The 54,975-nt window shown below is 66.5% G+C and carries 61 protein-coding genes (2 of these 61 running past the window's edge); 36 read left to right on the top strand and 25 right to left on the bottom strand.

The genetic code is table 11. From position 1 onward, the window contains the following. The 18 genes from ACFXIV_RS04180 to ACFXIV_RS04265 all read left to right on the top strand — a co-directional run. Nucleotides 1-70 carry the 3' portion of an IPT/TIG domain-containing protein gene (locus ACFXIV_RS04180; protein ID WP_379400279.1) on the top strand. The gene continues 845 nt to the left of window position 1, outside the view, so 70 of the gene's 915 nt are visible here — the last part of the coding sequence; the start codon falls outside the window, past its left edge; its stop codon occupies nucleotides 68-70. Nucleotides 71-168: 98 nt separating this feature from the next. After that, nucleotides 169-345, top strand: a complete 177-nt coding sequence (locus tag ACFXIV_RS04185; RefSeq protein WP_379400278.1) for a hypothetical protein — start codon at nucleotides 169-171, stop codon at nucleotides 343-345. Between the two features lie 24 nt (nucleotides 346-369). Beyond that, complete coding sequence (locus tag ACFXIV_RS04190; protein ID WP_379400277.1) at nucleotides 370-747, top strand: hypothetical protein; 378 nt, start codon at nucleotides 370-372, stop codon at nucleotides 745-747. 131 nt (nucleotides 748-878) lie between these two features. Continuing rightward, entirely contained in the window at nucleotides 879-1,208 is a 330-nt protein-coding gene (locus tag ACFXIV_RS04195) for a hypothetical protein (RefSeq protein WP_379400276.1), read from the top strand. A gap of 17 nt (nucleotides 1,209-1,225) precedes the next feature. Next, nucleotides 1,226-6,406, top strand: a complete 5,181-nt coding sequence (locus ACFXIV_RS04200; RefSeq protein ID WP_379400275.1) for a transglycosylase SLT domain-containing protein — start codon at nucleotides 1,226-1,228, stop codon at nucleotides 6,404-6,406. Between the two features lie 6 nt (nucleotides 6,407-6,412). Further along, complete coding sequence (locus ACFXIV_RS04205; protein WP_379400274.1) at nucleotides 6,413-7,339, top strand: hypothetical protein; 927 nt, start codon at nucleotides 6,413-6,415, stop codon at nucleotides 7,337-7,339. Next, nucleotides 7,340-8,479, top strand: a complete 1,140-nt coding sequence (locus tag ACFXIV_RS04210; RefSeq protein WP_379400273.1) for a hypothetical protein — start codon at nucleotides 7,340-7,342, stop codon at nucleotides 8,477-8,479. A gap of 78 nt (nucleotides 8,480-8,557) precedes the next feature. Further along, complete coding sequence (locus tag ACFXIV_RS04215; protein WP_379400272.1) at nucleotides 8,558-9,094, top strand: hypothetical protein; 537 nt, start codon at nucleotides 8,558-8,560, stop codon at nucleotides 9,092-9,094. Between the two features lie 18 nt (nucleotides 9,095-9,112). Beyond that, entirely contained in the window at nucleotides 9,113-9,784 is a 672-nt protein-coding gene (locus ACFXIV_RS04220) for a DUF2744 domain-containing protein (RefSeq protein WP_379400271.1), read from the top strand. A gap of 5 nt (nucleotides 9,785-9,789) precedes the next feature. Further along, complete coding sequence (locus ACFXIV_RS04225; RefSeq protein ID WP_379400270.1) at nucleotides 9,790-11,082, top strand: peptidoglycan DD-metalloendopeptidase family protein; 1,293 nt, start codon at nucleotides 9,790-9,792, stop codon at nucleotides 11,080-11,082. 32 nt (nucleotides 11,083-11,114) lie between these two features. Beyond that, nucleotides 11,115-11,456: a hypothetical protein gene (locus ACFXIV_RS04230; RefSeq protein WP_379400269.1), complete on the top strand. Its 342-nt coding sequence runs from the start codon at nucleotides 11,115-11,117 to the stop codon at nucleotides 11,454-11,456. Nucleotides 11,457-11,462: 6 nt separating this feature from the next. Continuing rightward, on the top strand, nucleotides 11,463-11,786 hold the full coding sequence (locus ACFXIV_RS04235; RefSeq protein WP_379400268.1) for a YtxH domain-containing protein: 324 nt from the start codon (nucleotides 11,463-11,465) through the stop codon (nucleotides 11,784-11,786). Nucleotides 11,787-11,805: 19 nt separating this feature from the next. After that, entirely contained in the window at nucleotides 11,806-12,465 is a 660-nt protein-coding gene (locus ACFXIV_RS04240) for a hypothetical protein (protein WP_379400267.1), read from the top strand. A 10-nt stretch (nucleotides 12,466-12,475) separates the two neighbouring features. Continuing rightward, nucleotides 12,476-12,781, top strand: coding sequence for a hypothetical protein (locus tag ACFXIV_RS04245; RefSeq protein ID WP_379400266.1), 306 nt, complete (start codon nucleotides 12,476-12,478; stop codon nucleotides 12,779-12,781). Beyond that, nucleotides 12,781-14,025 carry a hypothetical protein gene (locus ACFXIV_RS04250; protein WP_379400265.1) on the top strand — a complete coding sequence of 415 codons (1,245 nt, stop codon included), beginning with the start codon at nucleotides 12,781-12,783 and terminating at the stop codon, nucleotides 14,023-14,025. The genes ACFXIV_RS04245 and ACFXIV_RS04250 overlap by 1 nt, the downstream gene beginning before the upstream one ends. 71 nt (nucleotides 14,026-14,096) lie before the next feature. Continuing rightward, nucleotides 14,097-14,411, top strand: a complete 315-nt coding sequence (locus tag ACFXIV_RS04255) for a hypothetical protein (protein WP_379400264.1) — start codon at nucleotides 14,097-14,099, stop codon at nucleotides 14,409-14,411. Nucleotides 14,412-14,413: 2 nt separating this feature from the next. Further along, entirely contained in the window at nucleotides 14,414-14,767 is a 354-nt protein-coding gene (locus tag ACFXIV_RS04260) for a hypothetical protein (RefSeq protein ID WP_379400263.1), read from the top strand. A 109-nt stretch (nucleotides 14,768-14,876) separates the two neighbouring features. Beyond that, entirely contained in the window at nucleotides 14,877-15,677 is an 801-nt protein-coding gene (locus tag ACFXIV_RS04265) for a hypothetical protein (RefSeq protein ID WP_379400262.1), read from the top strand. Nucleotides 15,678-15,750: 73 nt separating this feature from the next. On the opposite strand, the gene ACFXIV_RS04270 is transcribed toward ACFXIV_RS04265, so the two are convergent. The 4 genes from ACFXIV_RS04270 to ACFXIV_RS04285 form a co-directional block, all read right to left on the bottom strand. Then, nucleotides 15,751-16,446 (bottom strand): DUF4352 domain-containing protein, encoded by a 696-nt coding sequence (locus ACFXIV_RS04270; protein ID WP_379400261.1) that lies wholly within the window; start codon nucleotides 16,444-16,446, stop codon nucleotides 15,751-15,753. A gap of 124 nt (nucleotides 16,447-16,570) precedes the next feature. After that, nucleotides 16,571-16,852, bottom strand: coding sequence for a hypothetical protein (locus ACFXIV_RS04275; protein ID WP_379400260.1), 282 nt, complete (start codon nucleotides 16,850-16,852; stop codon nucleotides 16,571-16,573). Between the two features lie 217 nt (nucleotides 16,853-17,069). Then, nucleotides 17,070-17,459, bottom strand: a complete 390-nt coding sequence (locus tag ACFXIV_RS04280) for a hypothetical protein (RefSeq protein WP_379400259.1) — start codon at nucleotides 17,457-17,459, stop codon at nucleotides 17,070-17,072. Further along, nucleotides 17,456-17,713 (bottom strand): helix-turn-helix domain-containing protein, encoded by a 258-nt coding sequence (locus ACFXIV_RS04285; protein WP_379400258.1) that lies wholly within the window; start codon nucleotides 17,711-17,713, stop codon nucleotides 17,456-17,458. The genes ACFXIV_RS04280 and ACFXIV_RS04285 overlap by 4 nt, the downstream gene beginning before the upstream one ends. Nucleotides 17,714-17,950: 237 nt before the next feature. Here ACFXIV_RS04285 and ACFXIV_RS04290 point away from each other — a divergent pair, with 237 nt between their 5' ends. The 3 genes from ACFXIV_RS04290 to ACFXIV_RS04300 are packed head-to-tail and all read left to right on the top strand — an operon-like array spanning nucleotide 17,951 to nucleotide 19,636. Next, nucleotides 17,951-18,280: a hypothetical protein gene (locus ACFXIV_RS04290; protein WP_379400257.1), complete on the top strand. Its 330-nt coding sequence runs from the start codon at nucleotides 17,951-17,953 to the stop codon at nucleotides 18,278-18,280. Continuing rightward, nucleotides 18,261-18,791, top strand: a complete 531-nt coding sequence (locus ACFXIV_RS04295) for a DUF6879 family protein (RefSeq protein ID WP_379400256.1) — start codon at nucleotides 18,261-18,263, stop codon at nucleotides 18,789-18,791. The genes ACFXIV_RS04290 and ACFXIV_RS04295 overlap by 20 nt, the downstream gene beginning before the upstream one ends. Next, nucleotides 18,791-19,636, top strand: a complete 846-nt coding sequence (locus tag ACFXIV_RS04300; RefSeq protein ID WP_379400255.1) for a helix-turn-helix domain-containing protein — start codon at nucleotides 18,791-18,793, stop codon at nucleotides 19,634-19,636. The genes ACFXIV_RS04295 and ACFXIV_RS04300 overlap by 1 nt, the downstream gene beginning before the upstream one ends. Here ACFXIV_RS04300 and ACFXIV_RS04305 read toward each other — a convergent pair. Together ACFXIV_RS04305 and ACFXIV_RS04310 are read right to left on the bottom strand one after the other, a co-directional pair. Next, nucleotides 19,630-19,956, bottom strand: a complete 327-nt coding sequence (locus ACFXIV_RS04305) for a hypothetical protein (RefSeq protein WP_379400254.1) — start codon at nucleotides 19,954-19,956, stop codon at nucleotides 19,630-19,632. The genes ACFXIV_RS04300 and ACFXIV_RS04305 overlap by 7 nt on opposite strands. Next, entirely contained in the window at nucleotides 19,953-20,285 is a 333-nt protein-coding gene (locus tag ACFXIV_RS04310) for a hypothetical protein (RefSeq protein WP_379400253.1), read from the bottom strand. The genes ACFXIV_RS04305 and ACFXIV_RS04310 overlap by 4 nt, the downstream gene beginning before the upstream one ends. 282 nt (nucleotides 20,286-20,567) lie before the next feature. Between ACFXIV_RS04310 and secG the strand changes: the two genes are divergently transcribed. Next, the gene (gene secG, locus ACFXIV_RS04315) at nucleotides 20,568-20,801 is read left to right on the top strand and encodes a preprotein translocase subunit SecG (protein WP_040858416.1); all 234 of its coding nucleotides are present in this window, start codon (nucleotides 20,568-20,570) and stop codon (nucleotides 20,799-20,801) included. Between the two features lie 84 nt (nucleotides 20,802-20,885). Here the strand turns inward: secG and ACFXIV_RS04320 are convergent, their stop codons facing one another. Both ACFXIV_RS04320 and ACFXIV_RS04325 read right to left on the bottom strand, forming a co-directional pair. After that, nucleotides 20,886-21,227 (bottom strand): hypothetical protein, encoded by a 342-nt coding sequence (locus ACFXIV_RS04320; RefSeq protein WP_354846543.1) that lies wholly within the window; start codon nucleotides 21,225-21,227, stop codon nucleotides 20,886-20,888. Continuing rightward, a complete protein-coding gene (locus tag ACFXIV_RS04325; protein ID WP_354846545.1) occupies nucleotides 21,220-21,507 on the bottom strand; it encodes a hypothetical protein in 288 nt (95 codons plus the stop codon). Before ACFXIV_RS04325 ends, ACFXIV_RS04320 begins: the two co-directional genes overlap by 8 nt. A 147-nt stretch (nucleotides 21,508-21,654) precedes the next feature. Here ACFXIV_RS04325 and ACFXIV_RS04330 point away from each other — a divergent pair, with 147 nt between their 5' ends. Beyond that, nucleotides 21,655-22,320 (top strand): DUF1361 domain-containing protein, encoded by a 666-nt coding sequence (locus tag ACFXIV_RS04330; protein ID WP_379400252.1) that lies wholly within the window; start codon nucleotides 21,655-21,657, stop codon nucleotides 22,318-22,320. 19 nt (nucleotides 22,321-22,339) lie between these two features. Here ACFXIV_RS04330 and fadD8 read toward each other — a convergent pair whose 3' ends face one another. The 3 genes from fadD8 to ACFXIV_RS04345 are packed head-to-tail and all read right to left on the bottom strand — an operon-like array spanning nucleotide 22,340 to nucleotide 26,057. After that, complete coding sequence (gene fadD8 / locus ACFXIV_RS04335; RefSeq protein ID WP_379400250.1) at nucleotides 22,340-23,947, bottom strand: fatty-acid--CoA ligase FadD8; 1,608 nt, start codon at nucleotides 23,945-23,947, stop codon at nucleotides 22,340-22,342. A gap of 24 nt (nucleotides 23,948-23,971) precedes the next feature. Continuing rightward, nucleotides 23,972-25,165: a Nonspecific lipid-transfer protein gene (locus ACFXIV_RS04340; RefSeq protein WP_379400249.1), complete on the bottom strand. Its 1,194-nt coding sequence runs from the start codon at nucleotides 25,163-25,165 to the stop codon at nucleotides 23,972-23,974. A gap of 43 nt (nucleotides 25,166-25,208) precedes the next feature. Then, entirely contained in the window at nucleotides 25,209-26,057 is an 849-nt protein-coding gene (locus ACFXIV_RS04345) for an SDR family NAD(P)-dependent oxidoreductase (protein ID WP_379400248.1), read from the bottom strand. A gap of 53 nt (nucleotides 26,058-26,110) precedes the next feature. On the opposite strand from ACFXIV_RS04345, the gene ACFXIV_RS04350 reads away from it, so the two are divergent. Beyond that, a complete protein-coding gene (locus tag ACFXIV_RS04350) occupies nucleotides 26,111-27,082 on the top strand; it encodes an alpha/beta fold hydrolase (RefSeq protein WP_379400247.1) in 972 nt (323 codons plus the stop codon). Between the two features lie 131 nt (nucleotides 27,083-27,213). Next, nucleotides 27,214-28,611 carry an amidase gene (locus tag ACFXIV_RS04355; protein WP_379400246.1) on the top strand — a complete coding sequence of 466 codons (1,398 nt, stop codon included), beginning with the start codon at nucleotides 27,214-27,216 and terminating at the stop codon, nucleotides 28,609-28,611. Nucleotides 28,612-28,615: 4 nt separating this feature from the next. Here the strand turns inward: ACFXIV_RS04355 and ACFXIV_RS04360 are convergent, their stop codons facing one another. Continuing rightward, nucleotides 28,616-29,779 (bottom strand): lactate 2-monooxygenase, encoded by a 1,164-nt coding sequence (locus ACFXIV_RS04360; RefSeq protein WP_379421210.1) that lies wholly within the window; start codon nucleotides 29,777-29,779, stop codon nucleotides 28,616-28,618. Nucleotides 29,780-29,884: 105 nt separating this feature from the next. Here ACFXIV_RS04360 and ACFXIV_RS04365 point away from each other — a divergent pair, with 105 nt between their 5' ends. Beyond that, on the top strand, nucleotides 29,885-30,934 hold the full coding sequence (locus tag ACFXIV_RS04365) for an Lrp/AsnC family transcriptional regulator (RefSeq protein ID WP_379401857.1): 1,050 nt from the start codon (nucleotides 29,885-29,887) through the stop codon (nucleotides 30,932-30,934). Nucleotides 30,935-30,993: 59 nt separating this feature from the next. On the opposite strand, the gene ACFXIV_RS04370 is transcribed toward ACFXIV_RS04365, so the two are convergent. Then, on the bottom strand, nucleotides 30,994-31,788 hold the full coding sequence (locus ACFXIV_RS04370) for a hypothetical protein (RefSeq protein WP_379401858.1): 795 nt from the start codon (nucleotides 31,786-31,788) through the stop codon (nucleotides 30,994-30,996). A gap of 320 nt (nucleotides 31,789-32,108) precedes the next feature. Here ACFXIV_RS04370 and ACFXIV_RS04375 point away from each other — a divergent pair, with 320 nt between their 5' ends. After that, nucleotides 32,109-33,527 (top strand): wax ester/triacylglycerol synthase domain-containing protein, encoded by a 1,419-nt coding sequence (locus ACFXIV_RS04375; protein ID WP_379401859.1) that lies wholly within the window; start codon nucleotides 32,109-32,111, stop codon nucleotides 33,525-33,527. A gap of 86 nt (nucleotides 33,528-33,613) precedes the next feature. On the opposite strand, the gene pgl is transcribed toward ACFXIV_RS04375, so the two are convergent. From pgl to tkt, 5 genes are read right to left on the bottom strand one after another with little or no spacing between them, the layout of a single operon-like run. Then, complete coding sequence (gene pgl / locus ACFXIV_RS04380; RefSeq protein WP_379401860.1) at nucleotides 33,614-34,348, bottom strand: 6-phosphogluconolactonase; 735 nt, start codon at nucleotides 34,346-34,348, stop codon at nucleotides 33,614-33,616. After that, a complete protein-coding gene (gene opcA, locus ACFXIV_RS04385; protein ID WP_379401861.1) occupies nucleotides 34,341-35,249 on the bottom strand; it encodes a glucose-6-phosphate dehydrogenase assembly protein OpcA in 909 nt (302 codons plus the stop codon). The genes pgl and opcA overlap by 8 nt, the downstream gene beginning before the upstream one ends. Further along, nucleotides 35,246-36,808 carry a glucose-6-phosphate dehydrogenase gene (gene zwf, locus ACFXIV_RS04390; protein ID WP_379401862.1) on the bottom strand — a complete coding sequence of 521 codons (1,563 nt, stop codon included), beginning with the start codon at nucleotides 36,806-36,808 and terminating at the stop codon, nucleotides 35,246-35,248. Before zwf ends, opcA begins: the two co-directional genes overlap by 4 nt. Before the next feature lie 2 nt (nucleotides 36,809-36,810). After that, nucleotides 36,811-37,941, bottom strand: coding sequence for a transaldolase (gene tal / locus ACFXIV_RS04395; protein WP_379401863.1), 1,131 nt, complete (start codon nucleotides 37,939-37,941; stop codon nucleotides 36,811-36,813). A gap of 5 nt (nucleotides 37,942-37,946) precedes the next feature. Next, on the bottom strand, nucleotides 37,947-40,091 hold the full coding sequence (tkt, locus tag ACFXIV_RS04400; protein ID WP_379401864.1) for a transketolase: 2,145 nt from the start codon (nucleotides 40,089-40,091) through the stop codon (nucleotides 37,947-37,949). Between the two features lie 386 nt (nucleotides 40,092-40,477). Between tkt and ACFXIV_RS04405 the strand changes: the two genes are divergently transcribed. Both ACFXIV_RS04405 and ACFXIV_RS04410 read left to right on the top strand, forming a co-directional pair. Next, entirely contained in the window at nucleotides 40,478-41,464 is a 987-nt protein-coding gene (locus ACFXIV_RS04405) for a heme o synthase (protein ID WP_379401865.1), read from the top strand. 88 nt (nucleotides 41,465-41,552) lie between these two features. Continuing rightward, on the top strand, nucleotides 41,553-42,194 hold the full coding sequence (locus tag ACFXIV_RS04410) for a dihydrofolate reductase family protein (protein ID WP_379401866.1): 642 nt from the start codon (nucleotides 41,553-41,555) through the stop codon (nucleotides 42,192-42,194). A 33-nt stretch (nucleotides 42,195-42,227) separates the two neighbouring features. Here the strand turns inward: ACFXIV_RS04410 and ACFXIV_RS04415 are convergent, their stop codons facing one another. Then, nucleotides 42,228-42,824, bottom strand: a complete 597-nt coding sequence (locus tag ACFXIV_RS04415) for a helix-turn-helix domain-containing protein (RefSeq protein ID WP_379401867.1) — start codon at nucleotides 42,822-42,824, stop codon at nucleotides 42,228-42,230. Nucleotides 42,825-42,895: 71 nt separating this feature from the next. On the opposite strand from ACFXIV_RS04415, the gene ACFXIV_RS04420 reads away from it, so the two are divergent. Both ACFXIV_RS04420 and ACFXIV_RS04425 read left to right on the top strand, forming a co-directional pair. Further along, complete coding sequence (locus tag ACFXIV_RS04420; RefSeq protein ID WP_379401868.1) at nucleotides 42,896-43,849, top strand: TauD/TfdA dioxygenase family protein; 954 nt, start codon at nucleotides 42,896-42,898, stop codon at nucleotides 43,847-43,849. Nucleotides 43,850-44,160: 311 nt separating this feature from the next. Beyond that, nucleotides 44,161-45,390 (top strand): FAD-dependent monooxygenase, encoded by a 1,230-nt coding sequence (locus ACFXIV_RS04425; protein WP_379401869.1) that lies wholly within the window; start codon nucleotides 44,161-44,163, stop codon nucleotides 45,388-45,390. A 5-nt stretch (nucleotides 45,391-45,395) separates the two neighbouring features. Here the strand turns inward: ACFXIV_RS04425 and ACFXIV_RS04430 are convergent, their stop codons facing one another. Next, the gene (locus tag ACFXIV_RS04430; protein ID WP_379401870.1) at nucleotides 45,396-46,262 is read right to left on the bottom strand and encodes an alpha/beta fold hydrolase; all 867 of its coding nucleotides are present in this window, start codon (nucleotides 46,260-46,262) and stop codon (nucleotides 45,396-45,398) included. A 123-nt stretch (nucleotides 46,263-46,385) separates the two neighbouring features. On the opposite strand from ACFXIV_RS04430, the gene ACFXIV_RS04435 reads away from it, so the two are divergent. Next, nucleotides 46,386-47,627, top strand: coding sequence for a PQQ-binding-like beta-propeller repeat protein (locus tag ACFXIV_RS04435; protein ID WP_379401871.1), 1,242 nt, complete (start codon nucleotides 46,386-46,388; stop codon nucleotides 47,625-47,627). A gap of 31 nt (nucleotides 47,628-47,658) precedes the next feature. Here the strand turns inward: ACFXIV_RS04435 and ACFXIV_RS04440 are convergent, their stop codons facing one another. Together ACFXIV_RS04440 and tnpB are read right to left on the bottom strand one after the other, a co-directional pair. Continuing rightward, nucleotides 47,659-49,041, bottom strand: coding sequence for a hypothetical protein (locus tag ACFXIV_RS04440; protein WP_379401872.1), 1,383 nt, complete (start codon nucleotides 49,039-49,041; stop codon nucleotides 47,659-47,661). A 215-nt stretch (nucleotides 49,042-49,256) separates the two neighbouring features. Then, nucleotides 49,257-51,059, bottom strand: coding sequence for an IS607 family element RNA-guided endonuclease TnpB (gene tnpB / locus ACFXIV_RS04445; RefSeq protein ID WP_379401873.1), 1,803 nt, complete (start codon nucleotides 51,057-51,059; stop codon nucleotides 49,257-49,259). A 139-nt stretch (nucleotides 51,060-51,198) separates the two neighbouring features. Between tnpB and ACFXIV_RS04450 the strand changes: the two genes are divergently transcribed. Continuing rightward, complete coding sequence (locus ACFXIV_RS04450; protein WP_379401874.1) at nucleotides 51,199-51,399, top strand: hypothetical protein; 201 nt, start codon at nucleotides 51,199-51,201, stop codon at nucleotides 51,397-51,399. An 8-nt stretch (nucleotides 51,400-51,407) separates the two neighbouring features. Here the strand turns inward: ACFXIV_RS04450 and ACFXIV_RS04455 are convergent, their stop codons facing one another. Further along, complete coding sequence (locus ACFXIV_RS04455; RefSeq protein ID WP_379401875.1) at nucleotides 51,408-52,373, bottom strand: quinone oxidoreductase family protein; 966 nt, start codon at nucleotides 52,371-52,373, stop codon at nucleotides 51,408-51,410. A gap of 107 nt (nucleotides 52,374-52,480) precedes the next feature. Here ACFXIV_RS04455 and ACFXIV_RS04460 point away from each other — a divergent pair, with 107 nt between their 5' ends. Both ACFXIV_RS04460 and ACFXIV_RS04465 read left to right on the top strand, forming a co-directional pair. Beyond that, on the top strand, nucleotides 52,481-52,831 hold the full coding sequence (locus ACFXIV_RS04460) for a hypothetical protein (RefSeq protein WP_379387206.1): 351 nt from the start codon (nucleotides 52,481-52,483) through the stop codon (nucleotides 52,829-52,831). Nucleotides 52,832-52,884: 53 nt separating this feature from the next. Next, nucleotides 52,885-53,583, top strand: coding sequence for a GntR family transcriptional regulator (locus ACFXIV_RS04465; protein ID WP_357003337.1), 699 nt, complete (start codon nucleotides 52,885-52,887; stop codon nucleotides 53,581-53,583). A gap of 82 nt (nucleotides 53,584-53,665) precedes the next feature. Here ACFXIV_RS04465 and ACFXIV_RS04470 read toward each other — a convergent pair whose 3' ends face one another. Together ACFXIV_RS04470 and ACFXIV_RS04475 are read right to left on the bottom strand one after the other, a co-directional pair. Beyond that, nucleotides 53,666-54,115: a PTS glucose transporter subunit IIA gene (locus ACFXIV_RS04470; RefSeq protein ID WP_379401877.1), complete on the bottom strand. Its 450-nt coding sequence runs from the start codon at nucleotides 54,113-54,115 to the stop codon at nucleotides 53,666-53,668. A 5-nt stretch (nucleotides 54,116-54,120) separates the two neighbouring features. Then, the gene (locus ACFXIV_RS04475) at nucleotides 54,121-54,351 is read right to left on the bottom strand and encodes a glucose PTS transporter subunit EIIB (protein ID WP_379387209.1); all 231 of its coding nucleotides are present in this window, start codon (nucleotides 54,349-54,351) and stop codon (nucleotides 54,121-54,123) included. A 123-nt stretch (nucleotides 54,352-54,474) separates the two neighbouring features. On the opposite strand from ACFXIV_RS04475, the gene ACFXIV_RS04480 reads away from it, so the two are divergent. After that, on the top strand, nucleotides 54,475-54,975 hold the 5' portion of the coding sequence (locus ACFXIV_RS04480) for a PTS transporter subunit EIIC (protein ID WP_379387210.1). It continues 783 nt past the right edge of the window; only the first 501 of its 1,284 coding nucleotides appear in the window; the start codon lies at nucleotides 54,475-54,477; its stop codon lies off the right edge, out of view.

The raw sequence follows: 54,975 nt of genomic DNA on the forward strand, positions 1-54,975 counted from the left end.
TGGCTCGCAGAACATCGTCGTCACCAACGCGACCGGCGCTTCGGCACCGTTCGCGGTCACCTACGCCTAACCGGCGTTCTTTGACAGCCGCCCCGCGCGTGTTCCTGGCCGCGCGCGGGGCAGGCCCAAACCTCCTCTGCCGCCAGGGATTCAAGCCAGGAGAACCCCATGGCATTCGAACCCGTTCGCATGGTCGCGCCCGATGGCCGCGACTGCCTCGTCGGCTCCGCGACCGAGCGCGAGCAGCTGCTGAACCAGGGCTACCAAATCCCGGAACCCAAGCCGGTGCCCCGCCCGGCCGTTGAGCGTCCCGCTCCGGCCGAGAAGAAGCCCACCGCCAAGTAACCCCTTCCCGCCAGGAGACGAAACATGGCCACCGCCAAGAACACTGCACCGAAGACGGCGAAGAAGTCCCGATTCGCCACCCTCCGCGATCAGGCCCGCGCCAAGCACAAGGCACAGGAACCCTACGAGTTCGATGCCGTTGATCCGCCGATCCTGATCACCGCCCCCGACACCGTCGACCGCGCATTGGCCATCGCGGAAATGATCGACAACAACGGTGCCGCCAACATCTCCGAGCTGCGACCGCTCCTGGCGGCCATCTGCGGTGATGCCTTCGACGCGGTGTGGGCAGAGCTCAAGAACGAGCCGATCGAGCTGCTGTACGACTTCGTCGACGACCTCAACAAGCATTTCGGGTCAGTGCCTGACGAGGACGGTGCCGAGCTGCCGGGGGGAGAGTAGCCCTCGTACTCCTGCTTGAGGAGTACGGGGAGGAAATCGAAGGCGACCTGTGGGAGTACGCGCGCTGGGACCTGCTCGACTTCTTCCGCGGTCGCCATCCCTGGCAACAGCTTTACCGGTTCCTGCGGCAGTTGCCGATCGAGTCCCGCTACCAGTCGGCACTGGCCATGGACGAGCAATTGGCCTGGGAACGCATCCAGGCCGATGACTCGGAACACGCTGAGCAGCGCGAGATTCCGCCGATCTCCCCACGTGGCTACAGCCTCGAAGTGTTGCTCGCGCTCAAGCAAATCGACTTGCTGAAGGAGCTGATGCGGGTTATTCCCGCCAGTTTCAGCGGCAAACTCCCGCCGCCTTTCCCGCCCGAACCGCGCCCGCAAACCGCCTACCAGCGGCTCCGGAATCGCATGGACCAGATCGAGGTCCACAACGCGCTCAGAGAGCTGGGCATCTACGACTAATTACACAGGGGGCCGCCGTGGCCGAATGGGGCAGCTACACCGCCGGCTCGGCGCGGCTCCTTTTGAAACCTCGCTTGCCTGACACCTTCAAAGCGGATGTCAAGAAGCTTCTCGCGCCAATTCAGCAGTCGTTCGATGTCACTGTCCAACCGGCGCTGGCGAAGAGTTTCAAGACCGATCTCAAATCGAAGGTCGATGCCGCCTCAGCTGGGATAAGCGTCTCTATCGAGGCGAAGCCGACCCTCGCGGCCGGCTTCAGGACTGACCTTCGAGACAAGGTCAAGACCGCGGCAGCGGGCGTAAAGATCAGTGTCCCTGTTGATGTGAGGACCACGGGTCTCAAGACGTCGATCGCTGACAAGGTCAAGACTGCCCAGCAGGGCGTGAAGATCGACGTCCCTGTCGACATCAAGACCGCGGGTCTGAAGACCAAGTTGCGGCAAGCCGTGAACACCGCGGCCGCCGGCGTGACGATCAAGGTCCCAGTCGACCCGGACCTCAGGGGCTTCAAAACCGCACTGCGCACCAAGCTCAGTGCGGCCAGCGGTGGCATTGACGTCAAGCTCACCGCCAAGGTCGACGCCGACGTCACACGGGCAACCGCGCAGCTCGACGCGTTCCGCACCGCACAGCACGCTATCCCGCTCACCCTGAACGTCAATGTCGACACCGCCGCGGCGACCGCGCACCTGTTGTCGCTGCGTGCGCTGGCTGGCGCGATCAACAACCAGTTCCGCGACCTAGGCAATGGCACGAGCAGCAGCGCCACCCGCAGGCTGACTGGCAATATCTTCACTCGCCCCTACCAGGCAATACGACTGCAAATCGAGGTCGATCGTTCATCTGTCGCCCGCGCGCAGGCCGAAGTCGCCAGCGTCGCAGCACGGTTGAGCGCAGCACGTCAACGCCAATCCGATGCGCTAGACACAGTCACACTCGCCGAGCAACGCCACCGCGAGGTCATGGCGCGCTCCTCCGCCAGCGAGTCGCAACGGACCTCTGCCACACAACGATTGACACGCGCACGCCGCGAACTCGGCAGCGCTACAGGCGAAGTCCTCGGCCTGATGGGTCGAGAAGCCACAGCCTCCGACAACCTCACCCGCGCCCACGGCAACCAGAACTCGACCACCCGCCTGCTGGGAGCAGGATTCCGCGGGCTGCGGTCGGCTATCGCTGACGGGCTGTCGAACGCACTCGGCCAACTCTTCAGCTTCAGCAACCTCCTAGGTATCGCGAAGGTCGCTTTGATCGGGCTCGCTGCTGTCAGCCTCGTGCCGCTGATCGGTCAGCTCGTGCAGGCCCTCGGCGTGGTCGCGCTGCTACCTGCCGCGATCACTGGCGCTGTCAGTGTCTTCGCGACGCTGAAGGTAGCGCTCGGCGGTGTCAGTGAGGCGTTCGCAGCCGCGAAGAAGGTCTCCGACAATGCCGCCGATGATGCGGAGGCGCGGGCCAAGAAGATCGAGACCGCCCAGAAACAGCAGGCTTCGGCCGCTGACGGTGTCGAGTCTGCCGAGCGCGGGATTGTCTCCGCTGAGCGTTCTGTGCGTGACGCACAAAAGAATTCGCTGCAGGCGCAGAAGGATCTCAACACCGCCCGCAAGACTGCGAAGCGGGACATCGACGACCTCAACCGGGCGTTGGCTCGCACGAAGCTGAACGAAGAGTCCGCGGCCATCAGCGTCGCTGAAGCGTACAAGAACCTCTACGACGTCTTCTCTGACACCAACTCCACCGCCATCGACAAGGCCAAGGCCCAGCTTCAGGTCAAGGAAGCGCTCGCTGACCAGCAGGACGTACTCGAAAAGTCCAAGCGCACAGCAGAAGACGCCGCCGAAGCCAATCAGAAGGGCGTCGAAGGCGCAGACGCTGTCGTATCCGCCAAGGACAAGGTCACCTCAGCTGCTGAGGCTGAAGAGACCGCGCAGCAGAACTTGTCGGACGCCTACAAGACCCTGGCGAAGTCGCAGCAGTCGCTGGCCGATGCGTCGAAGGATCTCCAAACCGCGCTGACCGAACCGAGCGATTCGGTCAAGGCATTCGAGAAGGCGATGGGCAACCTGTCGCCGGCCACGCAGGACTTCGTCAACAAGATGCTCGACGTCAAGTCGGGCCTGAAGGACCTGAAGCTCGCGGTCCAGGAGAACTTCTTCGACAAGCTGGGCGACTCTGCGAAGAGCCTTGTCAACAACTGGATTCCCACCCTGAAGAGCGGTTTGGGCGGGATCGCTGAGCAGATCAACGGCGGCCTCCGGCGCGCCTTCGCCGACCTGGACACCGACGCGACCCGCTCGAAGCTGTCGACCGTCTTCGACAACGTCAAGAATTCGATCGGACCCATCCTCGACGGGATCGACAACCTGATCCAAGGCTTCCTGTCGCTCTCGGAGGTCGGCTCCGGGTTCTTCCCGGACATGTCGCAAGGCTTCCTCGGCTTCACCGAAAAGTTCCGCAAGTGGGCCGAATCCGACGAGGGCAAGGCCAAATTCAAGCAGTTCATTCAAGACTCGATCGACGCGTTCAACCGTTTCATGTCCCTCGGGAAGCAAGTCGTCCGGATCATCGGCTCCATCTTCAAGGGCTCCGACGACACCGGAAAGTCCTGGATGGACAGCCTGGTAGACGGCGCGAAGAAGCTAGCCGACTACCTGGGCAGCCCTGAAGGCCAGCAGCGCATCAAAGACTTCTTCAATGAACTGCGCGAAACCATGAAGAAAATTGGCGAAGACGCCGACAAGGTGCTTCGCGCATTCGACTGGCTCGATCGCAAAGTCGGTCTGTTCAGCAAGATCGGCAATGGCGCCTTCGACATCAGCAAACTGCTGAGCGGCGACATCGGACCAATCTCCGACGACATCTCCGGATGGATCGGTAATCAGCTCGACGGCTTGCAGCAGAAGGTTGCCGAGAAGATCCCGACGGTCGCCAAGTGGTTCACCGACCTGAAGAGGGACTTCGGCAGCCTCGGATCCGGCGCCTTCGACAACCTGCTGGGCGGCAACGGCATCGCCGGATCACTCGATGGCCTGAAGAACCTGCTCCCCGGTGTCATCACAGACATCCTGGGCGACAACGGTTTCGAGAAGCTCAAAGGCGGCATGTCCGGTCTGGCCACCTTCCTGGTCGGCAGCGACGGACTCGACAAGATCAAGAAAGCCTTCACTGACCTGCCTGGCTTCTTCGGCGGAATCGCCGACAAGCTCGGCGTCAGCTGGTCCGGGCTGGGCGACAAGATCAAAGGCCCGCTCAACACGCTCATCGACCTTCTGAATTCAGGACTCGGCGGCGCCTGGAACGCGGTCGCCAATTTGCTTGGCTCCGACAAGAAGTGGACCGACATCCCACGGATCGGCGAAGGCGGCGATACCGGAGGCCGATCAGGTAGCCCACTCCATCGCGCCACTGGCGGCCCGATCTACGGACCAGGCGGCCCCACCGAAGACAAGGTGCCGGTCATGGCATCGGCCGGCGAACACATGTGGACCGCTGCGGAGGTGCAGGCTGCGGGTGGCCATCAGGCCATGTACCGGATGCGGAAGTCGGTTCTCGCCAGCGGCGGAAAGCAGTCCACGGACGGCAACTTCGCCATCGGTGGTGACGTCACCTTCGGTTCGGACGCAGACCGTTGGATGGCCGATGTCATCCAGCAGGCGTTCTCGAATGCCACGGTGACCAGCGCCCTTCGGCCTAATGAGACGGGCTTCCACCGCACTGGTCAGGCGATCGACATCGTCGGCCCGATGCAGCAGATCGCGAACTGGATTTACTCGGCCTACCCCGAGTCGACTCAGCTGATCTACGGGCCTGGCCCGCTGCTCTACAACGCCCGCGGCTACCACGCAGATCCGTCGAATCAGGCTGAGCTGCAAGGCATCTACGCGGGTGACTTGGCCGGTCACTACTCCCATGTCCACTGGGCGAACGTCAAGCCTCTGGCGAATCTCAGCGGCGATCAGCAGAAGAGCCTGTGGGAGCGCATCAAGAGCAGCGTCGGTGCCATCGTGGGCGGCGGCCGCAACCTCATGGTCGACAACCTCGTCGAGAAGCCCCTGCGGGCGATGGCGGACAGCGTCCCCACCTTCAACGGCCTTGGCGACTTCGGCAGCATCCCCAAGGAATTCGCCAACAAGATCGTCGACACCGTCCTCACCACATTGACGGGCAGCATCGGCGCGGGCAGTGGCTCCGCGAACTACACCCCGTCCGCGGGCGTGGAGCAATGGCGCAGCCTGGTCGTCAGCATCTTGAAGGCCAAGGGTCTTTCGGAGAGCTACACCGACCGCGTCTTGATGCAGATGCAGTCCGAGTCGAGCGGCAACCCGAAGGCGATCAACCTCACCGACGACAACGCCAAGAAGGGCACGCCGTCCAAGGGCTTGATGCAGGTGATCGATCCGACCTTCGCCGCCTACGCGGACCCCGGATACAACTCGGACATTTGGGATCCTGAATCGAACATCCGCGCCGGCATCAACTGGGCGATCCACGCACACGGGTCGCTGGATCAAGGGTTCCAAGGCCACGGCTACGACCAGGGCGGCATCTGGCCGAACATGACGTTCGGCTGGAACACCACGGGCTTGCCTGAGGCGGTGCTCACCAACCCGCAGTGGAAAGCGCTGCGGGACTTCGGCCAAGGGCTCGGGATCCTCCAGAAGGACTCGACTCCCACACCGAACCCGGGCACAACCGTGGAAGGGCAGACGCTGCCCGACTCGACGCAGGTATCGAACGATCCGTTGCTCAGCGAGAGCGTCAATAGCAACGAGAAGGTCGGCCTCGATACCTGGAAGACGTTGGGCACCAAAACCAAGGAACGCTTCCAGAGCGTTTGGGATACCGGGCTCACCGACCTCATCGACTCGAATTTGGGTGCGTTGGGCATCGACGACCCGCGCAACATCCCGCTCTACAAGCAGGCGACGTCCTACAAGGACACCTGGGACGAGTGGCAGAAGAAGAAAGCCGCCGCGGCGCAGGCATCGCAGGCGTTGACCGACTCCGGCTACTACAACGCCGGCCAAAACGTTACCGGTGCTGCGGATCAGGCGACTTCGGCCACGCCCGCTGGGCAGCAAATCAGCAATGACCAATCGACGACGATCAACATCTACCCCGCTGACGTCACCGAGGGTTACCGGAAGGCCCAGCAAATCGCTGATTTGCGAGCGCTGACCAAAACCGCACGAGGGAACTGAGTTCTATTGCGCCAGTCCGCCAAGGTGGAAATCTTCGGCGTCGACGACTCGCATCACGTCATCAATGGTCCCGGCGTGTCGACCCGCATGTATCTGGCAACAGATGTCAAGGGTATCTACGACACGCCGGTCACCACAAAGTACAAGTCGTCGGCATACCAACGTGGATCCACATATCAGGGCAAGAAAGTCCAGCAGCGAGACCTCACCTTCGCTGTCAATCTGAAGGGCCAAACGCCCGAGGATTGGGAAGATCTCGACTCCCGATGGCGGTCCGCCTGGGATTTCGAACCCGACCCGTGGGACCCGGCATCGACGCTCACCAAGATGAGCATCACCACCGACCGATCCGGCACCCGCTCACTGTATTTGGCGCTGTCGGAGTCGGTCGCGTTCGAATCGAAACACGATCCGCACCTGACCGTATCGTCCGTTGTTCCGATGGCTGCCACTGCGGCGCAACCATTCTGGTTCGAAGACAAATGGGAAAACGACCCTTACGACTATTTCCAGACGGGCTCCGCGGGCACCAGCGACGGGTTCGTGACCGTCTACAACCCAACGGATCAACCCCTGTTTTTAAAATGGGTTGTCACGCAGGGAAAGTGGACTCTTCCCGACTTCTCATGGACGGGTAAGCGGTATCACCGGGTCCCGGGTGGTGACTGGGCGAACCGGAAGATCACCCTCCCGCTGTTGACCAGTGTTGAAGGCGGCGCACGCATCGACCTCGACCCGATGAAGCTGCAAATCCGCGACTACAACGACACCAACCTCATCGGCCGCATGAACGGCATCTGGTTCATGCACAAGATTCCGCCCTACACCCCGGAAACCGAACTGCCCGTTCACGTTGAGAACGCGCCGACCGGGGGAGCGCGGGTCGAGATCTACTGCCCACGCCGATGGGGCCGCGCTTGGGGGCTGCACTAAATGACCGACCTCAGCACCCTCACACTGGAACAACAGTGTGAGGCCATTTGGGATGCCACCACAGCCCGCGAAGAAGCCGAAGCACGCGCACGCCTAGAGCCTCCTAAGGTTCGCATCTGGTCTGGTGACTGGGATTTGGCTGGTGTGTTGAGCACGGAGTACACAGCCGAGTTCACATGGCTCGATAACGATGTCGGAACCGGTCTCACTGAGATCCCGCTCTGGGACCCGATCGCCAAGTGGATCTGGCAGGTCAAAGACCGTGTCGACGCCGGCGAACGCCGCAACATCTTCATCACCGTAGACAAGGACGGCGCCCGCTGGTCGGGTCTTCTGTTCGATCACGCGATTGAAAAAAGAGAAGACGGCACAAGGGTTTTGGTCGTGCGCTGGATGCACGACCTTTTCTTCCTGTCGCACTATCTCGTCTGGTGTAACCCGTTCCTCCCAGATTTTGTCCAGTTCCCAAGAGTCTTTTTCCTGGCTGGACCGTCGATTTGGACTCTGAAGACCGCGCTTTTCCTGAATGTCATGCGCGAGCAGGCGAGCCTTTGGGAGCTTCCTGACGACCCGATGAACCAGGGAAGTTCGGCGCCCGGCATGGGCAACTGGTCGGTGGTCGTCAAACCGACCGAGTTCCTGGATGACATGAACGCGGGAACGCTGTGGTCCGTTCCGAACTCGCGGTTCAAGTACTGGACGGAGATGAGCAAGGACATCCTCCTGGATGCCGAGCTCTCGATTATCTGCCGCCGGTTTTTGACTGACGACGACGAGCAGCCGATAGACGGTCAAACGCTGCGCAACGGGTGCCTCGTGGTCGACATCGTCGACAAGTCCGGCTACTACAGCGACACCTCCAACGGTGGCGACCCGTTCCTCGGTTTAAAACGCACCTTCGCCAAGTTTAGCGACGATTTCCTCGACGACTTCCAAGACGCCGTGGTCGACCCAGCGGTTCCCGCCTCCTATGGCGTTCCTGGGCAGAAGCTCACCGACAAGACGTGCCCGTACGTCGTGTTCCTGGAGGGCGAAGAGACCGGCATCGAGTCGTCGAAGTTCTTGTATACGCCCTCGACGGCGATTCAGATTGTCACGGGCGGACACTCGATGCCTTTTGTTGCCTGCCCCCTCCCCTGAAAACGGGGAGGGGGTAGGCAACTTCATGCCAACGAATTGATATCCGCAGGAATTCAGACTGCGGGCGATCTCATCGCCATGATCATCGGTATCCCGCCGGTTGGTGGCGCCACTGATGCTGTGCTTCAGCCATTTTACTGGGACACCATCGCCGCCTGGAACCACGCGAAATCTCAAGCGCGCGCAACCCATTCAGGATGGGCGCGACTATACGAATACATTGCATCGTCCGGCGACCGCGCGTACACGCTCGAAGCACTTCTGTCCGTTCGTAAGGGCCTCCACGACACTCGTTCATGGTTCAGCCACGAGGTCATGATCCGTGACGGTGCCCCTTGGTATATCGGCGACAACGGCAAAGGCCACTTCTTCATCGGTGACCGCATCGGCGCCCAGGTTCTCGGTGACTTCGCAGCACCGTACGGGTTCGCCGACTACACGATCTACGTCGACCAGGTTCGAGAGCTCACCCTCGCATGGGACAGGGATTCTTTCGCTGAGTGGAAATGCACGATCGGCGAGAAGGAAAAGAACAAAGACCGGGGTGCGCGAGCTCTCGGTTTGATCAGCGACCTCTACAGCGTGGTCCGCCAGCTCGGCGTGACCGGCAAATAGCCCAGGAGCACAACCACATTGAGCGACGAAGCAGTAGAGGTTGATTCCTCGCCGTGGCTGCCCGAGGGCGGATTCCCGACCTTCGAGAACTGCAATCCCAACTGCCCCGAAGAAGCCTTCCTGCCCACCTTCGCGGGCCTTCCGGGCATGAAGGGCGCACCGCTCCCGTTCCCGGTCGAGTACCTGAAGATGGTCTCGCGGCGCCAGTGGGACTGCGGTTCTCGGCCGATGGGATCCGTGATTCCGCCGAAGCGGATCATCAAGTACCAGCGGCCTCAGACCTCGAACCCGCACTGGCTCACCAGCCCCGGCGTGTGGGTCGACATCAACGAGCCGGACCGGAACCAGCTCGACATCAAAGAGTTCGTGCAGTCGCTGCCGCAGGACGCGAAACGCCAACTCGCTGAAGCGCTCGGCTTCGACCCACTGGCCGCGGTGCCCGAGGACGACCGCCTCGCCGAAAGCTTCGAGGCGCCAGCGCCGGAACGACGCTACGGCCGGCCGTCGCGTGATGGTGCGTCCGTCACGAATGAACCGCTGCCGTTCGACCCAATCCACAAGACAGTCACCGAAGTACTGACCTACCTGCGCGACGTGGATGACGAGGAACGCGTCCGCGTCCTGGACATCGAGCGCTTCCTCGGCAGCGCGCGCCGCGGCATTTTGAAACGCTACGAGCCCCAGGGATAACCGCGATGGCCTTCAAGTACCTTCCGCTCAAACCCGGAACCTATACGGTGTCTTCGCCTTTCGGGCCTCGCGATGGCGGCTTCCACTACGGCATGGATTTCGCCGCACCACTCGGTACCCCGTTCTACGCGCCGGTCGCCGGGGTGATCGTCGAAGGTGCCGAGCGGGATGGCGTCAGCGGGTTCGGTAAGTGGGTGTGGCTCGACGCTCAGGATTCCGCCGGCGTCGACATCATCATCGGCCACGGGGATCCTGCAGTGCGCGGAGGCGACCGTGTGCACGCGGGCCAGCTGCTCGGCTACGTCAACACCCACGGTGAATCGACCGGCCCGCATGCGCACATCGAGGTGTGGACTTCGCCAGGCCGCGTCGGTGGCCAGGCTGTCGATCCCGCCCCGTACTTCACCGGCGCTGGTAGCCCTGGCGCCGAAACGCCTTCAAGGAGCCCGTCTATGGCCAAACCTGACTTCACCGAACTGGATCGGATGGGGAACTCCTCCAACAGCCGAGGCGGTGCAGGGGTCACCCTGTTCCTCCTTCACACGGAGGAAGGCAATTCCAGCGCCGAAAGCCTGGCCGCCTACCTGAACAATCCAGGCAACGACGCCAGCTACCACTACACAGTGGGCGACAGTGTCGTCTGCGACGTGGTCGACACCGACCGCGCGAGCTGGAGCGTCTTGGACGCGAACCCCTACAGCATCAACCTCTGCTTTGCGGGCAGTCGAGCGAGTTGGTCTCGCGCGCAGTGGCTTACCCGCGACAACGACCTTCGCATCGCTGCCTGGATCGCGGTGCAGGACTGCCGCAAGTACGGCATCCCGCTCACTGTGATCGCACCGCCTTACCGGCGCGGCGCGGGCATTTCCGACCACCGCTATGTGACCGATTGCCTTGGCGTCGGCACCCATTCGGATTGCGGCGACGGCTTCCCGTGGGACGTGTTCTCCGGCTACGTCGCCCAATACGCCGGCAATCAAGGAGACGACGACTTGTCTTTCGCCAACGAAACCATCAAGAACAAGTCCGGTCAGGACATCAATGCGGGCGAGCTCGTGGCCTACATCGACCTGCATATCAATCAGATCAAGTACGGCCTGGCGCTCGTCCTGGAGCAGTTCGCGGGTAAGGGCGCTGCCGCGGCGTTCCTGGCTAACGAGAAGGACACCCGCCCGACCGTGACCTTCCCCGGTTGGGAGCAGGGCGGCGGCCGCACCCTCTACGACCTCTCCGCCGCCACCGCCGCCAAGGCTGGTGTCGACGGTGCCGCGGACAAGCAGGCACCCAAGGCTGCCTGATTCCATCTCTCGACCAATTTCGAGGTATCTCCATGTCTTTTGACACTCTCCGTGACCTTTCCGCGGATATCCGCGGCCGTATCTACGCGGTCCTCGCGCCTGTGCAGGTTCTGCTGGTGGCGTTCGGTCTGCTGGACAACGCGAACGTTGCCCTGTGGGCCTCGGTCGTGACCGCGCTCCTGGGCTTCACCATCGCTGGCGCGAACTCGACTGCGACGTGGCGGACCTGGCTGTATGGCATCATCGGCGCCGCTCAGCCTGTGCTTATCGCCTATGGTGTCGCGACTGATTCTCAGGCCGCGGCTGTCGTGGCTGTCGTGTCCGCTGTGCTGGGTCTGGGTGTGGCTGCGGCCAAGACCCCGAGCATCGGCTAACCCCCAATGTGGGAAGCCGTCTTCGGGGCGGCTGGCGGCATTCTTGGTGCGGTCCTCGGCTATCTGGCGCCGAGGTCGCGCTCTCTGGATTCGCAGCGTGAGGACTTCAAGGTCGTACTCGCGCCCTTGAGTGAAGAGCTCAAGGACCTGCGTTCGCGCGTGAAAACCCTTGAGACGCAGCATGTTGACGACGTCGCGCAGCATTACAAGGACCAGCGGCGCATCGATGTTCTCGTCGACTACGTCAAGGATCTCCTGACCTTCATCTGCGAGCATGTTCCGTCGCCGCCGCCTCCACCCATCCCGCCCGAAATCTCTAACGACATCTGAACATTGGGGGTGATCACTGGTGACTGCTCCCAATCAGCCGGATCCCGATGGCGCTATCAACCCGGGCGCGTTCAGGGCATTCCAGACCGCCACAGAAGCAGACGCCAAGACGGCATCTACGTCTGGCGTTCTCGGCGCGTTCGGTGGCGCTCAATCCAAGGTCGGCAGCGAGATCCGCGAGCCGATTCAGGCGGTGCAAGGTAGTGCGGATGTCGCTGTAACTACGGCCCAGGCGGCAGCGAACACTGCTGCCACGGCTGAAGCGACGGCCGCGAACGCCTATACGGCTGCGTCGTATTGGGAGGCGGAGTTCGTATCCGCCTCTGCGGCAGTGGTTCTCGGCGTCAACGAACTGCTCATCGGTTTGTGTCAGAACGTCCCCACTGGGCTCGTGCGGAAGGCGACTGATATTCATGTCGCCCTCCTGACGCAGCCGAATGGCATGACCTTCGAGTTGCGGAAATGGAACGCAGCCGGCACCGCCGACAGCTTGGTCGCCACATACCCCCTGACTGCGGGTCAGACCCGCGCTAACTGGCAAATCGTCGGCGGGGTTGAGGCTTTCAACCGTGAACGGTTCTACGTCAACGTGACGTCGGTGACCGGTTCGGTCGCGCCTGTCGTTCTTCAGATTCTTCTGTTCGGCGTCCTGTACGACCCGGCCATTCAAACTCCATAGGGAATCCACTGTGAAAGAGTTCGAGATCATCTCCAACGGCGGCGTGATGGCCGATCACATCCAGGTGCCCGCCCCGTACGAGGCGGCCGTCGCGAGCCTGTTCGGTCCCGTCCTCGACATGGCTACCGCCAATTCGGTTGTGGCCGTGATCGATGAGGCGAAACAGAAGCTTCAGGCCGACCCAGAGGAGTATCGGGCGCTGCTGACTTCGGACGATGGACTGGGGCTGCGGCATATCCGGCAGATGCTGGACTCGATGCGCGGCCTGCTGGTGACGTTCCCGGACGCGACCGTGAGCGGACTGGTCGAGCCGTAATGTTCCTGCTCCGCCGCAATCTCCCGCTCGCGTGGGGCGGCTGGTACGACAACTTCACCAAGTACGGGGTCCAATCCGTTGTGCAGCCGTGGGTGCACCTCGGCGACGGCACACCCGGCAACTTCACTGCCGAAAACTGGCTACACATCCCGAGCAACGCGGGATCGACCAATGCCGGCGGCGAGAGCTACGAGTATCAGCCGTTCACGCCGAACTGGGGTTTCGAAACCGAAATCTGGTTCCCGGTGGAGGGTTTGGCGGCCCAAGTTTTCTCCGTGTACTTCACTGATTCATGGTCCAAGATCGGCGCGACTTTCCAAAACTGCGCGGGGATCAGGCTTATCCACCAGCCCGCCGCTGGCGGCGAGATGGTGCAGTATGCCCAGTTCGACAGCCCTTGGTCGGTAGTCGGCAACAACATCCTCTGGTCGTCCCCGGTCACCTATTACGGGCAGTGGGTGACTTTGAGTATTTGGGTGGACAACGACGAATGGGTCCGGGTTTGGATCAACGGAACCTATGTTGGTTCCGCGCAGTTCAGCCCAGGTTTCACGTTCGGCCCGACCCGCAGGTGTGTCCGATTCCTGGACGCAGCCCTGTGTGATGTCTGGCTGAGATGGGTTGACCACTACGACCGGCCGTCGTCCATCCCGTCGAAGAATGTCTGGAACCAGATCTTCAGCGACGACTTCAATCGGGCTGATGGCGCGGTCGGCAACGGCTGGACCCAAGTAGGCACGAACGCGGGGATTGTTTCCAACTCGTGGTCCACGACCGGCACAACCAACGGCGGCAAGGGCCTGATCCGAGACACCGGGCTCACCTCCGGGCGCGTCCGTGTCGAGGCCACGATCGGCGGAAACCTCGCGCCCAGTACCGCTTCCGACAACGGCCTCGTACTCTGCTCGAACGCGACCGGTACGCAGGGGATCGCCGCGAACATCTTCCAGAACAAGATCTACATGTCGAGGTTCACATCGGCGCTCTCCGATGACCAGCCGGCCTTCACTGATTATCGGATGATCGACTACGGCATCGCTATAAGTTCCGGCGACCGCATCGCGGTGTCGGTCTACAACGGAATCGGCTGGATCGAGATCAACGGCGTTCCGAAGCTGTATATCGGCAATGTCCATGCCGACGTCCCGGCGACCAATCAGTACGCCGGACTCCGGGTGACCCGCCGATCGGGCAATGACTCCGCCTCGTGGAACGACGTCCAGATCTATTCCGGCCTCGGCTGATCAAAAGGCACACGGTGTAGCCGCGAAAACGCCCGCCGCGCACCAATTCTCATTCGCTTAAGGCGGCGCCTATGACTATCGGCCACGAACCGATCATCGAAACCCTTGTGCTGGTTCCCGGCCAGGATTTCATCCACGACATCTACCCACCTGACGGTGCGAGTATCCCGCCAGGCACGACTGTCGACCTCATCTTCTACGCCACCGGCAGCCGAGCCGTACTCGCAACCTGGTCCGCGTCGGTATCTGCATCAGCGGCCAGTTGGACGGTCTCCTCGACGGTCGCCGACACCATCCCTCTCCCAGCGGATTTCCGCATCTACTTCCGCTACAACGACGGCGCCGACTTCTGCTGGTACCGCGGGCAAGTGGCGCGCCAGGAGTAATCATGTCCATTGCTATTGCGACGACTCGCCAGGTACTGGCTGACGCCTACAAGACCCTTTCCGGCGCATCCACGGTCTGGGTGTCACTGCACACTTCGGACCCGACCACTGTGGGCAACAATGAGGCCACAGGCGGCGGCTACGTACGCATTCAGGGCACCTGGGCCTCCGGCACTGGCGGTGCTCTCACCATGGCGGAACTGAGCTTCACTGCTCCCGCCGGCACGTACACGCACGTTGGCCTGTGGTCGGCGTCGACCTCCGGAACCTTCTACGACAAGTGCGGCCTGTCCCCGAATATCACGATCAACGCAGCGGGCACGATCAAGGTCACGCCGCAGTTCGCGCTGAGCTGAGCCGATGAGCGAGTTGCCACGCCGCCCAGGCTGGCGCGCGTCATTCCCAGCCCGCGGCTCCACCTCATCCGCACTGCCCACCCGGTCCAGATCCGTTCTCACACACGACATGCTGTACGTGCCACCCCCGCTCGTCCAGTTCACCGGCGCTGGCACGTTGTCCGCGGTCGCGGTTCCTCAGGCGGTCGCGATCTTCACTGGATCTGGCCTCCTCGCTGCTTTGGGAGCCGCAGTTGCTACCGCGGCATTCACGGGCGACGGAACTCTGATCGTGCCTACGAACAAAGGCGCCGGCGTCTTCGCGGGAGCTGGAAGCCTGTCTGCGACCGCTGTCGCTGTTGCAACAGCGCCTTTCACCGGTGCTGGGACGCTGTCCGCGCAGGGTATCGCTAGTGCGACAGCGGCGTTCTCCGGTGCTGGCACGCTCGTCGCGGCCGGAACCCCTTCAGCGGCAGCGCTATTCACGGGAGTTGGCACCCTGTCGGCGACTGCGACGACGTTCAAGCCGTCCGGGATGACCAAGAACGGCAACTACAACCCCGTTCCGACCAGCTACACGACCGTGCCAGCCTGGACCGCTAACACGACCACTTACCCGGGGTCGACGGTGTCCAGCGATGGCGTCGTAGCGCAGGGTTCGAAGTCCGGCGCCACCCTCACGACGAGGCTGTCGATCACAAACACCGCATTCGGGACGAACACGATCACGGTGAAATTGCTGGTCAATGGGGTGACCAAGGTGACCGGAACCGCCCAAACCATCGGCAGCACCGCGACGCAGAACGTCGACCTCACCGGAACGGCCGATGTCGCGAACGGTGACATTGTCACTGTTCAGGTATTCGCTGGCACCGCCTCCCCCGTTCTCCAAGTCAACACCGGCACAGGCAGCTACGTGACGATCACCTGAGCCACAAAGAAGTCTGCCCCGACCCTTCTGGGTCGGGGCAGATTTCGTCGTCTCCAGGGTTGGGTCGGTTTTCCTACCGCAGTGCGGCTTTGGCTCCGCCGGAGAACATTGAGTCGTGGAGAACGGCAGTCGTGAGGATTGTGCCAACCGGAACGTCGAACACGATCACGCGTTCTACAGTGAATCCGGGGTTGAGGTCGTCGCCGAATGAGTTCCCGTTGTTCGGTATGGGATCGAAAGCGCTTGTCGTTGGGCCGAACTCGCGGCCTTGGTCGTCGAGGACCTTCTGGTTGTCGGCGTCGTAGGTACGCTGTGCCTTGCCGGTGTTCGTGACTTTGATGTGTACGAGGGCGAATTCGCCTTGGGCAGTCACATGGCTCATACCCGACCCCAGCTCTTTGTCTCCCTGCGTGAACTGGGTGACAACGAACTCGAACTGCCCGTCCCGCACAGCAGTTCCCGCCGGCGCGATGTTGCTCTTGGGTTTCGCCGGGGCCGACGTGGCTGCTGGAGCCGATGATGCTGCTGGTGCGCCCGCTGGCTGGACTGCTGCGGCGGTTGTGGATCCAGCTTTACTCTTGTCGCCGCTGTTGCCTGCGACGGCCAGTAGTCCGCTGCAGCCGCCGCAGGCCAGGATGAATGTCGCAAGCACTATCCAAAGCCATTTCGAGCTCTTCTTCGGCGGTGGTTGCATGGGATACGGCTGCACGGGGTAGCCGGGCTGATAGTACGGCTGTTGTGGTCCCTGCGGTGGTGGCGGGTAGGTCACGAGTTCCCCTGGCTTGTAAGCGTTTTCAGCGTTCAGCGGTGCGCGGGTATTTGCTGCTTCTTTGCAAGCGCGTGGGGGAGCCTAGCTGGTCGGGACGTCGGTGTCGCTGACAGAGCGTGCCATTTCAGTCCTGTGCGCGCAGGATCACTTTCGTGACAAGCGCATCAGCGACCTTCCGGGGAGAAAACCCCAACGCGGACAGCTCCGTACGAGGCCACAGTTCAGGGTGGTCGATCAGGGCCAAAATGACATCCTCGACGCCAACCCTCTTCCTGCCCGCGCCCTTGGCGACTGCAGCAGCCGCAGCAAACACCGACTGCAATTCAGAAGAGGGGCCGACGATCTCTGTGGTCGGCTGAGGGGGGAGAGGTTCTGGTCGGCCGCCACTGGGCTGGTCGCTGCTCATGTTCCTCCTTCTAGGATTCGGTCATCAGGCGCGTCGAGGGCATGGGGGTGGCGCACCTGATGACCCGCGGTTGCTTCTACCGCTTGTTCCGGCCGTCTGTGTCTTGCTTGCTGGCCTCTTCGGCGTTCGGGTCAACGTTCCAGTTGTCGTGGCTGTTTCCGTTCGGCCCGGGTTCGAGAATCTGCACTTCATCACCCCCTTTCGATTCATTTGTGGGTCACTGCCCCAGCGGTGAGACCTCTTGCTGGGGGACCGCGTCGTGGACCACAACTTGCTCCAGGTCGTACCCGTCCTCGCCCTTCAAAGCGACGGTGTACCGCTTGCGTGTATCCACGCAGATCACATCGGCCATCTTCACCAGCGCGCGCAGCTCGCTGTCGTCGAGATGGTCGATCGTCGGCACGATCAGATCGTCCGCGTCCTCGCTGTAGGTGAGGTTGAACAGATGGTTGACCAGACGGTCACCCCAGCGATCCGAATCGGCAAGGACGACAAGCGCAACGGACGTGTCGCACTCCTCGGCGATAGCGTGAATCGCCGCCTCATCGTTCTGCCAGTTCGCACCGGAGACGTGTCGGCGCAGGAACCCGATGGCCTGCCTTCTCATGGTTGCACCCCTACGAACTCGCGGTACCGGGGTTGGTGGATCGCGACTCGACCGCGGTCTGTCTGCCGCCACCTGGTCGGTCCATGCGGTGCGCTCACGACGAGACCGGTGCGAGACAGCCGCAGCAAGGCGCGATGGATCGTCGTCTCGGTCAGTTTCGTTGCGTGGCAGATCTGTCGGACTGTGAGCGTTTCGAGTGAACCCAGGGCGGACAGTGCCCCAAGCACTTTCGCTTCTGATTCGGAGAGCGCCATCGTTTTGCTCCTCGTCGTTCCTCGTCGTCCTCGTCTTGGTCGGCGGCTCAGGACCGGGACGAGGATCACCAGCCCCGAGCGCCTGTCTCGAAGTTACGAGTGGGCAATCCGCATCGGCTACGAACTTGCTCGTACTTGCTCAAACCGCTGAATACTCCCTCCAAAAGTGTGCTGTTCGAGCGATACTGGGCTCGGGTGGGCAAGGGAGCGCACACCCGTGACGGGAGGATAGGGACAATGGAACTCCGCTTTCTTGGCAAGAACGGATCGAAGTCCGGAGACTGCCCAACGCTGTATGCCACAGACCAAAGCTCGTATCTGGTCCAGGGGTGGAAGACCGGCACCCCGGAAACGATCGAGATTCCACACGTTCTACTCGGTTACGCCGAACCGGATACATATATCGGTGCAACCATGATCGACACCGGTCGTGGTACCTTCCGGCTCTCGGGTCGCCCAGTCGCCGAGCCGGACACCCTGGCGAAGTTGACACTGGCTGACTACGAGACCGCGATCGAGGTACCGCAGCTTCGGAGGACTTACTACGGTGGAACTGAGACAGAGTAGCGTCTGGCCTGAACTCTTTCGTCAGGCAACGAAGTCCGCGTTCCACATGGAAGTCCGAGACACCTACGGGGTTCCTGGCGAGATGGAAGCCGTGCGTCGGTTTCTGAATGGTGAGCCGCGGCTACCGAACGATGAGTCGTGGGCAGCATGGGACGGACTGATCCGGGAAGTTGCCGGTCGCGGAGTTGCTGTTACGAGGGTTCGTGTGGTTACGGTTCCGCACAGCGACTACCAGCGGTGGCTGCTGACCGAGACCGAGGACAACATCCAGTCGGGTGAAGACATCCGTTACCTGCCACGGCATCTCGTCGATGCGGACCTCGTGCCGGCCGATGACTGGTGGCTGTTCGATGACTCGACGGTGGCGTTCAACCTCGTCGATGAGCAAGGACGGCCAGCGGGAGCCGGCGTCACTACCGACCGTCAGATAGCGGCTGTCTGCAAGGCGGCGAAGGATCGCCTGTGGCCGCTGGCTGTACCGTTCGCTGAATACATCGATTCTGCGGTGTAGTGGCTGATTCTGTTCAGGCGCAGCGAGAAGCGCTCGGTCAGAGGCTGCGCGAGATGCGGCGCGCTGCGGGCGTCACTGGCCGAGAGCTTGCTCGCCGAGAAGGATGGCATGAGTCGAAGGTCTCGAAGATCGAGTACGGCAAGACCAAGCCATCAGAGGCTGACCTCAGGGCCTACTGTGCTCAAGCGGGAGCCGAAGATCAACTTCCCGAACTCCGCGCGAGCTTGCGCAATTTGGATGGCGCATACCTCGAGTGGCGACGTCTTCTTGCTACCGGCACCAGCTCGAGGCAGCAGCATTCCGTCAAGCTCGAGAAGGCAGCCAGGCAGATTCGCAACTGGCAACCTCAAGTCATTCCTGGACTGCTTCAGACCGCTGATTACGCGGCGTCGATCTTGGCGTACGCGGTCGAGTTTTACCACCTCCCTGACGATGTCGACGCGGGCGTGGCGAAGCGTATGGAGCGTCAACAGATTCTGTACCGGGCGGGCCGCAGGTTCCACTTTCTTGTTGCAGAGCAGGCACTTCACACAACTGTTGGGAACGACGACATCATGATCGGGCAGCTTGACCGTCTGTATTCGATCATCGGGATGTCGCGAGTGAGCCTCGGGATCGTTCCGATGGATGCGGAGGCGCGTGCGGCGGTCGAGAACTTCGTGCTCTTTGACAATCGCCTGGTCAAGGTCGAGGGCGCCACTGCTGAGCTCACGATCACCCAACCTCGTGAGATCGCTTTGTACGGGCGGGCCTTCGACATTCTGGCGGCCCAGTCTGTTATGGGAGACGCTGCTCGGATGCTGATCCGGAAGGCGATTGCAGATCGTGAGGGTCGTAGTCAGTAGCGGTCGTCGGCAAACGTCGTCCTGAAGCGCGGGTCGTAGTCGTCGACGTCGTCCTCTTCGTCGTCGTACAGCCGCACCATCGCGTCATCGATGTCTGGAGCGGGGCGGTAGAGACCTGCCGCGGTTTCGATCACGCCCTGGATGTCCGGGTGCTGAAGCAGTTGCAGGGCTTGGTTGATCTCGGCGACGCTCGGGCTTGGGTCGATGCTGTGCCGGACCGCCGGCCATAGGTCGGAGGCGGCGAACTCGCTGTCGTGGCCTTCGTCAGTGAGCGCGGTGAGGACCAGGGCTGCGATTGTGACGATGCGTTCGTCATTCATATCGCCTTGTCCGCCTCTCTCGGCTGAAGAGCGCGTTTGGAACACCACTGCTGGATCTCTATCGACCCACGCCCGTTACTGGTCTTGACGGTCAGGGATACGAGTGCGATCCAGTCTCCGTCGCGGCTGCGTGCCCATGCGTGAAGGAGTCCAGCGACGCGTCCGGTGAGTTCGAGGCCGCCGGCTCGGACGCGGAGGGGGAGTTCGTTGGCGCCGAACTTGGTGCCATCGGTGGGGATTGCGGCGCCGAGGTCGATCGTCACTGGGGTAGGTGGGTGGACCTCGCGCCTCAGTGATGGCACCAGTTCATCCGGCCAGTGTTCGAACATGCGTGCGATGATAGCGCCTTGTTGACCGGTCCTGTCCAATTGCTGCGCGGTTGCCGTCTTGGGGTCTGGACTGTGTCCACATCGAGACACAAGGGCAGTAAATGATCTTGGTCTGCGCCTCAAGCGTCGGGACATCGCGGGACTGGAAGTGTCAGATCCTGTGCCACAATTTCGCGGGACAGTGCGGGACACTCTGGGACGGTCCGGGACACGTCGCTCGGACGTGCCCCTCACCAGGGGGTTGGTCAAAAGCACCCCTGACGACCGCCTATACTCCCTGAAATGCGGATGTTCCTGGATATCCTCCTCGTTATCACCAGCGTGCTGCTGGTGCTGCTGGTGCTGCTGCACCGGGCCAAGGGCGGAGGTCTGTCCAGCCTCTTCGGTGGTGGTGTGCAGTCGAGCTTGTCGGGGTCCACTGTTGTCGAGAAGAACCTCGATCGCATCACGATCTTCCTCGGGTTGATCTGGCTGATCTCCATTCTCGGCATCGGCCTCGAAATCAAGTTCTCCTAGCCCCAAGCTCCTGAAATCGCCCGGGCACCACATCGGTGCCCGGGCGATTCGTCGTGCGTGCAGGGTTCGTCGTGTGCGGCAGGGTCACCGCGGATGACGTTGCACGGGTGACAGATTCGCGAGGGCGGCGCTGAGGGCCCGGCGGGCGTCGGCGCGGCTGATGGGGGTGTCGTCGTCGAGGGCGGCCAGCTCGATGGTGAGGAAGTCGCGGATCAGGTCGGACATGCTCACCCCGCGATGGTCGGCCTCGGCGCGGATGCGCTGATCCATGGCGTAGGGGAGCCGGACCGTGCGCAGCACCGTGACCGGGGTGTCGGGGCCGGGAAGGTCGGGTTCGGGGGCGTCCTCGTCGAAGGTGAGGCTGTCGAGGAAGTCGCGGGCTTCGTCGGCCGTGTGCGGGTAGCCCTTGTCCGGATAGTCAGTCATGGTCCGCCTCCCATTGTTCGAACTGGGCGAGAAGCCTTCCGGTCACCGGCCGGACGCCGACGACCTGCTGGTCCCACTGCGACAGCGGACGCACCACCACCGCCAGCGGCTGCCCCGCGCCGGTGCGGCCGATGATCATGAGAGCGGGCAGCCCGCCCGTCCCGCGCACCGGTCGCGGCCAGCGCCGGCCCGGGCCGGTCAGGACCCGCATGATCTCCTCGGGTGCGATGCCGAGCCGGGCCGCGACGTCGAGGGCCCACTCGGGAATCTCATATCCCACGGCCGCATAATACGATCGTAAAACAGCTGGTCGCCACCTGTCGACCAACCTGTCGTGGACAGCGCGGGCGGGTCGGTGGCAGGAGTGTTGCCAAAGGGTGTTGCCAACTCGCATGACGCGCCGCGCCGGGATCGGCATCATGAACGAATGGACCCGGTGAAGACGGTCGCGCCGAGCCTTGCGGGGGTGCTGGACCGGAATCTGTTCTGGATGGTGTGGAACACCGTATTGGCCTGGATCCCGGTGGCTTTGGCGCTACTGGTGTTCCGCGGCGCGCGCGATGACGAACGGCGACTACCGATTTCGCCGGTGTGGTGGGGCGGATTGGTGCTGTTGCTGCTGTTCCTGCCCAATGCGCCGTATGTGGTGACCGATCTGGTGCACCTGCGCGACGACATCCGCGCGGCCGGCAACGGCCCGGTGGTGACGACGATCCTGCCGGTCTACGGCGCGTTCATCGCCTCCGGTTTCGTCGCCTACTACCTGGTGCTGGCCGAGCTGGGCCGCTTCCTGGAGGCGCGCGGGCTGGGCGCGTGGCGCACCCCGGTGACGCTCGCGATCCATTTGCTGTGCGCGGTAGGCGTTTTCCTGGGCCGCTGGGTGCGATTGAACAGCTGGGAGCCGGTGGTGCAGCCGCGCGGCACCTTCGATCGCATGATGCTGGCGCTGAGCTGGAACTGGGCACCGGTGCTGATCGCGGCCATGTTCGTGGCAACGGCCCTGGGGCACTTCGTGACCCGGGCCGTGGTGGAGGCGGGCGTCGACAGCGCCCGCCGGGGCGCCCGGCTGATCCGAACCCGGAAGTTCGCCTAGCCGAGCGCCCACGGGGAAATCAGGCGATGCCCAGGCGCTCCTGAGCCAGCACGCGGATCGCCTTCTTGTCCGGCTTGCCGAGCCCGGTCAGCGGCAGCTCCTCGATCACCACCACGTGCTTGGGCACCTGCACCGAACCCTTGCGCTGCTTGACCGCGGCCTGGATCTCGGCGGTGACCACCTCGATCGCGGCCGGATCGGCCGCGGTGGCGGGGTCGAGGACCAGCACGGCGGTCACGGCCTCGCCCCAATGTGCGTCCGGCACACCGACCACCGCGACGGTGACCACCTTCGGGTGTTCGGAGACAACGTCTTCCACCTCGCGCGGGAACACATTGAACCCGCCGGTGACGACCATGTCCTTGGACCGCCCGACGATGAACAGGAATCCGTCCTCGTCCTGGCGGGCCAGATCGCCGGTGCGCAGCCAGCCGTTCTTGAACGTATCGGCCGTGACCTCCGGCAGATTCAGGTAGCCGGCGGCGAGCAGCGGCCCGGAGACGCAGATCTCGCCGACCTCACCCTGCGGAACCGGCTTGTCCTCGCCGTCGAGCAGCGCCACCCGGACCGCGACCGAGGGCCGCCCGCACGAGGTGAGCCGCTCCTTGTCGTGCTCGTCCTTGCCCAGGTAGCTGATCGCCATCGGCGCCTCGGACTGCCCGAAGTACTGGGCGAAGATCGGCCCGAAGCGATCGATGGCCTCCTGCAACCGATTCGGGTCGATGGCCGAGGCCCCGTAGTACACCGTCTCCAGCGAGGACAGGTCCCGGGTCTTGGAATCCGGGTGATCGAGCAGCGCGTACAGCATGGACGGCACCAGCATGGTCGCCGAGATCCTGTGCTCCTCGATGGCGCGCAGCACTTCTCCGGCGTCGAAGCGCGGCAGCACCACGCACTGCCCGCCCAGCAGCACGACCGGCAGGAAGAACGCCGCGCCCGCGTGCGAGAGCGGCGTGCAGATCAGGAACTTGGGCCGCTTGGGCCACTCCCACTCCGAGAGCTGGATCTGCGTCATCGTGTTCATGGTCAGCGCGGTGCCGATCACGCCCTTGGGCTTGCCGGTGGTGCCGCCGGTGTAGCTGATGGAGATGACGTCGGAGGGCAGCAGCTCCACCGCCTCCACCGGACGCGGCTCGTACTTGTCGGCGGTCGCCAGCAGGTCCACGCCGACATCGGCGAGCAGTTCGGGCACCGGGCCCAGCACCAGGATCTTGGTCAGCGTCGGCACCATGTCGACCAGTTCCCGGGCGCGCTGCACGAACGCGGGCACCGGATCCAGGATGAGCGTCGAAATGCCTGCGTCGGCAAGCACATACGCGTGATCGTCGAGGCCGCCGATGGGGTGCAGGGCGGTGCGCCGGGAGCCCACGATCTGGCCCGCGCCGATGGTGAACAGCACCTCGGGCCGGTTCAGCGCGAGCACGCCGACCGGGGTGCCGGTGGTGACGCCGTGCTCGGCGAAGGCGTCGATGTAGCGGCTCATGCCGTCGAGCACCTCACCGCCGGTGAGGACGTGGTCGCCGAGGGTGAGCACCGGGCGGTTGCGGTGCCGCTTCAGCCCGGCCACCAGGGCGTGGCCGTTGTGCACCGGCAGCCGCAGCATGGTGTCGGGATCGAGTGTGGTCATGGGATTCTCAACTCCGTCCGATGGTCACGCCGTGTGGGCCGCGTACAGGGTGACGACCACCGCGCCGCCCAGGCCCAGATTGTGCGCCAGCGCGGTGCGCGCGCCGGCGACCTGCCGCTCGCCCGCGAGTCCGCGCAGCTGCCAGCTCAATTCGGTGCACTGGGCCAGGCCGGTGGCGCCGAGCGGGTGGCCCTTGGAGATCAGGCCGCCCGACGGGTTGACCACCCAGGTGCCGCCGTAGGTGGTGGCGCCGGACTCGATCAGCGCGCCCGACTCGCCCTCGCCGCACAGGCCCAGCGCCTCGTAGGTGATGAGCTCGTTGATGGAGAAGCAGTCGTGCAGCTCGATCACATCGACGTCGGCGACGCCGATTCCGGCGCGGGAGAACACCTTCGAGGCCGCTGCGCGGGTCATGGGCGCGCCCACCACATCGATCATGGAACCGGTGGAGAAGGAGGTGCCGTCGTCGGTGGCCAGCTCCTGGGCCAGGATCTCGATGGCCTGTCCCTCGAGGCCGTTGGCCTTGACGAACTCCTCGCTCACCACGACCGCGGCGGCCGCGCCGTCGGACATGGGCGAACACTGCGAGCGGGTCAGCGGGCCGTGTACCGGCTTGTCGCCGAGGACCTGCTCGAGGGTGTAGGCATCCTGGAACTGCGCCAGCGGGTTCCGGGTCGAGTGCTCGTGGTTCTTGACCGCGACCGCCGCGAGCTGCTCGGGTGTGGTGCCGTAGCGCTTCATGTGCTCGATGGCGGCATTGCCGAAGAACTGGGTGGTGATCGGCGCGGCGGAGAACTCGAAGTGCTCCCTGTTCACCTTCAGGTGCGCGTCGACGGTGGTGACCTTGGGCTTGGTGGCCGGGCCGGCCATGGCCTCCTTGGTCATCTGCTCGAAGCCGACGGCCAGGGCCACATCGGTGATGCCGGCGGCCACCCACTCGCGGGCGAACATGAGCGCGGTGGAACCGGTGGCGCAGTTGTTGTTCACATTGACGATCGGGATGCCGGTCAGGCCGATGTCGTAGAGGGCGCGCTGGCCAGCGGCCGAGGGCTGGAAGACGTAGCCGACCGCGGCGCGCTGCACCTGGTCGTAGGTGACGCCCGCGTCCTTCAGCGCGCCGTTCACGGCCTCGGCGACCATCTCCGGGTAGGTCCACTCGCGGGAACCGATCTTGACGAACGGCGTCATGTTCACGCCGACGACGAAAACGCGTCGCATAGGGTTGTCCACTCCTGTTCTTCGGGAACGTAATTCGTGATGTCTAGTCGGCGCGCGGGACGCGGCCGTCGAGGTCGGTGAAGCCGTAGGCCTCGGCCAGGTCGGCGACCTTCCAGGCTTTTCCGGTGCGCGCCAGGCGATCCGGATCCGCGGCCAGCGCGACCACGGCGCGGCCGGCGAAGTGCGGGGTCTCGGCCTGGTCGAGATCGAAGGTGCCCTCGCCGGGCAGGGTGACCAGGCGGCGGCCCTGCGCGTCGGCCGGAACCAACTGCAGCAGTTCGGTGTTCACGATGCCCGGCCAGATCGAGACCGCGGTCGCGCCGGTGCCGTCGAGGTCGTGCGCCATGTCGGCGGTGAGCCGGTCCACGGCGGCCTTGCCGACGCCGTAGACCGCGTTGTGCATCTGGCGGATCGCGCCGGGGGAGGACACGCTCACGATCAGGCCCTGCGACTCGATGAGCAGCGGCGCGGCGAAAACGCTTGCCACGTAATGGGATCGGACGCCGATATCGAAGCCCTCGTCCCACGCCTTCGGCGGTACCTCCCAGAACTTGCGGCCGATCCAGCGTGCCGACGCGGGGGAGTTGTAGACATTGTTGACCAGCACATCGAGCCGGCCCTGCTCGTCACGCACCTGCGCGAACAGTTTCTCCACGGCCGCGTCGTCACGGTGATCGCAGACCACCGGCACCCCGATCCCGCCCAGGGCATCGATCTCGGCGGCGGTCCCGGCCACGGTGCCCGGCAGGTGCCCGGCCGTGACGGTGCGCCCGGTGACGTACACGGTCGCCCCGGCCGCGCCCAGCTCCAGGGCGATGCCCTTGCCGATGCCGCGGCTGGCGCCGGTCACCACCGCGACCTTTCCGGCGAGAATCTTGGGTATTTCGCTCACGACCTCTGGACATTACCTTGAAATAGGAACGTGTTCTAGAAATTGGAGGCGGAGTGGAACTGACGCATCGGACGATCGACACCGGGGAGGTCCGCATGCACGTCGCGGATCAGGGCGAGGGCTTCCCGGTCGTCTTCTGTCACGGGTTTCCGCACACCTGGTTCATGTGGCACCACCAGCTCGACGCCGTCGCCGCGGCCGGCTACCGTGCCCTCGCCCCCGACCTGCGCGGATACGGCCGCACCGAGGCGCCCGCCGACCCCGAGGCCTACACCAATGCCGCCGTCATCGGCGACCTCATGGCCCTGCTCGACGACATCGGCGCGGAGCAGGCGGTCTTCGTCGGCCTCGACTTCGGCGCGCAGCTGGTGTGGGAGCTGAGTCTGCGCGCCCCCGAGCGGGTGGCCGCCGCCATGGTCCTGAACAACCCGTTCGCCCCGCGCCCGCCCCGCGCCCCGTCGGCCTTCTGGACGAAGGCGGCCGAACGCCACTTCCTGCACCTGTCCTACTTCCAGACCCCCGGCATCGCCGACGCCGAACTCGCCGCGGACCCGCGCGGCTTCCTGGCCCGTGTCTACTACTCGCTCTCCGGCGACTACCACTACCTCGACACCTGGAAGAACCCGCCCGGCCTCGGCTACCTCGACGTCCTCCCGCAGGCGCCCGCCCTGCCCTGGCCGTGGCTCTCGGAAACCGAATTCGACACCCTGGTCCAGGATTTCGAGCGCACCGGCTTCACCGGCGGCCTCAACTGGTACCGCAACCTCGACCGCAACTGGGAACTCACCGCCGCCTATGCCGACGCCAAGGTCGAAGTCCCCACCTTCTTCCTCTACGGCCAGAACGACCCCGACATGGAGGGCTTCAGCGGCCGCGACCCCCTGGCCACCCTGCGCGCCAACGTCCCCGACCTCCGCGAGGTCGTCGAGGTCCCGGCCGCGGGCCATCTGGTCCAGCTCGAGCGCCCCGACGCGGTCAACACCTTCCTCACCGATGCCCTGAAGAGCCTCGGCCTCCCGGCGTAACCCGACTCGACCGGTGGCCGCGGACACCGGGCCCGGTCACCGGCCGATTCGAGGATCCTGCTGTTCGTGCGTCCAGTGAGGGGCGTACCGTCAGGCAGATATCGGGTGTTGTCGATCAGGAGGCCCGGTTCATGGCAGTTCGAGTTCACGCTTTCGGCGATGACGCGCTCGGCGAGCATGACGGAGTGGCCATTGCCGCGCTGATCCGCAGCGGTGAGTTGAGTGCGGCCGAGGTTGCCAAGGCGGCCCGCGAGCGAGTTGCCCAGGTGGATCCGGTGTTGCACGCGGTTGTGGTGGAGGCGGATACGCCGCTGGTCTCGGGGGATCGGGAGGCGCTGCTGTACGGTGTGCCGACCTTCGTGAAGGACAACACCGACGTGGCCGGGCTGCCGACCCAGCACGGCAGTGCGGCCTGGCGGGCCCGGCCGGCGAAGGCGCACGGACCCTTCGCGAAACAGTTCCTGGGCACCGGTCTGACCGTGCTCGGGAAGAGCACCCTGCCCGAGTTCGGGTTGAACGCCACCACCGAATTCGTCGATGCCGAACCGACCCCCAATCCGTGGGACACCGGGTTCTCCTCGGGCGCCTCCTCGGGTGGTTCGGCCGCCCTCGTCGCGGCGGGTGCGGTGCCGATCGCGCACGGTAATGACGGTGGCGGTTCCATTCGGATTCCTGCCGCCTGCTGCGGGCTGGTCGGCCTGAAACCGACGCGTGGCCGTCACATCGACGGCCCGCAGGCTCGTTCCATGCCGATCAACCTGGTCTCCGAGGGCGTGCTCACCCGCACGGTCCGCGATACCGCCACCTATTTCGCGGCGGCCGAACGCTTCTGGCGCAATCCCGCGCTGCCGCCGATCGGGCTCGTCGAGGGGCCCGCCCAGCGGCGGCTGCGTATCGGCCTCCTCAGCGATCCCATCACCGGGGCAACCCTGGACCCGGAGATTCGCACGGTCCTCGAAGAGACCGTCGCGCTGCTGGAGAGCCTCGGCCACGAGGTGCGGCCCATCCCTTACCCGGTGGACCGGGGCTTCGCCGAGGATTTCGCCACCTACTGGGCGATGCTGGCCTTCCTGGGCAGCCACACCGGCAAACTGAGCTTCGGCTGGTCCTTCGACCCCGCCCGCCTCGATCCCTTCACCCGTGGCCTGGCCGCCCGCTTCCGCGGCTCCGCCCTGCGCTCACCCGCTGTGCTGTACCGGCTTTCGCGCCTCCGCCGCGCGTACGCGGCCTCCTTCCACGACGTCGAACTCGTGGTGTCCCCGGTGCTGGCGAGCCTCACACCCCGCCTGGGCTACCTGAGCCCCGGTCAGCCCTTCGACGAGGTGTTCCGCCGCCTGCTGGACTATGTCACCTACACACCGTTCGCGAATGTGACCGGGGCCCCGGCCCTTTCGCTCCCGATGGGCGCATCCGAGTCCGGTCTCCCCATCGGGGTGATGTTCTCCGCCCTCCACGGCGACGAACGCACCCTGCTCGAACTCGCCTACGCCCTCGAATCGGCCCACCCCTTCCGCCGCATCGAGCAGTGACGAACTAGACCGAGACCGCGCGCAACGCCTCGGGCGTCAGATCCTTCAGCGCCGGATACCCGTCCACCGCCATGATCAGATCCGCCTCCGCGAGCAGCGTCCGCAGCACGTGCACGATGCCGTCCGCGCCGCCCAGCGCCAGCCCGTAGGCGTAGGGGCGGCCGATGCCGACCGCGGACGCGCCCAGCGCCAGCGCCTTGATGATGTCCGCGCCCGAGCGCACCCCGGAATCGAACAGCACCGGCAGCCCCTCGGCGGCGGCCACCACCTCGGGCAGCATGTCCAGCGCCGGGAGCCCGCCATTGGCCTGGCGGCCACCGTGATTGGAGCAGTAGATGCCGTCCACGCCCAGATCCCGGGCGCGACGCGCGTCCTCGGGGTGGCAGATGCCCTTCACGATCAGCGGCAGCTTGGTCAGCGAGCGCAGCCACGGCAGATCCGCCCAGGTCAGCGGATTGCCGAAGACCTGGATCCAGCGCAGGACGGCCGACTGCGGATCCTGCTCCGGCGACTGCGCCAGGCTCGCCCGGAACACCGGATCGGTGAAATAGTTGGCCAGGCAGTGCCCGCGCAGCTGCGGGAAGTTACCGGTGGACAGATCGCGCGGCCGCCAGCCGGTCACCCAGGTGTCGAGGGTGACCACGATGCCCTTGAACCCCGCCCGCTCGGCCCGCTCCACCAGGCTGGCGGCCAGATCCCGGTCGGTGGGCGTGTAGAGCTGGAAAAAGCCGGGGGTGTCACCGAATTCGGCCGCCACGTCCTCCATCGGATCCACGCTCAGCGTGGACGCCACCATGGGGACGCCGGTGCGCGCCGCGGCCCGCGCGGTCGCCAGATCACCGTGCCCGTCCTGCGCGCACAGGCCGATCACACCCACCGGCGCCATGAAAACCGGTGCGGGCCAGGTGCTTCCGAACAGTTCCACCGACAGGTCACGCTGCTTCGCGCCCACGAACATGCGCGGAATCACGCCCCACCGATCGAACGCCGCCACATTGGCCCGCTGGGTGCGCTCGTCGCCCGCGCCGCCCGCCACATACGACCACACCGACGGCGGCAGCGCCGCCTGCGCCCGCTCGGCCAGCTCCGCGAAGCTCACCGGCAGCGCCGGCACCACGCCGCGCAACCCGTTGAAGTAGATCTCGTTCTGAAAATCACCGAATGCCACGACGCACTCTCCAGTTCCGTCTCTGCCGAAAGCGACACTGCGATTGTGCGAGACTTGGCATCGGACACGGGTGAATCGCAGGATACGAGCAGAGGGTGCCGGACCATGCAGGATGACGTCAGACTGCTGACCGAGGAGGAGCTGGCGCTCATCCACGCTCTGCAGCTGCGGCCCCGCGCCTCCTGGACCGACCTGGGACGGGTGCTCGGCGTGGACCCGGTGACCGTGGCCCGCCGCTGGCAACGGCTCAGTGACCGCGGTGAGGCCTGGATCAGCGTCTCACCCGGCCCGGCGGTATTCGATCTGCTGTGCGCCGCCTTCGTCGACATCGATTGCGCCGCAGGGCAGACCGACGCGGTGGTCGCCACCCTGGCCGCGCACCCGCACATGCTCACCCTGGAACGCGCGGGTGGCAGCAACCGCATTCTCGCCACCGTCGCCACCGGCGATTTCGGGCAGATGTCGCGCTACACCCTCGACGTGCTGCCGGCCGTCCCGCACATCGCGGCCGTGCGCACCCGCATCGTGACCCACTGGTTCGCCGAGGGCGGCAGCTGGCGCATCGACGCCCTGGCCCCCGGCCAGCGCGACCAGCTGCGCACCCCGCCCGCCGCGGCCGGGGCCGACCGCGGCCGCCGCGTCACCTCGCTGGACCGGGCCCTCATCGGCGCACTGGCCCGCGACGGCCGTGCCGCGCACAGCGTCCTCGCCGCCGCCCTCGACACCAGCGCCTCCACCGTCAAACGCCGCATCGACGAGCTCACCCGGCTCGGACTGCTCAGCTTCCGTTGCGATTTCGCGCGCCCGCTGGGCGGCTGGCCGGTCGCGGTCACCTTCTGGGCGACCGCGCCCACCGCCGCGCTGCCCGAGATCGGCTACGGGCTCATCCGGCTCCCGCAGACCCGCAACTGCGCCGCCGTCAGCGGCACCCACAATCTGGTGCTGCAGGCCGGACTGCACTCGGTCGCCGAGGTCACCCGCTTCGAAAACCAGATCGCCACACTGCATCCCGAGCTCGTCGTGACCGAACGCACCATCACCCTGCGGCACGAGAAACTACTCGGCCGCATCCTCGACCGCCACGGCCGCTCCCGTATCGTGGTGCCGCCCGACATCTGGCGGGAAACTGCACCGGCACAGGGTGATTCGCACTGAGAACCGGCAATCTGTCACCGGCGCCCGGCAAGTGGACGCCAACTGTCGGCCGAGACGTCTCAGAAGTTCGCGTTGAGGTACTCCGCCGCATGGGTCGTCCACAGCATGCCCGTGCCCGGCATATTGTGCCCGGAATACAGCACGTGCTGCCCGTCCGGCCACGGCGTCAGATACCCGATCAGCCCCCGCACCGCCGCCTCGTACCGATCCAGGTTCGCCACCGGATTCTGCATCAGGAACTCCAGCAGCTCGTGGAAGATCACCGGCGTGAGATTTCCGATCCGCGCCCCCTCGACCAGCGAGAACGGAGAAATCGCGGTATCGATGGCCCGCAGCGGCGAATCGGCGGGGGAGGCGGTGATGATGTCGCCGGGATTCGCGTACTCCCGCACATCCATCCCCAGCGGCCACGCCCCGCGCTGCCCGTGCAGCCCGTACGTCGTTGCCGGGCACAGATTCCCGACCGACTGCCCCGCCCGCCGCATCGGATTGGCGATATTCACCACGAACGCGATCTCCAACGGCGACCCGTCGACATTGGTGTAGATACCCGCGCGCACGCCCTGCAGAATCGTGCTCGCCACGATCCCACCCAGCGAATAACTCATCAGCCCACACACATTCGGCGAATCCTGCAACGCCTTGACCCCCGCCGCCACCCCCAACCGCACCGAGGTGTCCAGCGACGGCCCCCACGTATCCGGATCCGGCCCGATGGACGCGGGCCAATCCGGCTCGAAGCAGCTGAACTTATCCGTATCCAGCAGTTTGGTGACATCGTGCAGCATGCCCGCGGGCGTCCCGTCGCCGTTCCGCTGCTCCCCGGTGCCGCGCAACGTGATGATGTCGATCATCGCTTCCCCTTCACACGCCGAACCTTTCGACGCCTGCGCCCGACGCTAGGCTGATCCGGCCCCGAGCTCGCGAGTAGTGAACTACCCGATTTCGAACCCGGGGCGTCGGCTCACGCACGGCTCGAGCCAGTGGCCAGCCCCGGAAGCCGGGTGGTGTCGTGGTCCGTGGGTCAGGTGTCTTTAGCCCATGCGGTCGTCGGCCATGGACCCTATTTGCTCACCGGGACCCGCGATAGCGTCCTCAGATGAGAACCGGATGCCGCGCGGTACGCGAGGCAAGGCGTTCGAGGTGATCGGCGATGGGGCCACGGGAAACTCACATGTCGCAGTCGGATCTGTTCACGTGGAGCATGGAACAGGACCCGGTGCTCCGCTCGACAATCGTCACAGTGCTGCTGCTGGACACCGAGCCCGAGTGGGATCGCCTGGTGCGCATCGTCGATCGCAGCACCCGGGTGGTGCCCAAACTGCGGCAGCGGCCGGTGCCGGTGCCGTTCGGGCTGGCGCCGCCGCGCTGGGCCGACGACCCGCACTTCGACGTGCACTGGCACCTGCGCCGGGCGGCGCTGGTTCGGCCGGCGGATCTGGCCACCGTGCTCGAGTTCGCGGGCACCGAGGCGATGACAGCCTTCGATCCGATCCGCCCGCTGTGGCGGATGACGCTGCTGACCGGCATGTCCGGCGGGGGAAGCGCGGTGGTGCTGACCCTGCATCACAGCCTCACCGACGGCATCGGCGGAATCCGCTTGGCCACCGAGATCCTCGACTTCGACCGGGCCGGCTCCGACCGCGGGGCGCTGCCCGAGATTCCGGCCGGGCCCGGCGGCGGGCTCCGCGATATCGCGGCCTGGAACTGGAGCGTCGGCGTCGCGCTGGCTCGTGCGGGACTGTCCGGCGTGCCGGCTCTCGCCCGGCGCGCGCTGTCGAACCCGGTGCGCGCCGTGCGCGACGGTGTGAACATGGCGGCCTCGGTGGCCCGGTTGGTCAGCCCGGTGACCGCGACCCTGTCCCCGGTGATGACCGGGCGCGGCCTCGGCCGCCGCCTTATGGTGCTGGACGTCCCAGCCGATCACCTGCACCGCGCCGCCCACGCCGTCGACTGCACCATGAATGATGCCTTCCTCGCCGCGGTGCTGATCGGCCTGCGTACCTATCACGGCCGTCTCGGCACCGGCGTCGACCATCTGCGCCTGACCATGCCCGTCAGCCTGCGCCGCCCCGACGACCCGCTCGGCGGTAACCGAATCACGCTGCTCCGCTTCGCACTCCCGCTCGGTATCCCCGAAACCGCCGACCTGATGCGCACCCTCGACACCGCCATCGCCGGTGAGCGCCAGGAACCCGCCATCCCACTCTCCGGCGCGATCGCGGCTGCCCTGAACCGCCTCCCCGTCACGTTCGTCACCGGCATGCTCAAGCACATCGATTTCGTCGCCTCCGATGTGCCCGGCTCCCCGGTTCCCCTCTACTTCGCAGGCGCCCGCATAGACCGCATGTACGCCTTCGGCCCCACCATCGGCACCGCCTTCAACATCACCCTCACCACCCATGTCGGCATCTGCTGCGTAGCCATCAACACCGACACCGCTGCCGTTCCCGACCCCGCCCTGCTGACCGACTGCCTCGCAACGGGTTTCGAGACGGTCCTGCGGCTCGCCGACGTGGACGGCTCCACGGACCGCCCGCCCGCCGAACCGGCACTGCCGGAGCATGCGGACGGAACCGCCGACGTTCCCTGAGGGTGTCAGCCGACCCGGTCGTCACGACTCGACGACACGAGAAACCAGGTGGCGTTCGGTTGGCTCCACCCTGTGCAGGGCCGAGTTCAGTGGGAAAGGTCGGTGGCAGCGGTCTCGTCGAGGAGCCAGGTGGTGGATTCGGTGCCGATCGCGCCGGCGGCCGGAATGTCCAGGGGGGACGCTCCGTTCAGCGCGGCGGCCACTGCGGCGGCCTTGGCCTCGCCGGAGACGATGAGCATCACGTGACGGGACTTGCGGATGGCGGGGAGGGTCAGGGTGATGCGGACCGCGGGTGGCTTGGGCGAATTGGTTTCGGCCACAACCAGTTCGTGTTCCTCGCGGGTGGCGGGGGTGTGGGGGAACAGCGAATTGATGTGGCCCTCACCGCCCATGCCCAGCAGGTGCAGGTCGAAGGCGCCGTGTTCGGCCAGGTGGGCGTGGACGGTGGCCGAGTACTCGCCGGCAGCCTCGAGCGGGTCGGGGTAGTCGCCGCTGGAGGTTTCGGTGGGGTGGACGCGGGCCGGGTCGACCGGGACGTGGTCCAGCAGGGCCCGGCGGGCCTGGAGTTCGTTGCGTTCGGCGTCGCCGGTGGGGACGAAACGCTCGTCGCCCCAGAAGACGTCGAGTTTGGACCAGTCGATGTCGCCGGGGGCCTTGCGGACCCATTCCAGCAGGGCGATACCGGTGCCACCACCGGTCAGGACCACCGAGGCGGAGCCGCGCAGACGCTGCGCCTCCACCACCTGGGCGACGAACTTCGCGGCCGCGGCCTGGACGAGTTCGTCGGTGGTGGCGAAGGTTTCGACGGCGGGCTTACTCATAGGTCACCCTTTCGATTCCGGTGAGGGCCTCGGCGTAGATGTCGTCCGCGTCGAGGTGGCGCAGTTCCTCGGCCAGGCAGTCCTTGGTCTCGCGACGGGCCAGCGCGAAACTCTGGTCGGGTTCCCCGGTCCGGGTGAGCGTCGCGGTGCGGCCGTGCTGTGGACGCGCAATGGAGATCGACACCGTGGGCCGGTGCATCTCCACCTTGAGCTCGCCGGTGCGCCGCAATACCGGGCAGTCCAGCCGCGCGGCCAGCCAGCCCGCCAGCATGTCGAGCGCCGGCTCTTCCTGCAGGCCCGAAATCGTCACGGACTCGACGGGTTCGAACGGAGCCTCGTCCAGCGCCGCCGCCAGCAGCGCCCGCCAGTAGGTGACCCGGCTCCACGCCAGATCGGTGTCGCCGGGCGCGTAGGACTGCCGCCGGCCCTTGATGGTCTCCTGCGGATCCGAGGCGAAGGTCGCGTCGGTGATGCGGCGGGTCGCCAGGCGGCCCACCGAATCCTTGGACGGGAACTCCGGCGCGCCCCGCGGCCACCACGCCACCACGGGGGTGTCGGGCAGCAGGAACGGGATCACCACACTCGACTCGTGCGGCACCAGATCCCCTTGCAGCCGAAGCACTATCACCTCGGCCGCCCCGGCGTCACCGCCGACGCGGATCTGCGCATCCAGCCGGGTCGGAGCCATGCGGTCACCGCGCGCCAGCACGATCACCCGGCACGGGTGCTCCCGGCTGGCGTCGTTGGCGGCGTCGATGGCGTCCTCGGCCTCGGAACTGTCCAGCGTGCACACCACCAGGGTGAGTACCCGCCCCATGGTCACCACGCCATTGGATTCCCGCAGCTGCACAAGACGTTTCGACACCTCGCGGGTGTCGGTGTCGGGCATGTCGATGATCACGGCCGCCGCCATTCCCGCCCGCTGCGCGCGAGCATCTCGTCGGCGGATTCCGGGCCCCAGCCGCCCGCCTCGTACGGGTCGGGCTTGCCGGTCTCGGCCCAGTGCACGAGCGCGGGATCGAGGATGCGCCAGGACAATTCGACCTCCTCGTTGACCGGGAACAGCGACGGCACCCCGAGCAGCACATCCAGGATCAGCCGCTCGTAGGCCTCGGGGGAGTCCTCGGTGAAGGCCTCGCCGTAGCTGAAGTCCATGTTCACGTCGCGCACCTCCATCGACGACCCGGGCACCTTGGACCCGAATCGCATGGTGATGCCCTCATCCGGCTGCACCCGGATGACCAGCGCGTTCTGCCCGAGCTCCTCGGTCATGGTCTGGTCGAACGGCAGGTGCGGGGCCCGCTTGAACACCACCGCGATCTCGGTGACGCGGCGGCCCAGCCGTTTTCCGGTGCGCAGATAGAACGGCACGCCCGCCCAGCGGCGGGTCTCCACGGCCAGGGTGATGGCCGCGTAGGTCTCGGTGTGGGAGTTGGGGTCGAAACCCTCCTCCTGCAGCAGGCCCACCACCGGCTCACTGCCCTGCCAGCCCGCGGTGTACTGGCCGCGTGCCGTCGTCTCGTCGAGCGGCTCGACGAGTTTCGTCGCCGAGAGCACCTTGATCTTCTCGATCTGCAGCTGCTTGGGCTGGAAGCTCACCGGCTCTTCCATGGCCGTCAGCGCCAGCAGCTGCAGCAGGTGGTTCTGGATGACGTCGCGGGCCGCGCCGATGCCGTCGTAGTAGCCGGCGCGACCACCCAGGCCGATGTCCTCGGCCATGGTGATCTGCACATGGTCCACGTAGTTGGCGTTCCAGATGGGATCCCACAGCTGGTTGGCGAAGCGCAGCGCCAGAATGTTCTGCACCGTCTCCTTGCCCAGGTAGTGGTCGATGCGGAACACCGAACGCTCCGGGAACACCGTGTTCACCAGGGCATTGAGCTCCTGGGCGCTCTTCAGGTCGTGCCCGAAGGGCTTCTCGATCACCACCCGCCGCCACGGATCGGGCTGTCCCGCAGGCGAATCCGAGGGCTTGGCCAGTCCGTTCTTCGACAGCTGTTCGAGCACGATCGGGAAGTCACTGGGCGGGATCGACAGGTAGAAGGCGGTATTGCCGCCCGTCCCGCGATCCCGGTCCAGATCCTTGAGGGTGGTGGCCAGCTTGTGGAAGGCCGCGTCGTCCTCGAAGGTGCCGCGAACGAAACGCAGACCCGCCTTCAGTTGCTGCCACACCTCCTCCCGGAAGGGAGTGCGCGCCGAGGAGGACACCGACTCGTGAACCAGGTTCGCGAAGTCCTCATCGGTCCAGTCCCGGCGCGCGAAGCCGACCAGCGAGAAGCCCGGGGGCAGCAGCCCCCGGTTCGCCAGGTCATAGATGGCCGGCAGCACTTTGCGGCGCGACAGGTCGCCGGTTGCGCCGAATATCACCACGTTGCACGGTCCAGCGATGCGCGGAACCCGGCTGTCGCGTGAATCGCGCAGCGGGTTCGGCGTCGCGACCGTCGTCGCCGCGCCTGCCACCGTCAGTTTCCTCCCGCGACCTGCAGTTTTTCGGTGGTGGCCGCGAGCAGTTCCTGCCAGGAGGCGACGAACTTGTCGACGCCCTCGGTCTCGAGCACACCGAACACGTCGTCCAGGTCGACACCGACCGCGACCAGCTGATCGAAGATCGCCTGCGCCTCGGCCGCCTTGCCGACGGCCGCGTTCGGCGCGATCTCGGCGTGGTCGGCGACCGCCTCGAGGGTCTTCTCCGGGAGCGTGTTCACCGTGTCGGGGGCGACCAGGTCGGTGACGTACATGGTGTCCGGGTATTCCGGGTTCTTCACACCGGTCGACGCCCACAGCGCGCGCTGCTTGTTGCCGCCCGCCGACGCCAGCTTCGCGTAGACGTCGGTGTGCTTGCCGCCGTCGAACACATCCTGGTAGGCCGCATAGGCCAACTGCGCGTTGGCGATTCCGGCCTTGCCGCGCAACGCCAGCGCCTCCGGGGTGCCGATGGCTTCCAGACGCTTGTCGATCTCGGTGTCCACGCGGGAGACGAAGAACGAGGCGACCGACTGGATCTTGGCGATGTCGTGCCCGGCGGTCGCGGCATTGCGCAGACCGTCGAGGTAGGCGCCCATCACCGAGATGTAGCGCTGCACCGAGAAGATCAGCGTCACGTTCACGCTGATGCCCTCGGAGATCACCCGGGTGATGGCCGGGAGACCGGCCTCGGTGGCAGGAATCTTGATGAACAGGTTGGGCCGGTCCACGATCTTCCACAGCTCGATGGCCTGGGCCACCGTGCTGTCGGTGTCGAAGGCCAGGCGCGGGTCGACCTCGATCGAAACCCGGCCGTCGACGCCGTTGCTCGCGGCGAAGACCTCGGCGAACACGTCGCAGGCGGCCCGCACATCATCGGTGGTGATGGTGCGGATGGCCGAATCCACATCGGCCCCGCGGGCAGCGAGCTCGGAGACCTGCTCGTCGTAGGCGTGGCCCTTGGAGAGCGCGCCCTGGAAAATGGTCGGGTTGGTGGTGACACCGACGACATTGCGAGAGTCGATCAGGCCCTGGAGGTTTCCGGACTTGATGCGATCACGCGACAGGTCGTCCAGCCACACCGAAACCCCGGCGGCCGACAGGGCCGCGGTGTTCGCGTTCTGGGTCATGAGGACTATCCCTTCACCTTGGCAAGCGAGCGGGTGGCAGCGGCGACGACGGCATCGGCGGTGATGCCGAACTCGCGGAACAACGTCTTGTAGTCGGCCGAGGCACCGAAGTGCTCGATGGACACGTTCTCACCGGCGTCACCGGTGAAACGGTGCCACGGCATCGCGATACCGGCCTCCACCGAGACGCGGGCCCGCACCGATGGCGGGAGGACCTCGTCGCGGTAGGACTGCTCCTGCGCGTCGAACCACTCCACACACGGCATGGACACCACGCGGGTGCCGACGCCCTGTGCCTCGAGCGTAGCGCGCGCCTCGACGGCGAGCTGCAGTTCCGAACCGGTGGCGATCAGGATTACCTGCGGTGCGGCGGTGGAGGATTCGGCCAGGATGTAGCCGCCCTTGCGGACGCCCTCGTAGCTGGTGCCCTCCTGGATCGGCAGGTCCTGGCGGGTCAGGGCCAGCGCGGACGGGCCGTCCTGGTGCGGCGGCTCGGAGACCAGGAAGTGCGAATGCCGTTCGGCGCTATCGCGTTCCAGGATGGTGCGCCAGGCGTAGGTGGTCTCGTTGGCGTCGCCGGGGCGGACCACGTTCAGGCCCGGGATGGCGCGCAGCGCGGCGAGGTGCTCGATCGGCTGGTGGGTCGGGCCGTCCTCGCCGAGGCCGATGGAGTCGTGGGTCCACACGTAGGTGACCGGGGTGCGCATGAGCGCGCCCAGGCGCACGGCCGGGCGCATGTAGTCGGAGAACACCAGGAAGGTGCCACCGTACGGACGGGTCGGTCCGTGCAGCGCGATGCCGTTCAGGATCGAGCCCATCGCGTGCTCACGCACACCGAAATGCAGGGTGCGGCCGTACGGGTTGGCCTTCCACGCACCGGTGGAGATGGACTCCGGGCCGAACGACGGCACACCCGGCATGGTGGTGTTGTTGGACTCGGCCAGGTCGGCCGAGCCGCCCCACAGCTCCGGCAGCACCGGCGCCAGCGCGGCGAGCACCTTGCCGGAAGCCTTGCGGGTGGCCATGCCCTTCGGGTCCGCCTCGTAGGTCGGCAGGGTCTCGGCCCAGCCCTCGGGCAGACGACGCTCCTGCAGGCGGTCGAACAGCGCCTTGTTCTCCGGGTTGGCGGCGGCCCAGGCGTCGTACTGCTCCTGCCAGACGGCACGCACGGCCTTGGCGCGGTCGGCGACATTGCCGCGCGAGTGCGCGATGACCGCGCCGTCCACGTCGAAGCTCTTCTCCGGGTCGAAGCCCAGGATCTTCTTGGTGGCCGCGACCTCGTCGGCGCCCAGCGCGGCGCCGTGCGAGGAGCCGGTGTTCATCTTGTTCGGGGCCGGGTAGCCGATGATGGTGCGCAGCAGAATGATCGACGGCTTGTCGGTCACGGCCTGCGCCGCGGCGATGGCCGCCTCGATGCCGGTCACGTCCTCGCCGCCCTCGACGGTCTGCACGTGCCAGCCGTAGGCGCGGTAGCGCGCGGCGGTGTCCTCGGTGAAGGCGATGCGGGTGTCGTCCTCGATGGAGATCCTGTTGTCGTCGTAGAAGACGATCAGGTTGCCCAGCTGCTGGGTGCCCGCCAGCGAGGACGCCTCGGAGGTGACGCCCTCCTCCATGTCACCGTCGGAGGCCACCACGTAGATGAAGTGGTCGAACGGCGACTTGCCCTGTGCCGCTTCGGGATCGAACAGCCCGCGCTCGCGCCGCGCCGCCATCGCCATGCCGACCGCCGACGCCAGGCCCTGGCCCAGCGGGCCGGTGGTGATCTCGACGTGGTCGGTGTGGCGGTACTCCGGGTGACCCGGGGTCAGCGAACCCCACTTGCGCAGGTGCTCGAGGTCGGTCAGCTCGAGACCCATGCCCGCCAGGTACAGCTGGATGTACAGGGTGAGGCTGGAGTGACCGCAGGAGAGCACGAAACGGTCGCGGCCCGCCCAGGCCGGATCACTGGGATCCAGCCGCATCACACGCTGGAACAGCGTGTAGGCCAGCGGGGCCAGGCTCATCGCGGTGCCCGGATGGCCGTTGCCGGTGTTCTGGACCGCATCGGCGGCGAGGACCCGCGCCGTATCGACGGCTCTGGTATCCAGATCGGTCCAGTCGGTGGGGTGGTTCGGCTGAGTGAGCGCGCGGATGTCGTCTGTGACTGACACGACCGAGGTTCTCCTGACCTTCTCGTCAAACGATGCGGTTGTGGGCGGCGGGGGATTCGCTGCGTTCGATCCGGGTGCGACGCGGCCGCACCGATCTACAACCACCCTAAAGGGCGGCGTTTCGTGGTCATACGGGAACCCGCAATCACTGCCCGCCGCGTCTCTGGTTCGTGGCGTTTCCCGGACCTGTTCGTGACTGCCCGGTGTACGCATCGCGAACCGGTCTCGGGCCGCGCCGGGGTGGACCTGGTCGGGAGCATGGTCGCCGTGGGTCTACCATGCTCTGTAGTAGTGGCCGCGCCGCACTGGGCTGTGTCTGGAGATCGGCAGAGCGCGCTGCTAGTTCCAGACCGGATCGGATAATGCACGGCGTGCGAGGAGAAACAGTGGGGATTGGGCAACAGCCGGGTGGCGCTCACGGCTCCTCCGGGGCGGTGCTCGCCGACCGTGTCACGGGCAGCGGCCCGCTGTCGGCGGCGGCCAGGCGGGTGCTCGCCTACATCGCGCTGACCAAGCCCCGGGTCATCGAATTGCTGCTCGTCGCAACGATTCCCACCATGCTGCTGGCCGACCGCGGCCACGTCGACATCCGGCTCATCCTGGTCACCCTGTTCGGCGGCTGGATGGGCGCGGCCAGCGCCAACACCCTCAACTGCGTCGCCGACGCCGATATCGACAAGGTGATGAAGCGGACCTCCAAGCGTCCGCTGGCCCGCGAGGCCGTACCCACCCGCAATGCCTTCGTCTTCGGCGTCACCCTCGGCCTGGCCTCCTTCGCCTGGCTGTGGTGGCAGGCCAATCTGCTCTCGGGCGCGCTGGTCGTGGCGACCATCCTGTTCTACGTCTTCGTCTACACCCTCGGCCTCAAGCGCCGGACCTCGCAGAACGTGGTGTGGGGCGGGGCCGCCGGCTGCATGCCCGCGCTGGTCGGCTGGTCCGCGGCGACCGGAAACATCGGCTGGCCCGCCATCGTGCTGTTCCTGGTGATCTTCTTCTGGACGCCGCCGCACACCTGGGCGCTCGCCATGCGGTACAAGGAGGACTACAAGGCCGCGGGCGTGCCGATGCTCCCGGTCGTCGCCACCGAGCAGACGGTCACCAAGCAGATCGTCATCTACACCTGGCTGACCGTCCTGGCCACCCTCGCCCTGGTCCCCGCCGCCGGTGTGATCTACGCCGCCGTCGCGCTGGTGGCCGGCGCCTGGTTCCTGCTCATGGCCCACCAGCTGTACTCCGGTGTGCGCAAGGGCGAATCGGTCAAGCCCCTGCGACTGTTCCTGCAGTCCAACAACTATCTGGCCGTCGTGTTCTGCGGTCTTGCCGTCGACTCGGTGCTCGGCTGGCACACCATCGGCCACACCCTCTTCGGCTGATCCCGACGCGCGTGTCGATCCGGCTCCCGGCCGTTCGATGACAGGGTAGGGGCGGAACCGCCGCCCACTCACCCGAGAGGACCGCGTCATGCCGAAACTTCGCGTCCACAATTTCGCCGTCTCCCTGGACGGTTTCGCCGCCGGACCCGAGCAGGGCCCCGACGCCCCGCTGGGGATCGGCGGAGAACGCCTGCACGACTGGGTCTTCCGGACCCGATACGGCCGCGAGATGATCGGCGAGAGCGGCGGCGACCTCGGCGCCGACAACGATCTCCTCGCCGCGGGAGACCGCGGTATCGGGGCCACCATCATGGGCCGCAACATGTTCGGCCCGATCCGCGGTGACTGGCCCGACCACTCCTGGACCGGCTGGTGGGGCGACAACCCGCCGTATCACCACGACACCTTCGTCATGACCCATCACCCCCGCCCTGCGCTTCCGATGCAGGGCGGCACCACCTTCCACTTCGTCTCCGACACCCCCGAAGCCGTCCTGAAGCAGGCTTGCGAGGCGGCCGGAGGTCAGGATGTCCGCCTGGGCGGCGGCGCGGGCACCATCCGCCAGTTCCTGGCGGCGGGCCTGATCGACGAACTGCACGTGGTGCAGGTCCCGATCCTGCTCGGGTCCGGCGAACGGCTGTTCCAGGACCTCGGCACCCTGCCCGGTTACCGCCTGTCGGACCTGATCAGTACCAGGGCCGTCACCCACCTCTGGTTCACCAGGCAATAGGCGCGGGCGCGCAGGGCCTGTTCGCGCACCGGCTCATTCACTCGCGGTGCCGGGGCGGGGGAGCGGACCGCGCAGGATCGCCGCCGCCTCGGTGCCGACGGCTCGTCGCAGTTGCTCGGTCGGCATGTCGTCGAGTCCGGCGGCATTGCGCAGGAACGGTTCGAACAGCTGCCAGCCGAGCATGAACGCGGCCACATTCGCGACGGCCATGGCGGCGTCCCGGTCGTCGGCGTGCTGCGTCCGAGCCTGATCGATCAGGGATTCGATGACCGGGAACCGGCTCTGCATCTGCCCGACCGGGTAGCCGTCGAGGATCGCACGGGCCAGCACACTCCAGTGCCGGCGCAGGCGCGGGTCGTCCGGTGAGAGCGCGCCCGCCGCGGCCAGTGCCGCGGTTTCGGCGGCCAGGTGATCGAGCACGGCCGTCACCACTTTGTCCTTGGCCCCGAGGTGGCGGAAGACCAATCCGTGGTTGACCCCGGCCCGGTCGGCGATATCGCGGATGGAGGTCGCGGCCGGGCCGCGCTCGGCGAACAGGTCGGCGGCGTGGGTGAGCACGGCCGAGACGACGGCGTCGCGCCCGAGCGGTCCGCCTTCGTCCGAGGAAGTCCTTGCGGCGGGTGTAGTCATGCGACTACAGTAGCGCACATCAGGTGTAGTCAATTGACTACAGTCCATTCGATCAGCGAAGGAAGACCGTCATGACTGTGATCGCCGACAAAGACCCCGCCGCCGATTTCGCGCCCCGGACCGTTCAGCTCCCTGGATATCCGGTGTGGTCGGGCCCGTTCACCCACCTCGCCGCCGAACGCGACCGGCTGGCCGGGCTGCGCTGGCAGAGTTTCGACGCCCGCCCGGTGGGTGCCACGCTGGGCGCCGAGATCTCCGGCGTCGATCTGACCCGCGAGCAACCGGACGCGGTGATCGCCGAGGTGCGGCGGGCGCTGCACGAGTACAAGGTGCTGTTCTTCCGTGACCAGCCGCTCACCCCGCAGCAGCACGTGGCCTTCGCGCGCCGCTTCGGCGAGCTCGAGGTCCACCCCTTCATCCCCTCCAACACCAGCTGCCCCGAGCTCGTCCGCTTCGAGAAGAGCGCTCAGGTCAGCGGATTCGAGAATGCCTGGCATCACGACGTCACCTGGCGCGAGCAGCCCTCGATGGGCGCTGTCCTGCACGCGATCTCGGTTCCCGCGATCGGCGGCGACACCCTGTTCGCCGACATGTACGCCGCCTACGACGCACTCGACGCCGAGACCCGCGCACGCATCGAAACCCTCGACGCCGTCCACGATTTCACTCGCGCCTTCGGCCACACGCTCAACGACGAACAGCGGGAGAAGATGCGCGCGGAGCATCCGGCGGTCCGCCACCCCGTGGTCAGCACACACGCGGTCACCGGTCGCAAACACCTCTACGTCAACCGCGTTTTCGCCGACCACATCCACGGCCTCGACCTCGACGAGAGCCGCGCCCTCATCGATCGCCTGTGCCGCACCGCCGACGCCCCCGAACACCAGGTCCGCCTGCACTGGGAGCCCCACACGGTCGCCTTCTGGGACAACCGTGCCGTCCAGCACTACGCCGCCAGCGACTACTGGCCGCAGGTGCGGATCATGGAGCGCGCCTCCATCATCGGCCCACGCCCCAGCCGCTGACCGCCGAGGTCGCCCGCCGGAGGGTGCGACGGGCGACCGTACGGATGGCCTCCCGGACGATTCGCTGGGCATGTAACCGATAGCAGCGCTTCGCTTTTCGCGTCGACCATCCCACCTGGCCCTGGGCACTGGGAGTCGCCCGAAGCTCGGTAGCAGCTCTGCGGAGACAGGCACGCCCGAGGGGTGGCCGGCGCCGGTGTGGCGAGGGGAGCGGCGGATAATCGATTGATCCGATTCGGAATTCGCTGGAACACTGACTTGGCTCGACTCCTGGAACGTCGGCTTCACCGAATTACGAGGGAGGGTTCGGCATGTCTCGGCCGGTTCGAATTCTGGTGTGTGGCGGCGGGATCGCGGGGAACGCGGTCGCGTTGCAGCTGTTGCGGGGCGGGACGGCCGTCACCGTCGTGGAGCGGGCGCCGGTCCCGCGCCCGGGTGGGCAGGCCGTCGACCTGCGCGGGCCCAGCCGCAAGGTGGCCGAGCGGATGGGGCTGATGCCCGGGATCCGCAAGCGGCAGCTCGACGAGCGGGGGATGGTGTTCGTCGACGAGGCGGGCCGGCAGCGGTCCCGGATGCCGGCGGAGATGTTCGGCGGCGAGGGGCCCGTCGCCGATATCGAGATCGCCCGCGGCGAGCTCAATCAGGTGCTGCTCGACGAGATCGCCGGTCTGCCTGCGGAATCCGAGGTACTCGACTATCGGTACGGGGAATGGGTCGAGGAGCTGGAGCAGGACGGCGACGGGGTGAAGGTCCGGTTCGCCTCCGGCGCGACGGACGAGTTCGATGCGGTGATCGGCGCGGACGGACTGCATTCGGCCCTGCGGGAACGGGTGTTCGGCCCGGAGGAGCGGTACTCCGAGTATCTCGGGGCCTACATCGCCTTCTTCACCATTCGGACGCCGCCGGGCACCGGTCTGGAAACCGGTTGGGTCGGGTTGCTGCCCGTGCCGGGCAGCATGGTCGCACTGCGGCCCGATCCGGATCCGGCGACCTCGATGGCCATCTTCTCCACCCGGGTACCCGCCGATCCCGCCCTGCGCGGGGATATCACGATGCAGCAGCACCTGATTCGCGAACGGCTGACCGGTCACGGCTGGGTGATTCCGGCGATTCTGGACGCCATGCCCGCGGCGCCCGACTTCTACTTCGACGAGGTGGCCCGGGTCCGGATGCCGCGCTGGTCGCAGGGCCGGGTGGTGCTGCTCGGCGACGCCGCCTACTGCGGATCGCCGATGACCGGTATGGGCACCGCGCTCGCACTGATCGGCGCGTACCTGCTCGCGGGTGAACTCCTCAGCGCGCCTGCGGATTTCGAGCGGGCCTTCGAGCGATACGAGCAGATCCTGCGGCCGCTGGTGACCGAGGTGCAGAAGGGCACCGAGAAATCGGTGCGGCTCCGCCATCCCGAAACCCGCCGCGGCGTCGCGATCATGCAGATCCTGATGCGGGTGCTGGTGTGGGCACCGTTGCGCCCGGTGCGCGCCCTGCTCACCCATCTGATCGGCAAGCAGGGCGAATATCCGCTACCGGACTATGCCTGAGCTCGTCAGCTCTCGTCGAGGACCTCGCGCAGTCGGTCGGCGAAGGCCTCCGGCTGCCCCGGGTAGCCGCCGTCGGGACCGGTGAATCCGCCGTGGTGACTGGGGAACACGACCGGGCTGCTGCCCAGGATGGCCGCGGTGGCCTCGGCGGTGCGGCCGGTGAAGACGCCCTTGGACTCCTCGCCCACGGCGATCAGCACCCGCGTGCTCGCCGCCTGCAGCGCCGCGACATCGGGGGCATAGTCGGTCACCGCCCAGGAGGCTTCCGACAGCAGCGGGTCGTCGCGGGTGCCGTCGTCGATGGTGGGCATGCCGAACATGGCCGGATCGGCCGGCGGCTGGGCGAAGTAGGCGTCGGTGAGCTCGCCCTGCCACGAGGTCCAGGCGATGAACGCCGCCATGCCCGCGAAGGATCCCTTGGCCTGGTAGGCGTCGCGGACCGCGGCGCGGGCGCGCTCGGCGGCCGCCGCGTCGGGCAGCACCGGGATCATCGGCGGCTCGTGCGCCACCAGTGTGGCCACATCGTCCGGATGTGCGGTGACCAGGGCCAGCGCGGTGACCGCGCCGCCACTGCTGGCGAACAGGTCGACCGGGCCCACGCCGAGCGCGGTGATCAGCGCGTGCACATCCTCGGCCTGGACGGTCGGCGAATTGTCGGTGCGCCCGTCCTTGCGGACGCTGCGGCCGAGCCCGCGCGGGTCGTAGGTGATCACGGTCCGCTCCGGGAAATACGAAGCCAGCGTGGCGAATCCGTCGGCGGTCATGGGCTGGCCGATCATCATGAGCGGCCGGTGCGCGCTCGCGGACGGCGCGGGTCCCAGCAGGTCGTAGGCGAGATCGGCTTCGGGTGTTTCGAGGATGTGTTCGGTCATATCGGTAGGGACGGTACCGCGTGGCGGAATTCATCGGTGGCTCCGCGACGGTGTGTCACGATGGCGGAGTACAGCCGGGCCGACGAATGAGCGGTGATGATGGCGCACGGAATTCGGAACACGATGACAGCGCTCGGGCTCTGCGGAGTGCTCCTGTCGGCGACCGCGTGTGGCGGTTCGGCCACGAAGCCCCCGGCGATCACCGCACCCCCGGCGGGCACCACCATGACCCTCGACGGCGCCGTCTACGGTCAGCCGATCGTGGCAGGAGACACGGTCTTCGCCGCCACCGAGAACGATTCGGTCTACGCGATCGCCAACGGCGACGTCCGGTGGCGCACCCACCTCGCCGACCCGGTCGCGGGCTCGGACCTCCCGTGCGGTGACATCGACCCGGTCGGCATCACCGGCCGGCCGGCGTACGACGATGCGACACACCGCCTTTACGTCGTCGCCGAATCCGCGGGCGCACGCAAGACCCTCTACGGCCTCGATTCCGGCACCGGCGCGGTCACCCTCCGCGTTCCCGTCGACCCGCCGTTCAGCGATCCGCCCGCCACGCTGCAACGTCCCGCCCTGACGGTGCGCGGCGGCCGGGTCTACGCTGCCTTCGGCGGTAACTACGGCGACTGCGGCACTTATACGGGAGCGGTTGCCGCCGTGGATGTTTCGACCAGCGCGGTCGAGTGGTACCGGGGCTCGACGAGCGGCCGGGGCGGCATCTGGGCGCCCGGCGCGGCGGCCGAAGCCGATGGGCTCCTGTACTACTCGGTCGGCAATGGCGACGCCGAACCGGGAGACGCCTACGACGACACCGACTCGGTCATCGCCCTGACCCCCGACCTGCGCCGGACCGACTTCTTCGCCCCCGCGGGCTGGGCCCAGGACAATGCCGCCGACCACGATCTGGGCAGCATGAACCCGGTGCTGGTCCAGGGCCGCCTGGTCATGGCCGGGAAATCCGGCGACGGCTACGTTCTCGATCCCGCGCACCTGGGCGGAATCTCCTCGGCCGCACCGGCTTTCACCGGGTGCCGCGCCTTCGGCCCGGCCGCGGTCGCGGGTGATGTGGCCTACCTGCCGTGTGCCAACGGCACCATGGCGATTCGCGTGACCGCCGCGGGCGCTGCCACAGTGCTGTGGCGCACCAACGCTCCCGCGAACGGCCCGCCGGTGGTCGCCGCCGGGCGCGTCTGGGCGACCGATTGGCACGCCGGCACGCTCTACGCCCTCGACCCGGCCACCGGAAAGGTGCTCGCCCAGTACGGAACCGGGCCGGTTCCGCACTTCGCCACCCCCGCGGTCGGGAGCGGCGTGCTCATCCTCGGCACCACGGCCGGCGTGGAGACCTTCCGGCTTCCCTAGCCCCGCACCGGATTCCGGCGCGGGGGAGTGGTCAGTTGCAGGGCTGCAACGGGAAACAGGCGGGCGCGATGGTCGTCGACGGCAGCGTCGGGTCCACCGAGTGCGTCGAGGTGGTCGCCTGGACGACCGTGGAGTGCGGCGACTGCTGTTTGCTGGGCGACGACGTGGTCCGGCCCGTGCAGGCGATGGCGACGACCAGGATGATCACCGCCAGCACCAGGCCGCCGATGATCGGCAGATCCTTGCGCCGCTTCTTCCCGGTCCCGCTCGTGGCCTGCCGCTCGTTCCACAACGGGAACCGCTCGCGCTCCTGCGACGGACCGGAAGGACCGGGCTGCGGCCAGGACTGGGGGCCCGGCCCGAAACCCGGCGGCGCGGGTTGACGCGGCTGCGGCGGTTGCCCGAACTGCGGCGCACCGGGCGGCGCGGGCAGGGGCTGGGTCGGCGCGGGCTGCGTCGGCCGCCCGGCCGGGGCCGCGCCCGGGATCGGTGTCGGAGGCGGTGGCGTGCCCCGGCTCGGCGCCTTCGGCTCGGACCTGCCCGCCAGCGCGCGGTAGGCCCGCTCGGCCGCGGTCGCCGAGGTGGCACCCGCGAACGCGGCCGCGGCGGCACTGCCTCCGCTGCGGCGCGCCGGATCCTGCTGTACGACAGGACGATCACCGCCGCTCGCAGATTCGGCAGCGGGTCCCGGCTCGGCCGGGCCGCTCCCGCCCGTGCCCTCGCCGAAATGGACGGGCACCGACGGGACCGACGGCACCATCACCTCGGTCGGCCGGTTCGCGAACGGCAGGGGAGCGTCGCGTGCCGAGTCCGGCACCGGGAATCCCTCCGACACCAGATCGGAATAGGTTGCGGCGGCGGCGAACCCGAGCGACCCCAGCGCCTGCCCGACCTGTCCCGCATCCCACGACGCCGGGGCGCCCTCGGCCAGCGTGGTGAAATAGGCCCGCAGCGACGACGGCCCGTCGCCGATCAGCACGTCGATACCGGCGGGCAGCGCGCCCTTCTCCAGCTTCACGCGACTGCCCAGCTGCGGCACCAGCAGCACCAGCCCGCTGACCGGTACATGCTCGCGTCCCGGTGCGGAGCGCAATTGCCCGGCGAGGTCCACGGTCTGGCGGCGCACCCGCTCCAGCGGATCGGCGTCCCCGTCGATGGGTGCGGGCTTGCCGTCCACGGTCCACGGCTGATCCTGCGCGCACGCCAGGGTCCCGGTCACCCGCTCGGTGAACCCGTGCACGCCGACCACCACACAGGTCTGCGGCGTCCACACCACCACATCGGCGTCCTGGCACTGCACGACCGCGATACCGGGCACGGCGTGCGGCCCGCTCCAGGATTTGAGCCAGTTCACCACGGTGCGTTCGGTGCTCGACAGCCGCGACGGATCGTCGTTACGGACCTTCACCAACATCCCAGAACCACCTCTGACCGATGCGCCTCTACCTGCCGGCCGCCCGAACCCTCGCCGCGACCACCTTACGGGGTCGCGGCACCCTCGTGTGGCCGAAAATGTACGGTCTCAGCGAATCGTCTTGCGCGGCAGCATGATCATTCTGCACGGTCGGCCCGGGACTCGGGATCCCAGGGGCTTTCGCCCCGATACGCCCGGCATGCGAACTCCGGCAGTTACCGCTCGGTAGGCGTGCTACGGGATCCGACATATCCGTCGGGGCGGACGAGCACCCAGCTGCCGTCGGCCGCATCGTAGGCCCGCTGCGCGTCCCCCGCGGCGTCGGTGAATTCACCCTTGCCGGAGGCGGATTCCGCCCGGACCAGGCGCACGGTCCGCAGCTCCGCCGCGGGGGATCCGGCCCGATCGGCCGTCGTGTCCGGTCCGAACAGCAACAGCGTGGCGTGGGGACCGCGGAACAGGTCGAACAGCCGAACGGTCTTTCCGTTGGCATCGATCAGAGGTGCGTCGGGGGCGCGGTCACCGGCCCGGAGCCCCGCCGCGTCGTCGCCGGTCTCCCGGTAGCTGATATCGAGCTGGTGGGTGCCGTTCACGGATTGTCGTGTCCCGTGACCTGCCTGATTGCTCAGGCAGGGTTGGCCCGCAACCGCGGTTTCGGGTCTTCCCGTGGCGGTACCACTGCCCGGCGAGCCGGGTCTGACACGGTTTCCATCGGGCATGTTTACCGTCCCGCCGCAACTCTGCGTGGACGCCAACTTCGCCAGGTTTCTGGCGGCGTTGAGATCACGATCGAGCACGAGTCCGCATCGACCGCAGACGAATATCCGCTCGGACAGGGTCAGTTTGGCTTTCACGAACCCACACGACGAGCAGGTCTTGGAACTGGGATAGAACCGATCCGCCACCACCAGTGTGCCGCCGTGGCGGCGGGTCTTATAGCCCAGCTGGCGCCGCAGCTCACCGAACCCAGCGTCGGCGATGTGCTTGGCAAGACGCCGATTCTTCAGCATGCCAGCCACATTGAGGTCTTCCACGACGACGACCCCGCAACGGGAGGCCAGCGCGGTCGTGAGTTTGTGCACACCGTCGCGACGCATCGCCGCAACCCGATGTTCGAGCCGGGCAGCTTTGGCGTTGGCCTTCAGCCACCGCTTCGACGGCGCCACCCCGCGCTGATGGTCGGGCCCGCGGCGACGGGCACACGCGCGGGCCAGGCGACATCGGTGCCGTTGCGCTCGCTGATAGTGCCGCGAATTCGCGACCCTGCCCTCTGCATCGGTAACACCGGGCACCTCCTGTGAGGTAACTGCAAGGCACTTCAGCCCCAAGTCCACTCCGACCCGGGCATCGGGGTGGACCGGTTGCCGGTCGGAGTGCACCAGACGCACGGTGAACGACACCCACCAGCGTCCCCTGGAGTACGAGATCGTCATCGACCCCAGCCGCGCGGTCTCGTTCGCCAAGCGCAGCCCCAGTTTCCGGGTCGATTCGCCGGTGCGGACGGACCCAATACGGGGAATCTTCACGCGACGGTACCCGTCGTCGAGACCGTAGGAGCCGGTGGTGACGGTAAACGATTGCCGCGCATGCTTCTTCTTGTGACGGGGCAAGCCCATCGGCGGCCCGGATCGGGTGCCCCGCTTGGACTTGCGGTGGTTTGCGAACGCGTCGGCCAGCTGCGCCAGCCCGGATGCGTAGGCTTCCTTGCTGTTCTCACGCCACCACGGCGCGACACGCTCCTGCTCCGCGTTCCAAGCCCTGCGCAAACCATAAGCAGACAGGTCGATCCACGGAGTCAACTCGTCGTCGGGGATGCCGTAGGAGGCCTCCGCGCGGCGCTGGTTCCAATTGGCGAGAACCTTGCGAATGCCCCAGTTGTAGGCGAAACGTGCTGCGCCACAATGCGACCGCAACGCCTCCTCTTGGTCGAACGTCGGCTCCAATACGAAGCGGTAGGCCGACACCGTCGTCCCCGCAGTCCCACTGGACGGCATAGGCGCGGACCCGGATTCGCTCACGTGTTCGAGGTTAGGCAAACTGGCCGCGACACGGTAACCCAAACAGAGGACACGCCAATGACATTCACAAATTCACATAGGAAACGGCATCGAACAACACCAAACGACACAGACTGCCAGAGGGCTCGAGATTCTCCCGGTGGTCCATCACCTCGACGGTTTCGCCCCCGGCCTGCGCCTACCTGGCTCCGCCGACGCCAGCCTAGCGATGATGGTCATGGCGGCCACCGGCCTGTTGCAGGCGGTGGAGGAGGGTGGCCTGGCGCTCACCGACGAGCAGGCCGTGAACGCCCTCACCCGATTCGTCTATCGCGGCCTCACCGGCCGCGATCTCGACTGACGAAAACCTCAGGGCACCAACACGATCGAACCGGTGGTCCGGCGTCCCTCCAGATCCCGGTGTGCCTGCCCGGCCTGCGCCAGCGGATAGCTGCCGCCGACCCGGATGTGCAGCGTGCCGTCGGCGATGGCGTTCATGATGTCGCCTGCGCGCCACAGCAATTCGGCCCGATCCCGGGTGTAGTGCGCCAGCGTCGGACGGGTCACGAACAGCGAGCCCAGTGGATTGAGCCGCTGTAGATCGAACGGCGGCACCGGCCCGCTGGCCGCGCCGAACAGCGCCACCATGCCGCGAATCCGGGTGGCGGCCAGGCTGGACTCGAAGGTGGAGGCGCCCACGCCGTCGTAGGTCGCGGCGACGCCCGCCCCGTCGGTCAGCTCCCGCGCCCGCGCCGCGATGTCCTCGTCATAGCGCAGCACCTCGGCCGCCCCGGCGTCCCGCGACAGCTTCTCCTTGTCGTCGGTCGACACCGTGGTGATCACCCGGACCCCGCGCGCCGCCAGCAGCTGCGTCAGGATCAGCCCGACACCACCGGCTCCGGCATGCACCAGCACGCTCGCGCCCGGCTCGGGCTTGTAGATCGACTCGATCAGATAGTGCGCCGTCATACCCTGCAACAGCGCCGACGCCGCCACCGGCGCATCCACGCCGTCCGGCACCGGAATCGCCACGGCCGCAGGCACGACCACCTGCTCGGCGTAACTGGCCGGCGCGGCCGCCCATGCCACCCGATCCCCGACCCGGAACTCGGTGACGTCGGGCCCGACCGCGGTGACCACACCGCTGCCCTCGGATCCCGGAATGTAGGGCACCGCCTGCGGGTACCGCCCGGTCCGAATGTAGGTGTCGATGAAGTTGATTCCGCTCGCCTGCGTCCGCACCAGCAACTGACCGGGCCCGGCCTGCGGGTCCGGCACCTCCACGTACCGCAGGACTTCGGGACCGCCGTGCTCGGAAACCTGGATGGCGCGCATGGAATCAGTCTTACATCGCCGCGGCCACGCGGTGCGCGGCGGCTCACGGAGTGTGAGATGTGCGGCGGTTCATGGACGCTGAATTACCCGTGGGTAAACTGCAGCGCATGAGCGCTACCACCGCCCCGGCATCCGAGAAGCTGTCGCCGTCCGTCGTGGATTCCGTGAAGGGATTCGTCGCCGAGCACGGCGGTTCCGCGACCGCGGTGCTGCAGCCCATCGGCCGCGTCGGCGTCCGCATCACCCTGGTCGGCGCCGACGGCGTCCTGGGTGACCGCGTCGTCGGGTCGATGGCGGCCGCCAAGTCCCTCGTGGAGACCGTGAACGGCCTGTCCGAGACCGAGGAGTGGGACCGCGAGCTCATCTCCAAGGTCACCCCGGCGAAGGGCCACTGGGCCAAGATGGCAGGCTGGGTCGCACACCAGAAGCGATTCCCCAAGGCGCGCAACGAGAAGTGACCGCGCCCGCAGCCGGCGGGGGCGGAAAGGACCGGATCGACGTGTCAGGGCGCGTGACCAAGCAAGCGCAACTGCGTTCGGCGCTCACCACCCTGTGCGCGAATCTGCGTCCCGGTGAAATGCTGCCCAGCGAACGCCAGTTGTGCGACGACTACCGGGTCAGCCGCATGACCGTGCGCGAGGTACTGGGTCAGCTCGAATCCGAAGGCGTCATCACGCGCGTTCCCGGCAAGGGCACCTTCGTGGCCGAGCGGGTGGCCCGTTCCCGGCTGCACATGGCCTCGTTCACCGACGACATGCGCCGGCTGGGCCGCACCCCGAGCACGGTGGTGCTGCACACCGATCATGCGGTGCCGCCGCCGGCCTCGGCGACGGCGCTGGGGCTGACCGCGAATACCAAGGCGTACCACCTGGTTCGGCTGCGGCTGGCCGACGGGCTGCCCATGTCCATCGACGACGGCTGGTACCGCGCCGATCTGCTGCCGGAACTCCTGGATCACGAACTGACGCAGTCGCTCTACGCGCTGTTCTCCCGCGAGTACGACTGCCCGATCGACCGGGCCGAGCAGAGCGTGCGCGCGGTGGCCGCCGACGAGCGGCACGCGGGCTGGCTGGGCACCGAAACCGGTTCGCCGCTACTGGCTTTCGACCGGATCTCGTATTCGCGCGACCGGGCCGTGGAGCACGCGCAGTCCTGGTACCGGGCCGATCGGTACCAGGTCTACATGACCGTCTCGGCCGAGGACAGCTGACCGGCCTACCGGCAAGGAATGAGCCGCCGCCCGATCGGGCAGCGGCTCAATTCTTTTCCGGTCTGGCGGAGTTCTTCCGTTCTCACATGGAGAACAGCAGCGAGCCCGCGGTGACCGGGCCGGTGAGCGCGTTCCGCGCCGATCCCGGGCTGCTGTCCATGACCACCACCGGCACGGCCGCGCTCAGGCCGAGGCGGCGAACGGCGTTGGGGGAGAAGGAGATCAGCGGATCACCCGCGGTGACCCGATCGCCCTCGGCGGCCTTCACCTCGAAGAGGTCCGGCTTGCCGACGGTGTCGATGCCGACGTGCAGCAGCACGCCGGTGCCGTCGTCGGTGACGATGACCGCGGCGTGCGGGTGCAGCTTCACGAGCGATCCGGTGACGGGGGCGACCACGGTGGTGGCGGCATCGGTGTCGAGGGGTTCGATGGCCACGCCCGCGCCCACCATCTCGGCCGAGAAGACCGGATCGGGGACCTCGGACAGGGGCATGGCGCGGCCGTCGAGCGGCGCGAGAATCTCGGTGCTCATGGCGGTCAGATCAAGTCGTTGATGTCTTCGGCCAGGGCGTCGGCGCTCGGCCCGACCACGACCTGAACCGCGTCACCCATCTTGACGACGCCGTGCGCGCCCGCGGCCTTCAGCGCCTTCTCGTCGACCAGGTTCGCATCCTTCACTTCGCAGCGCAGGCGGGTGATGCAGCCCTCCACCTCGACGATGTTGCCCGCGCCACCCAGTCCGGCGATGATCTGATCCACTTTCGACATTTTTCCTCCGTGCGTGTCGAGTAGACAAAGCTGGTTATAACCAGTATATGTCTGGTTATAACCAGTGACGCTAGCTGATCGTGAACAGTACGCGTGACTCCATTCACAGACTGAGGACCATCCATGGCCGATGCCGTCGAGAGCTCCCGCAAGAAGCTCGATCTATCCGGACTGCAGAAGCTCGGCCGCAGCTTGATGCTGCCGATCGCCACGCTACCCGCTGCCGGACTGTTGCTCCGGCTAGGACAGGACGACATGCTCGGCCGGTTCTCGCCGATGCGGTCCGCCGCCGCCGTACTCGCCGGTGCGGGCGGCACCCTGATCGACAACCTGCCGCTGCTGTTCGCGGTCGGCATCGCCATCGGCTGGGCGAAGAAGGCCGACGGTTCCACCGCGCTGGCGGCGGTAGTCGGCTACCTCGCCTTCACCGGTGTCCTCAAGGCCATGTCGCCGGTGGTGCTGGACGGCAGCTGCGGCCCGGTCCTGGGCTGGCTGTTCCGGGCGGCGCACTGGAACTGCCCGGTCGTGGACGTCGCAAAGGCCCCGGCCGCACAGCTCGTCAACTTCGGCGTCCTCGGCGGCATCGTGATGGGCCTGACCGCCGCCACGCTGTGGCAGCGCTTC

The organism is Nocardia sp. NPDC059236, assembly GCF_042754085.1.
Lineage (GTDB): Bacteria > Actinomycetota > Actinomycetes > Mycobacteriales > Mycobacteriaceae > Nocardia.

What these genes read in the sequence shown, in the direction of transcription:
- secG (WP_040858416.1), top strand. Translation starts at nt 20,568, where the DNA reads ATGCGGATGTTCCTGGATATCCTCCTCGTTATCACCAGCGTGCTGCTG.
- ACFXIV_RS04415 (WP_379401867.1), bottom strand. Translation starts at nt 42,824, where the DNA reads ATGACTACACCCGCCGCAAGGACTTCCTCGGACGAAGGCGGACCGCTC.
- ACFXIV_RS04310 (WP_379400253.1), bottom strand. Translation starts at nt 20,285, where the DNA reads ATGTTCGAACACTGGCCGGATGAACTGGTGCCATCACTGAGGCGCGAG.
- ACFXIV_RS04250 (WP_379400265.1), top strand. Translation starts at nt 12,781, where the DNA reads ATGTTCCTGCTCCGCCGCAATCTCCCGCTCGCGTGGGGCGGCTGGTAC.
- ACFXIV_RS04420 (WP_379401868.1), top strand. Translation starts at nt 42,896, where the DNA reads ATGACTGTGATCGCCGACAAAGACCCCGCCGCCGATTTCGCGCCCCGG.
- tal (WP_379401863.1), bottom strand. Translation starts at nt 37,941, where the DNA reads ATGACCCAGAACGCGAACACCGCGGCCCTGTCGGCCGCCGGGGTTTCG.
- ACFXIV_RS04430 (WP_379401870.1), bottom strand. Translation starts at nt 46,262, where the DNA reads ATGACCGAACACATCCTCGAAACACCCGAAGCCGATCTCGCCTACGAC.
- ACFXIV_RS04460 (WP_379387206.1), top strand. Translation starts at nt 52,481, where the DNA reads ATGAGCGCTACCACCGCCCCGGCATCCGAGAAGCTGTCGCCGTCCGTC.
- ACFXIV_RS04185 (WP_379400278.1), top strand. Translation starts at nt 169, where the DNA reads ATGGCATTCGAACCCGTTCGCATGGTCGCGCCCGATGGCCGCGACTGC.
- ACFXIV_RS04275 (WP_379400260.1), bottom strand. Translation starts at nt 16,852, where the DNA reads ATGAGCAGCGACCAGCCCAGTGGCGGCCGACCAGAACCTCTCCCCCCT.
- ACFXIV_RS04365 (WP_379401857.1), top strand. Translation starts at nt 29,885, where the DNA reads ATGCAGGATGACGTCAGACTGCTGACCGAGGAGGAGCTGGCGCTCATC.
- ACFXIV_RS04235 (WP_379400268.1), top strand. Translation starts at nt 11,463, where the DNA reads ATGTGGGAAGCCGTCTTCGGGGCGGCTGGCGGCATTCTTGGTGCGGTC.
- ACFXIV_RS04210 (WP_379400273.1), top strand. Translation starts at nt 7,340, where the DNA reads ATGACCGACCTCAGCACCCTCACACTGGAACAACAGTGTGAGGCCATT.
- fadD8 (WP_379400250.1), bottom strand. Translation starts at nt 23,947, where the DNA reads ATGACCACACTCGATCCCGACACCATGCTGCGGCTGCCGGTGCACAAC.
- ACFXIV_RS04230 (WP_379400269.1), top strand. Translation starts at nt 11,115, where the DNA reads ATGTCTTTTGACACTCTCCGTGACCTTTCCGCGGATATCCGCGGCCGT.
- ACFXIV_RS04410 (WP_379401866.1), top strand. Translation starts at nt 41,553, where the DNA reads ATGCCGAAACTTCGCGTCCACAATTTCGCCGTCTCCCTGGACGGTTTC.
- ACFXIV_RS04355 (WP_379400246.1), top strand. Translation starts at nt 27,214, where the DNA reads ATGGCAGTTCGAGTTCACGCTTTCGGCGATGACGCGCTCGGCGAGCAT.
- ACFXIV_RS04280 (WP_379400259.1), bottom strand. Translation starts at nt 17,459, where the DNA reads ATGAGAAGGCAGGCCATCGGGTTCCTGCGCCGACACGTCTCCGGTGCG.
- ACFXIV_RS04260 (WP_379400263.1), top strand. Translation starts at nt 14,414, where the DNA reads ATGTCCATTGCTATTGCGACGACTCGCCAGGTACTGGCTGACGCCTAC.
- ACFXIV_RS04340 (WP_379400249.1), bottom strand. Translation starts at nt 25,165, where the DNA reads ATGCGACGCGTTTTCGTCGTCGGCGTGAACATGACGCCGTTCGTCAAG.
- ACFXIV_RS04425 (WP_379401869.1), top strand. Translation starts at nt 44,161, where the DNA reads ATGTCTCGGCCGGTTCGAATTCTGGTGTGTGGCGGCGGGATCGCGGGG.
- ACFXIV_RS04375 (WP_379401859.1), top strand. Translation starts at nt 32,109, where the DNA reads ATGTCGCAGTCGGATCTGTTCACGTGGAGCATGGAACAGGACCCGGTG.
- ACFXIV_RS04305 (WP_379400254.1), bottom strand. Translation starts at nt 19,956, where the DNA reads ATGAATGACGAACGCATCGTCACAATCGCAGCCCTGGTCCTCACCGCG.
- ACFXIV_RS04440 (WP_379401872.1), bottom strand. Translation starts at nt 49,041, where the DNA reads ATGTTGGTGAAGGTCCGTAACGACGATCCGTCGCGGCTGTCGAGCACC.
- ACFXIV_RS04225 (WP_379400270.1), top strand. Translation starts at nt 9,790, where the DNA reads ATGGCCTTCAAGTACCTTCCGCTCAAACCCGGAACCTATACGGTGTCT.
- ACFXIV_RS04320 (WP_354846543.1), bottom strand. Translation starts at nt 21,227, where the DNA reads ATGACTGACTATCCGGACAAGGGCTACCCGCACACGGCCGACGAAGCC.
- ACFXIV_RS04435 (WP_379401871.1), top strand. Translation starts at nt 46,386, where the DNA reads ATGACAGCGCTCGGGCTCTGCGGAGTGCTCCTGTCGGCGACCGCGTGT.
- ACFXIV_RS04265 (WP_379400262.1), top strand. Translation starts at nt 14,877, where the DNA reads ATGCTGTACGTGCCACCCCCGCTCGTCCAGTTCACCGGCGCTGGCACG.
- ACFXIV_RS04470 (WP_379401877.1), bottom strand. Translation starts at nt 54,115, where the DNA reads ATGAGCACCGAGATTCTCGCGCCGCTCGACGGCCGCGCCATGCCCCTG.
- ACFXIV_RS04370 (WP_379401858.1), bottom strand. Translation starts at nt 31,788, where the DNA reads ATGATCGACATCATCACGTTGCGCGGCACCGGGGAGCAGCGGAACGGC.
- ACFXIV_RS04455 (WP_379401875.1), bottom strand. Translation starts at nt 52,373, where the DNA reads ATGCGCGCCATCCAGGTTTCCGAGCACGGCGGTCCCGAAGTCCTGCGG.
- ACFXIV_RS04285 (WP_379400258.1), bottom strand. Translation starts at nt 17,713, where the DNA reads ATGGCGCTCTCCGAATCAGAAGCGAAAGTGCTTGGGGCACTGTCCGCC.
- ACFXIV_RS04190 (WP_379400277.1), top strand. Translation starts at nt 370, where the DNA reads ATGGCCACCGCCAAGAACACTGCACCGAAGACGGCGAAGAAGTCCCGA.
- ACFXIV_RS04255 (WP_379400264.1), top strand. Translation starts at nt 14,097, where the DNA reads ATGACTATCGGCCACGAACCGATCATCGAAACCCTTGTGCTGGTTCCC.
- pgl (WP_379401860.1), bottom strand. Translation starts at nt 34,348, where the DNA reads ATGAGTAAGCCCGCCGTCGAAACCTTCGCCACCACCGACGAACTCGTC.
- ACFXIV_RS04330 (WP_379400252.1), top strand. Translation starts at nt 21,655, where the DNA reads ATGGACCCGGTGAAGACGGTCGCGCCGAGCCTTGCGGGGGTGCTGGAC.
- ACFXIV_RS04290 (WP_379400257.1), top strand. Translation starts at nt 17,951, where the DNA reads ATGGAACTCCGCTTTCTTGGCAAGAACGGATCGAAGTCCGGAGACTGC.
- ACFXIV_RS04475 (WP_379387209.1), bottom strand. Translation starts at nt 54,351, where the DNA reads ATGTCGAAAGTGGATCAGATCATCGCCGGACTGGGTGGCGCGGGCAAC.
- ACFXIV_RS04215 (WP_379400272.1), top strand. Translation starts at nt 8,558, where the DNA reads ATGATCATCGGTATCCCGCCGGTTGGTGGCGCCACTGATGCTGTGCTT.